This is a genomic window from Algoriphagus persicinus, assembly GCF_035156415.1.
GTDB lineage: Bacteria > Bacteroidota > Bacteroidia > Cytophagales > Cyclobacteriaceae > Algoriphagus > Algoriphagus persicinus.
In genome coordinates, this window is record NZ_JAYEEY010000015.1 from 1 (window position 1) to 57,671 (window position 57,671).

The 57,671-nt window shown below is 41.2% G+C and carries 51 protein-coding genes, 2 tRNA genes and 1 pseudogene (1 of these 54 running past the window's edge); 33 read left to right on the top strand and 21 right to left on the bottom strand.

Translation table 11 applies throughout. The features are described 5' to 3' along the window. The first annotated feature begins 643 nt into the window (after positions 1 to 643). A complete protein-coding gene (locus U3A58_RS12785; RefSeq protein WP_323823857.1) occupies positions 644 to 1,351 on the top strand; it encodes a hypothetical protein in 708 nt (235 codons plus the stop codon). 340 nt (positions 1,352 to 1,691) lie between these two features. On the opposite strand, the gene U3A58_RS12790 is transcribed toward U3A58_RS12785, so the two are convergent. Both U3A58_RS12790 and U3A58_RS12795 read right to left on the bottom strand, forming a co-directional pair. Further along, a tRNA-OTHER gene (locus tag U3A58_RS12790) sits at positions 1,692 to 1,774 on the bottom strand. A 29-nt stretch (positions 1,775 to 1,803) separates the two neighbouring features. Further along, positions 1,804 to 1,877, bottom strand: a tRNA-Asn gene (locus U3A58_RS12795). A gap of 248 nt (positions 1,878 to 2,125) precedes the next feature. Here U3A58_RS12795 and U3A58_RS12800 point away from each other — a divergent pair. From U3A58_RS12800 to ctlX, 5 genes are all read left to right on the top strand, one after another. Then, the gene (locus U3A58_RS12800; protein ID WP_323823859.1) at positions 2,126 to 3,415 is read left to right on the top strand and encodes a Gfo/Idh/MocA family protein; all 1,290 of its coding nucleotides are present in this window, start codon (positions 2,126 to 2,128) and stop codon (positions 3,413 to 3,415) included. A 49-nt stretch (positions 3,416 to 3,464) separates the two neighbouring features. Continuing rightward, entirely contained in the window at positions 3,465 to 3,923 is a 459-nt protein-coding gene (locus U3A58_RS12805) for a (2Fe-2S)-binding protein (RefSeq protein ID WP_323823860.1), read from the top strand. A gap of 24 nt (positions 3,924 to 3,947) precedes the next feature. Then, on the top strand, positions 3,948 to 6,233 hold the full coding sequence (locus U3A58_RS12810; RefSeq protein WP_323823861.1) for a xanthine dehydrogenase family protein molybdopterin-binding subunit: 2,286 nt from the start codon (positions 3,948 to 3,950) through the stop codon (positions 6,231 to 6,233). A gap of 206 nt (positions 6,234 to 6,439) precedes the next feature. Beyond that, positions 6,440 to 7,309 carry a hypothetical protein gene (locus tag U3A58_RS12815; protein WP_323823863.1) on the top strand — a complete coding sequence of 290 codons (870 nt, stop codon included), beginning with the start codon at positions 6,440 to 6,442 and terminating at the stop codon, positions 7,307 to 7,309. After that, a complete protein-coding gene (gene ctlX, locus U3A58_RS12820; protein ID WP_323823864.1) occupies positions 7,309 to 8,244 on the top strand; it encodes a citrulline utilization hydrolase CtlX in 936 nt (311 codons plus the stop codon). The genes U3A58_RS12815 and ctlX overlap by 1 nt, the downstream gene beginning before the upstream one ends. Positions 8,245 to 8,262: 18 nt before the next feature. Here the strand turns inward: ctlX and U3A58_RS12825 are convergent, their stop codons facing one another. Together U3A58_RS12825 and purB are read right to left on the bottom strand one after the other, a co-directional pair. After that, entirely contained in the window at positions 8,263 to 8,400 is a 138-nt protein-coding gene (locus U3A58_RS12825; protein ID WP_323823866.1) for a hypothetical protein, read from the bottom strand. A gap of 305 nt (positions 8,401 to 8,705) precedes the next feature. Then, positions 8,706 to 10,049 (bottom strand): adenylosuccinate lyase, encoded by a 1,344-nt coding sequence (purB, locus tag U3A58_RS12830; protein WP_323823867.1) that lies wholly within the window; start codon positions 10,047 to 10,049, stop codon positions 8,706 to 8,708. Positions 10,050 to 10,267: 218 nt separating this feature from the next. Here purB and U3A58_RS12835 point away from each other — a divergent pair, with 218 nt between their 5' ends. Further along, positions 10,268 to 11,371 carry a ferredoxin--NADP reductase gene (locus tag U3A58_RS12835; protein WP_323823869.1) on the top strand — a complete coding sequence of 368 codons (1,104 nt, stop codon included), beginning with the start codon at positions 10,268 to 10,270 and terminating at the stop codon, positions 11,369 to 11,371. Further along, positions 11,364 to 11,888, top strand: a complete 525-nt coding sequence (locus U3A58_RS12840) for a hypothetical protein (protein WP_323823870.1) — start codon at positions 11,364 to 11,366, stop codon at positions 11,886 to 11,888. The genes U3A58_RS12835 and U3A58_RS12840 overlap by 8 nt, the downstream gene beginning before the upstream one ends. Positions 11,889 to 12,275: 387 nt before the next feature. Here the strand turns inward: U3A58_RS12840 and U3A58_RS12845 are convergent, their stop codons facing one another. The 9 genes from U3A58_RS12845 to U3A58_RS12885 form a co-directional block, all read right to left on the bottom strand. After that, the gene (locus U3A58_RS12845; protein WP_323823872.1) at positions 12,276 to 13,205 is read right to left on the bottom strand and encodes a DUF4097 family beta strand repeat-containing protein; all 930 of its coding nucleotides are present in this window, start codon (positions 13,203 to 13,205) and stop codon (positions 12,276 to 12,278) included. An 11-nt stretch (positions 13,206 to 13,216) separates the two neighbouring features. Further along, positions 13,217 to 14,017, bottom strand: a complete 801-nt coding sequence (locus U3A58_RS12850) for a hypothetical protein (protein WP_323823874.1) — start codon at positions 14,015 to 14,017, stop codon at positions 13,217 to 13,219. Positions 14,018 to 14,057: 40 nt separating this feature from the next. Further along, positions 14,058 to 15,089 (bottom strand): hypothetical protein, encoded by a 1,032-nt coding sequence (locus U3A58_RS12855; protein WP_323823875.1) that lies wholly within the window; start codon positions 15,087 to 15,089, stop codon positions 14,058 to 14,060. Between the two features lie 34 nt (positions 15,090 to 15,123). Further along, complete coding sequence (locus tag U3A58_RS12860; protein ID WP_323823876.1) at positions 15,124 to 15,939, bottom strand: hypothetical protein; 816 nt, start codon at positions 15,937 to 15,939, stop codon at positions 15,124 to 15,126. Further along, positions 15,932 to 16,501: an RNA polymerase sigma factor gene (locus tag U3A58_RS12865; protein WP_323823878.1), complete on the bottom strand. Its 570-nt coding sequence runs from the start codon at positions 16,499 to 16,501 to the stop codon at positions 15,932 to 15,934. Before U3A58_RS12865 ends, U3A58_RS12860 begins: the two co-directional genes overlap by 8 nt. A gap of 437 nt (positions 16,502 to 16,938) precedes the next feature. Then, positions 16,939 to 17,406, bottom strand: a complete 468-nt coding sequence (locus U3A58_RS12870; RefSeq protein WP_323823879.1) for a carboxypeptidase regulatory-like domain-containing protein — start codon at positions 17,404 to 17,406, stop codon at positions 16,939 to 16,941. Positions 17,407 to 17,453: 47 nt separating this feature from the next. Then, entirely contained in the window at positions 17,454 to 18,854 is a 1,401-nt protein-coding gene (locus tag U3A58_RS12875) for an MBL fold metallo-hydrolase (RefSeq protein WP_323823881.1), read from the bottom strand. Between the two features lie 61 nt (positions 18,855 to 18,915). Next, positions 18,916 to 20,910, bottom strand: coding sequence for a PspC domain-containing protein (locus tag U3A58_RS12880; RefSeq protein WP_323823882.1), 1,995 nt, complete (start codon positions 20,908 to 20,910; stop codon positions 18,916 to 18,918). A 2-nt stretch (positions 20,911 to 20,912) separates the two neighbouring features. Beyond that, the gene (locus tag U3A58_RS12885; RefSeq protein WP_323823884.1) at positions 20,913 to 21,242 is read right to left on the bottom strand and encodes a PadR family transcriptional regulator; all 330 of its coding nucleotides are present in this window, start codon (positions 21,240 to 21,242) and stop codon (positions 20,913 to 20,915) included. Positions 21,243 to 21,638: 396 nt separating this feature from the next. Between U3A58_RS12885 and U3A58_RS12890 the strand changes: the two genes are divergently transcribed. From U3A58_RS12890 to U3A58_RS12940, 12 genes are all read left to right on the top strand, one after another. Next, positions 21,639 to 22,733, top strand: coding sequence for a putative type IX sorting system protein PorV2 (locus U3A58_RS12890; RefSeq protein ID WP_323824055.1), 1,095 nt, complete (start codon positions 21,639 to 21,641; stop codon positions 22,731 to 22,733). Then, positions 22,730 to 27,751 carry a putative type IX secretion system sortase PorU2 gene (gene porU2, locus U3A58_RS12895; RefSeq protein ID WP_323823886.1) on the top strand — a complete coding sequence of 1,674 codons (5,022 nt, stop codon included), beginning with the start codon at positions 22,730 to 22,732 and terminating at the stop codon, positions 27,749 to 27,751. The genes U3A58_RS12890 and porU2 overlap by 4 nt, the downstream gene beginning before the upstream one ends. Before the next feature lie 942 nt (positions 27,752 to 28,693). Beyond that, the gene (locus tag U3A58_RS12900) at positions 28,694 to 28,963 is read left to right on the top strand and encodes a hypothetical protein (RefSeq protein ID WP_323823888.1); all 270 of its coding nucleotides are present in this window, start codon (positions 28,694 to 28,696) and stop codon (positions 28,961 to 28,963) included. A gap of 324 nt (positions 28,964 to 29,287) precedes the next feature. After that, the gene (locus tag U3A58_RS12905; protein ID WP_323823890.1) at positions 29,288 to 29,770 is read left to right on the top strand and encodes a hypothetical protein; all 483 of its coding nucleotides are present in this window, start codon (positions 29,288 to 29,290) and stop codon (positions 29,768 to 29,770) included. A gap of 25 nt (positions 29,771 to 29,795) precedes the next feature. Further along, positions 29,796 to 30,344 carry a hypothetical protein gene (locus tag U3A58_RS12910; protein WP_323823892.1) on the top strand — a complete coding sequence of 183 codons (549 nt, stop codon included), beginning with the start codon at positions 29,796 to 29,798 and terminating at the stop codon, positions 30,342 to 30,344. Continuing rightward, positions 30,323 to 31,270 carry an alpha/beta hydrolase gene (locus U3A58_RS12915; RefSeq protein WP_323823893.1) on the top strand — a complete coding sequence of 316 codons (948 nt, stop codon included), beginning with the start codon at positions 30,323 to 30,325 and terminating at the stop codon, positions 31,268 to 31,270. Before U3A58_RS12910 ends, U3A58_RS12915 begins: the two co-directional genes overlap by 22 nt. 297 nt (positions 31,271 to 31,567) lie before the next feature. Next, a complete protein-coding gene (locus U3A58_RS12920) occupies positions 31,568 to 32,338 on the top strand; it encodes a hypothetical protein (protein WP_323823894.1) in 771 nt (256 codons plus the stop codon). A gap of 148 nt (positions 32,339 to 32,486) precedes the next feature. Beyond that, on the top strand, positions 32,487 to 34,145 hold the full coding sequence (locus tag U3A58_RS12925) for a hypothetical protein (RefSeq protein ID WP_323823896.1): 1,659 nt from the start codon (positions 32,487 to 32,489) through the stop codon (positions 34,143 to 34,145). Between the two features lie 165 nt (positions 34,146 to 34,310). Next, entirely contained in the window at positions 34,311 to 34,544 is a 234-nt protein-coding gene (locus U3A58_RS21855) for a DUF1295 domain-containing protein (RefSeq protein WP_416377306.1), read from the top strand. Beyond that, positions 34,541 to 34,780: a hypothetical protein gene (locus U3A58_RS12930; RefSeq protein ID WP_323823898.1), complete on the top strand. Its 240-nt coding sequence runs from the start codon at positions 34,541 to 34,543 to the stop codon at positions 34,778 to 34,780. The genes U3A58_RS21855 and U3A58_RS12930 overlap by 4 nt, the downstream gene beginning before the upstream one ends. A 237-nt stretch (positions 34,781 to 35,017) precedes the next feature. Further along, positions 35,018 to 35,623 carry a class I SAM-dependent methyltransferase gene (locus U3A58_RS12935; RefSeq protein WP_323823899.1) on the top strand — a complete coding sequence of 202 codons (606 nt, stop codon included), beginning with the start codon at positions 35,018 to 35,020 and terminating at the stop codon, positions 35,621 to 35,623. A gap of 275 nt (positions 35,624 to 35,898) precedes the next feature. Then, entirely contained in the window at positions 35,899 to 36,612 is a 714-nt protein-coding gene (locus U3A58_RS12940; RefSeq protein ID WP_323823901.1) for a CPBP family intramembrane glutamic endopeptidase, read from the top strand. A gap of 761 nt (positions 36,613 to 37,373) precedes the next feature. On the opposite strand, the gene U3A58_RS12945 is transcribed toward U3A58_RS12940, so the two are convergent. Continuing rightward, positions 37,374 to 38,066, bottom strand: a complete 693-nt coding sequence (locus tag U3A58_RS12945; RefSeq protein ID WP_323823903.1) for a VTT domain-containing protein — start codon at positions 38,064 to 38,066, stop codon at positions 37,374 to 37,376. Between the two features lie 101 nt (positions 38,067 to 38,167). On the opposite strand from U3A58_RS12945, the gene U3A58_RS12950 reads away from it, so the two are divergent. The 9 genes from U3A58_RS12950 (at position 38,168) to U3A58_RS12990 (ending at position 45,719) form a co-directional block, all read left to right on the top strand. Continuing rightward, the gene (locus tag U3A58_RS12950) at positions 38,168 to 39,340 is read left to right on the top strand and encodes a cystathionine gamma-synthase (RefSeq protein WP_323824057.1); all 1,173 of its coding nucleotides are present in this window, start codon (positions 38,168 to 38,170) and stop codon (positions 39,338 to 39,340) included. A 476-nt stretch (positions 39,341 to 39,816) separates the two neighbouring features. Continuing rightward, positions 39,817 to 40,191: a VOC family protein gene (locus tag U3A58_RS12955; protein WP_323823905.1), complete on the top strand. Its 375-nt coding sequence runs from the start codon at positions 39,817 to 39,819 to the stop codon at positions 40,189 to 40,191. 88 nt (positions 40,192 to 40,279) lie between these two features. After that, a complete protein-coding gene (locus tag U3A58_RS12960) occupies positions 40,280 to 40,627 on the top strand; it encodes a YciI family protein (protein ID WP_323823907.1) in 348 nt (115 codons plus the stop codon). Further along, on the top strand, positions 40,617 to 41,870 hold the full coding sequence (locus U3A58_RS12965; protein ID WP_323823908.1) for an RNA polymerase sigma factor: 1,254 nt from the start codon (positions 40,617 to 40,619) through the stop codon (positions 41,868 to 41,870). Before U3A58_RS12960 ends, U3A58_RS12965 begins: the two co-directional genes overlap by 11 nt. Positions 41,871 to 41,968: 98 nt before the next feature. Then, positions 41,969 to 42,817 (top strand): methylated-DNA--[protein]-cysteine S-methyltransferase, encoded by an 849-nt coding sequence (locus U3A58_RS12970; protein ID WP_323823910.1) that lies wholly within the window; start codon positions 41,969 to 41,971, stop codon positions 42,815 to 42,817. An 8-nt stretch (positions 42,818 to 42,825) separates the two neighbouring features. Beyond that, positions 42,826 to 43,434 carry an alpha-ketoglutarate-dependent dioxygenase AlkB family protein gene (locus U3A58_RS12975; protein ID WP_323823911.1) on the top strand — a complete coding sequence of 203 codons (609 nt, stop codon included), beginning with the start codon at positions 42,826 to 42,828 and terminating at the stop codon, positions 43,432 to 43,434. A 321-nt stretch (positions 43,435 to 43,755) separates the two neighbouring features. Next, a complete protein-coding gene (locus U3A58_RS12980; protein ID WP_323823912.1) occupies positions 43,756 to 43,926 on the top strand; it encodes a hypothetical protein in 171 nt (56 codons plus the stop codon). Between the two features lie 64 nt (positions 43,927 to 43,990). Further along, positions 43,991 to 45,061 (top strand): ATP-grasp domain-containing protein, encoded by a 1,071-nt coding sequence (locus U3A58_RS12985; protein WP_323823913.1) that lies wholly within the window; start codon positions 43,991 to 43,993, stop codon positions 45,059 to 45,061. Positions 45,062 to 45,221: 160 nt separating this feature from the next. After that, positions 45,222 to 45,719: a DinB family protein gene (locus U3A58_RS12990; protein ID WP_323823915.1), complete on the top strand. Its 498-nt coding sequence runs from the start codon at positions 45,222 to 45,224 to the stop codon at positions 45,717 to 45,719. A 26-nt stretch (positions 45,720 to 45,745) separates the two neighbouring features. Here the strand turns inward: U3A58_RS12990 and U3A58_RS12995 are convergent. Continuing rightward, positions 45,746 to 45,955, bottom strand: a pseudogene (locus U3A58_RS12995) (hypothetical protein); the annotation flags it as partial. 537 nt (positions 45,956 to 46,492) lie between these two features. Between U3A58_RS12995 and U3A58_RS13000 the strand changes: the two are divergent. Both U3A58_RS13000 and U3A58_RS13005 read left to right on the top strand, forming a co-directional pair. Further along, positions 46,493 to 46,942: a GNAT family N-acetyltransferase gene (locus tag U3A58_RS13000; RefSeq protein ID WP_323823917.1), complete on the top strand. Its 450-nt coding sequence runs from the start codon at positions 46,493 to 46,495 to the stop codon at positions 46,940 to 46,942. Then, on the top strand, positions 46,932 to 47,510 hold the full coding sequence (locus U3A58_RS13005; RefSeq protein WP_323823918.1) for a YdeI/OmpD-associated family protein: 579 nt from the start codon (positions 46,932 to 46,934) through the stop codon (positions 47,508 to 47,510). The genes U3A58_RS13000 and U3A58_RS13005 overlap by 11 nt, the downstream gene beginning before the upstream one ends. A 40-nt stretch (positions 47,511 to 47,550) precedes the next feature. On the opposite strand, the gene U3A58_RS13010 is transcribed toward U3A58_RS13005, so the two are convergent. The 3 genes from U3A58_RS13010 to U3A58_RS13020 all read right to left on the bottom strand — a co-directional run bounded on the left by U3A58_RS13010 (position 47,551) and on the right by U3A58_RS13020 (position 49,104). Next, entirely contained in the window at positions 47,551 to 48,381 is an 831-nt protein-coding gene (locus U3A58_RS13010) for a sialate O-acetylesterase (protein ID WP_323823920.1), read from the bottom strand. Positions 48,382 to 48,467: 86 nt separating this feature from the next. Further along, positions 48,468 to 48,809, bottom strand: coding sequence for a HepT-like ribonuclease domain-containing protein (locus U3A58_RS13015; protein ID WP_323823922.1), 342 nt, complete (start codon positions 48,807 to 48,809; stop codon positions 48,468 to 48,470). Position 48,810: 1 nt separating this feature from the next. Continuing rightward, positions 48,811 to 49,104 (bottom strand): nucleotidyltransferase family protein, encoded by a 294-nt coding sequence (locus tag U3A58_RS13020; RefSeq protein ID WP_323823924.1) that lies wholly within the window; start codon positions 49,102 to 49,104, stop codon positions 48,811 to 48,813. Positions 49,105 to 49,250: 146 nt separating this feature from the next. Here U3A58_RS13020 and U3A58_RS13025 point away from each other — a divergent pair, with 146 nt between their 5' ends. Further along, the gene (locus tag U3A58_RS13025; RefSeq protein ID WP_323823926.1) at positions 49,251 to 50,645 is read left to right on the top strand and encodes a sulfatase family protein; all 1,395 of its coding nucleotides are present in this window, start codon (positions 49,251 to 49,253) and stop codon (positions 50,643 to 50,645) included. Positions 50,646 to 50,785: 140 nt separating this feature from the next. Continuing rightward, positions 50,786 to 52,315: a DUF1593 domain-containing protein gene (locus U3A58_RS13030; RefSeq protein WP_323823927.1), complete on the top strand. Its 1,530-nt coding sequence runs from the start codon at positions 50,786 to 50,788 to the stop codon at positions 52,313 to 52,315. 88 nt (positions 52,316 to 52,403) lie between these two features. Here the strand turns inward: U3A58_RS13030 and U3A58_RS13035 are convergent, their stop codons facing one another. The 3 genes from U3A58_RS13035 to U3A58_RS13045 all read right to left on the bottom strand — a co-directional run. After that, the gene (locus U3A58_RS13035; protein WP_323823929.1) at positions 52,404 to 53,690 is read right to left on the bottom strand and encodes a nucleoside hydrolase-like domain-containing protein; all 1,287 of its coding nucleotides are present in this window, start codon (positions 53,688 to 53,690) and stop codon (positions 52,404 to 52,406) included. Between the two features lie 69 nt (positions 53,691 to 53,759). After that, positions 53,760 to 54,875 (bottom strand): FG-GAP repeat domain-containing protein, encoded by a 1,116-nt coding sequence (locus tag U3A58_RS13040; protein ID WP_323823931.1) that lies wholly within the window; start codon positions 54,873 to 54,875, stop codon positions 53,760 to 53,762. A 106-nt stretch (positions 54,876 to 54,981) separates the two neighbouring features. After that, a protein-coding gene (locus U3A58_RS13045) for a PVC-type heme-binding CxxCH protein (RefSeq protein ID WP_323823933.1) crosses the window boundary here: on the bottom strand, positions 54,982 to 57,671 show its 3' portion. Its footprint extends 460 nt past the window's final position; 2,690 of the gene's 3,150 nt are visible here — the last part of the coding sequence; its start codon lies beyond the right edge, outside the window; the stop codon is at positions 54,982 to 54,984.

Here is a 57,671-nt window from a genome sequence, read left to right on the forward strand (position 1 = left end):
AACGCCTATTGCTAAAGAGTTAAACAGTAGTCAAAAAAATAGAGACCGATTTCAGGAAATCGGCCTCTATTGAATAAAAAAGGCTGTCTCCAATAATGAAAATCAATATGAGACAGCCACTCTTTTTTTTACTGGCTCCCCTTATTAGCGATAGTTGCAAACAGAATCGACTTTCTCCACGATTAAAGGAAGTTCAAGATCAAATTCTTAAGTCTAATATCTTATAAAATTTGAAACTTTAGGGAAGAAGTTTTTCCATCATTTTTAAATTTAAGATTTCTTGTTATTTAGCGGTCAGTTTGTCACCACTCATTAATTCGGAAATTTCTTTTAATCCTTGCTTTCTTGAAAGGAGGATTTAACTATTCTTATTTAATAGATAAGTCGCAGTAGTTGATGAGTCGGTGAGAATTTACTGACTGAAGTGGATTAGGTTATTTTGGAAGGAAGTAAGGGGCTGAAGATGTTTTAAGTAAACTTATCCTATTGGTGTTGATCCCTTTCTATTTTTTTTCGGATCCTGTATTTTGGCAGGATCACGGATAATCATCTGGCATCATTTTAGTACTTAGGGTATAATATAGTTCAAGCTTTTGAAAATTTACTTTACATAAGTAGCACCCTAATTAATCCAAAAAAATAAATGAAACATCTATTTTTAAAATTGTTGGCCATTACATTAGTTTTTGGTCTGACTTCCTGTTTGAATGATGATTCCATCCAGCAGCCAGTGCTTTCGGTAGAATTTAACACCGTGACCTCTCCTTTTAAAACACTGGCTTATGCAGGTCCATTAAACAGACAAACTTCAAGTGGTAGCTTTGTATTTACAGATGGTTTCATAACATTAACTGCCATGGAATTTGAAGCCGAATCTAAAAACGATTTAGAATCAGTAGAATTCGAGTTTGAACAAAGGGTAGTGATAGATTTTGCCACAGGAGTTCCTACACCAGATATCAGGGGAATAGCGATTCCTGCAGGAACTTATGAGGAAGTGAGTATAGAGGTAGAGTTATTTGATGAAACCGATGATCCTTCAGTAGTATTAAATGGCACTTATACAGCACCAGACGGAACTGATCATCCTCTCCGCTTTGAGTTTAATTCAGGAGAAACTTTTGAGGTAGAAAGAGAAGGAACAATAGTCTTCACCCAAAATCAATCGGCCATTGCTGAAATCACCTTTGACCCATCTGTCTGGTTTGCCGGGGTTACTGATGAGCTTATGGCAGATGCCACCAAAAATTTGGATGGTATAATTGTCATAAGTGAATCCCGAAATAGCGAAATTTTTGACATTGTCGCAGATGGTTTGGATTTGGCCACTGAACTGGAAATTACAGATTAAGTAAGAATGTAAGAAGTTTGTTCATTGTAACTCGTGATATTAGAAAACTAGTTAAAAGGTTGTCTTTCTGAGACAGCCTCTTTTTAGTTTGCTTCTAAGAGCAGCTTATATTAGAAGATCATTATCCTCTCGTCAATTGACGATAAGTCCTGAAAAGCTTGTGTTTGGCTTGAACCAGTATTATAAATTGAAAATCAAACAATTACAGATCTTAGCTGCAGCTTTGTGTTTTTGGGTAGTTGTGTCTTGGAAAAAAGCTGCAACCATCAAAAAACCTTGTTTAAATGAAATGGGGAGAGATTAAAACAAAAAAAGGTCATTTCTGGCCTCTTTTTTTCACTGGCTCCGCCTCAAGGACTTGAACCTTGGACCCTCTGATTAATCCCGTACATACGGGACTCTAACCAACTGAGCTAAAACAAAAAAACCTGACACTTTCGTGTCAGGTTTTGCTCCTTCTCTTGGGCTCGAACCAAGGACCCTCTGATTAACAGTCAGATGCTCTAACCAGCTGAGCTAAGAAGGAATTTTGTATTTCATTCGGAGCGTGTTCCGAATTGGTGATGCAAATGTAGGAGGCTAAGTCTTTTATTCCAAATGAGGCTGGTAAAAAAACAGTGGGATTTGTGTTTTTCATGCTTTCATACTTCAAAATCAGAGACTTATTTTTTGGAATTTTTCCGATCAAACAATTTTAATACTTAGTTTTGAAGGATTTTCTTTTGGATTTGTTAATTTATTGCTCTTTACTTTTCACGCCAAAATCACCTATCTATGATTAAACAGCTTAAGAGAAGAGAATTTGTTAAATATTCCGCCCTGACAACACTCGGGCTTCATTTTTTGCCTTTTTCAGGTGTACTTGCAGCCCCTTCAGACCGGGTTAGAATTGCTCACATAGGTTTGGGAGGCATGGGTTTGAACCATATGAACTGGTTCGCTAATTTGCCTGAAGCAGAAATCGTAGCCTTATGCGATGTAGATGAACTTCATGCCCAAGAAGCTCTTATGAAACTGAAGCAGATTCATCCCGATACCAAAGCTCAGGTATATTCAGATTTCAGAAAGGTTTTAGACAGGCAGGATATAGATGCGATTACCATCGCCACTCCAGACCACTGGCATGCTCAGATTGCAATTTTGGCGTTTCAGGCGGGAAAAGATGTGTATAGCGAAAAACCGCTGTCCTATTCGCAGCGAGAAGGCAAGTTGATGCTGAATTCCCAAAAGGAAACCGGTAGGATTTTCCAATTGGGTACCCAAATCCATGCGGGAGAAAACTATCACCGGGTAGCCGAAATCATCCAATCTGGTGTTTTGGGTAAAATCAAAACAGTACGGCTTTGGAAGACTGGCGAGCCTCCATTGATTCCTATTTTAAACTATCAGGCACCACCCTCCAATTTAAACTGGGATATGTGGCTCGGTCCAGCTCCTTACTCTGATTATTCACCTGAAAAGGTCCATGTCAATTACCGGTATTTTATGGAATATTCCGGTGGGGTTTTTCAAGACTTTTGGTGCCATATCGCCGATATTGTATGGTGGTCTATTAGCCCTTCCGGATTAAAAAAAGTAAGGGCGAATGGAGAAAAATCTGATGGCGCCGGAGATACACCTAAATGGATCGATGTTGATTTTAAATTCAAAAAGCTCAACCTACACTGGACTTCTACGCCACCAGATGTAGCGGGGGCGGCAGATAGGAGTATAGGAGCGTATTTTGAAGGGACTAAAGGCACTCTGATTTGTGATTATTCCAGCAAGGAAATCCGGCTCGACGGCAAAGTGATGGAGGATATCCCTGAAATTCCCAAATCAATAATAAGGTCTCCCGGACATCAACAGAATTTTATTGATGCGGTAAAGGCGCAGAGCCAACCGGAATCTCACCTCGAATACGCAAGAAATATGACCATGCCTATGCACCTGGCATTGATTTCCTTTAAGTTGAAGGAAGAATTGAAATGGGATGCCAAGCATGAACTTTTCAAAAATAATGAAGTTGCCAACCAATTACTTTTCAGGCCTTATCGGGATAAATGGAATTTGATCGGAGCCTGAATTACTGACAACAAATGATATTTTATCTTAATAAAAAATTCAAAACGCAATGCCGAACTATACATTAACAATCAACGGAGAAGTACAGACAGTAGATGCTGTGGAGGATATGCCACTATTATGGGTGATCCGAGATCTACTTGGAATGACGGGGACCAAATTTGGTTGCGGAAAATCGCTTTGTGGGGCATGTACCATCCATCTGGATGGAGTGGCGGTGAGATCTTGTTCTGTCTCAATATCTACCGTCGGAGACGGTAAGATCACTACTATCGAAGGCCTTTCGGCAGAGGGGGATCATCCGGTGCAAAAAGCCTGGGTAGAGCATATTGTCCCTCAATGTGGCTATTGTCAATCAGGTCAAATAATGAGTGCGGCGGCTTTGTTGAATGCAAATACAAGCCCAACCGAAGCAGAAATCGAAGGGGCGATGGCTGGGAATCTTTGTAGGTGCGGTACCTACAATCGTATCAAAGAAGCAATTATGACTGCCTCAAAATCACTTTAATCTCTCCCACTAAATCGTATTCTTATGCTTCCAACTATTCCATTTCTGAACAATACAAAAAGAAAAGATCAAAGTAAGGTTTTTTCACCTTCACGAAGAGAATTTTTAAAATTCGGATCACTAGCCACAGGTGGACTCTTCCTAGGAGTAAGTTTCCAGTGTTTGGGATCCAAGGGTGAACCCGTCACTTTTGCTCCCAATGTCTATATAAGTATCAACTCAGATAATGAAGTGACGCTGGTAGCTCACAGATCTGAGATGGGCACCGGTATCCGTACTACGCTTCCTCAGATCTTGGCAGATGAGCTAGGTGCTGATTGGTCCAAAATTAAGATCGTACAAGCTGAAGGAGATGAGGAAAAGTATGGCAACCAAAATACCGATGGCTCTTTTTCTGTTCGAATGTTTTATGAGCCGATGAGAAAAGCCGGAGCTACAGCTCGACACATGTTGATTTCCGCAGCAGCAGCTGACTGGGAAGTAGAGGCATCTGAATGTGATACTCAAAATGGTATGGTGATCCATTCAGGGAAGGGGAAAAAGGTAAGCTTTGGGGAGTTGGTAGGAAAACTAAAAGATACGCCGGTTCCGGCTCCTGCAGATGTGAAACTGAGGGATTTTTCTCAGTATAAACTGATAGGGAAAGATGTGCCGATTTATGATATTGATGACATCACGCGTGGCACAGCGGTTTTCGGAGCAGATGTGAATTTGCCAAACATGAAAATTGCTGTCATCAAAAGAACGCCGGTCATTGGTGCAAAAGTGATTTCCTATTCAGATGAAAAAGCATTGGCTGTGCCGGGAGTAGTGAAAGTGGTCAAAATCGATGGTTCAGGCTTTCCGCCAGGATTAGACAAGGCGCTGGAAGGAGTAGCTGTGATTGCGACTAATACATGGTCTGCCATTAAAGGGCGGGATGCGCTGGTGATTGAGTGGGATTTGGGCGAAAACCAAAATTATAATTCAGACCGGCAGCAAGCTGAAATGCTCGAAAGTACTAAAGGAAAGGGAAAAGTCAGAAGAGAAAGAGGTGATTTTGATGGAGCTGGAAGATCGGCATCTAAAATCCTGGAAAGGACTTTTGAGGCTCCCTATTATGCCCATGCCACCATTGAGCCACCGGTGGCAATCGCAGATGTCAAGGAAGATGGATCCTGTGAGGTTTGGGCACCTAGTCAGCATCCTCAATGGGCTAGAGAAGCTGTGGCGGCAGCAATTGGAGCAGATAGTGCCAATGTCAAAGTAAATGTAACCTTGCTTGGCGGTGGATTTGGAAGAAAATCAAAGCCAGACTTTGTCGTGGAAGCAGCATTGCTATCAAAAGCAGCAAAAGCGCCTGTTCGGGTTCAGTGGACACGAGAGGATGATCTTCATTTTGACTTTTTTCATTCGCATAGCGCACAGCGAATCAAAGCAACGTTGGATTCAGCAGGGAATTTATCTGGCTGGAACCATCATACCGTTTTTCCGGCCATCGGAGCTACCGGCAGCAAAGAAGAATTGCACCCGTCTGATGGTGAAATGGCATTAGGTTGTGTTGACTTCCCATTTGATGTGCCCAATATTCGCATAGAATCTCATGAATCCACCGGTAATACCAGAATAGGATGGCTACGCTCTGTGAGTAATATTCATCATGCTTTTGCCATGCATGCGATGATGGATGAAATCGCAGAAGCTAGAGGCAAAGATGCGATTGAAAATGCCTTAGAACTTTTGGGAGAAGATCGTGACATTACCTTCCAATCAGAAATAGTGGGGGGTGAATATGGCAACTATGGAGAGAATATAACAGACTATCCATGGAATACAGGAAGAATGAAAAATGTCATTCGCAGCGTAGCCGAAAAGGCAGATTGGGCAGCCAACAAAGCTGCCGGTAAAATCATGGGTTTTGCTGCTCACAAAAGTTTTCTGACCTATGTAGCCTGCGTAGTAATGCTGGAGAAAGGAGCTGCAGACAGCACTATTATTTCAGATGTCTTCTATGTTGTGGATTGCGGAGTTGCCGTCAATACAGATCGAATTCGCTCACAATTTGAAGGTGGGTCTCAGTTTGCAACTAGTTTAGCAACCACCTCTGCCATCACTTTTGACAAAGGACAGGTTCAGCAAAATAACTTCGACACGTATCAGATTATTCGTATGCCAGCTTCACCCAAAAATATTCATGTGCATATCATAGAAAGCCAGATCAAGCCTACAGGGGTGGGAGAACCTCCGGTTCCACCATTTATTCCTGCTTTGGCAAATGCCATGTATCAAATGACTGGTAAGAGAATTTATAAGTTGCCTTTCAGTATTTAATTTTTCAATCAGTCTCAACTCCGAATGCTGATTCTGTTTGGATTGAGACTGATTTTTTATTTTTGATCTTTTACGCTGAACTTTCGCTTCATGACTTTTCAGCTATTTATAGACTCGCCAATATAAAAATAACCTACTACGGATGACTTCGATAGCCCGGCTACTTATCATTTTATTTACTTTTAACCAATATCCAAAACAATCCCATGAAAACATCCCTAGGAGTGATCATCTTATTTTTTTCATTTTCTTGCGTTAATGCACAGGAGGAACAAATTACAGGCTTCGGAGAGGGAGTTCCTATTGCTACACTGAGAGGATCTGGTTTAGATGAAATATCAGGCTTGGCATGTAGCAAAATACTTCCAGGTGTGATTTATGTCCACAACGATAGTGGAGGAGAGGCTGCTGTTTATTTATTGGATACTTTGGGGCAAAATTTGGGGAAAATTGAATTCCTTGGGACGGAAAATAGAGATTGGGAAGACTTAGCCATAGGTCCGGGAGGAGACGGTAAGTCCTATATTTATGTGGGAGAAATCGGTGATAATAATGCTATACATGAGGAGATTGCTATTTATCGCATTCCTGAGCCAGATGCTAGAAATCCTCTAAGGCAGGTAATTCCCCAAAAGACCATACTGAAATATCCGGGAGGAGCTAGAGACGCCGAATCACTCATGGTTGACCCCATTTCAGGCGATATTTTTATAATTTCCAAACGGGATAGTCTCAATACCCTGTACAGACTTCCGGCAGATAAATTTGGAGAAGGTGAAATAGAACTAGAAGAGCTGATCAAGCTTCCCTTCACAAGTGCCACTGCGGCGGATATTTCGGCAGATGGCAGTCAAATTCTAGTGAAAAATTATTTAACGATTTACTATTGGAAGAGGAATGCTGGAGAAACTATCGACAAAGCAATGAGTAGAGATCCTGTTCAACTGCCCTATTCTCCAGAACCTCAAGGTGAAGCTATTGGCTTTGCGCCAGATGGAAAAGTATTCTATACACTCAGCGAAAAACGATTCGATTTGGATCCCGTTCTTTACAAGTACATCGCCAAGCAGCCCTAATGCAGACTTCCTCTACTATTCTGATGGTTCGCCCAGCAAATTTTGGATTCAATCCTGAGACTGCTGAAAATAACTTTTATCAACAAGCAGCTACCAGACCGGCAAGTGAAATCAATAAGCTGGCACAGCAAGAGTTTGACGGATTTGTAGCAATGCTCAGGGATCAAGGAGTTCATGTGATAGTGGAGCAAGATACTATAGATCCTGTCAAGCCCGATGCAGTATTTCCCAACAATTGGTTTAGTACACATCCTGACGGGAAATTGATTTTGTATCCCATGTTTTCTCCAAACAGACGATTGGAGAGAAGGAAAGGCTTGATTGAGGACTTGATGAAGCACAAGTTTAAAGTGGATGAGATCATTGACCTGAGTTTTTTCGAGGACGATGAGCAATACCTAGAAGGCACTGGAAGTATGGTCATAGATCATCAGTCCAAAATTATTTATGCCTGTTTTTCCGAACGCACCCATGCTATTCCACTGGATTATTTAAGTAAGCTACTTGGCTATAAAGTGGTGGGATTCCATGCTATGCAGGATGTGCAAGGTGTGCTTAGTCCCATCTATCATACCAATGTAATGATGCACATAGGCACTGAATTGGCTGTCGTTTGTTTGGATAGTATTCCAAAAGCTTCCGAAAAGCAAGCTGTCCAAAAGGGCTTGACTCAAGCTGGCAAAAAAGTAATGCCTATCACTGCGAAGCAAAAGTTTCATTTTGCCGGAAATATGCTGGAAGTAGGAAACGATGGAGGTGAAAAATTCACCATAATGTCAGAATCTGCACTCGAATCACTGAATGTTGGACAGATTCAGCTGATAGAAAAATACTCAACCATCATAAGCCCTTCCATTCCTACTATTGAAAAATTAGGTGGAGGAAGTGCACGTTGTATGATGGCTGAGGTTTTTTTGCCTTTGGCTACTACTTAACTTTGGTAATCTTGTGGATTATTCCACGCCCGGATCTACTCTTTTTTTTCTCTCCAGTTCAGTTTTGCCCAATTCTGTGATGTTTTTTACTGCGTCAGAACTTGAAGTTGTTGCTTCATCAGTTGAAGCAGGCTTGATTATTTTTTTAGGTGCCATGATTTGTTGTTTTTAAAGTGTTTGAAAATAGTTATAAGCATTCAGCTGTATGTGAGATGCTTTTTTGGTTTGGTAAAAGTAAAGTAGTCATTTTTTACAATAAAAAGTAAATGTAAACTGCTTAAAGCTGGTTTTAGCCGCTAGATGAACCCAGGTAATGCGGCATAGTTGTAAAAATAAGTGCTCTTGTTTGTAAATCAGGTTCTCAGGGCAGAAAGAAATAACCTCAAAGCTTCGAGAAATGTCGCCAATTCTTGAAGTCCTAAGGCCATTTAAAATTTGGATTTTCTTATAATCTGAATCGACTAAATCCCGGTATAGTTAAATGGAGAAATCATACTTAACTCTGCCTTCAATTCATCCGAAATAGGAAGGTTGGTGATGAATTCCGAGATTGATTTTTCTGTGATTTTGGTGTTTGTCCTTGTCAGGTCTTTCAGTGCTTCATAAGGTTTTGGGAAGCCTTCTCTTCTCAATATGGTTTGGATGGCTTCGGCTACCACAGCCCAGTTTTCTTCCAAATCAGCCAGAATAGCAGCTTCGTTGAGTTCTAATTTACCCAGCCCTTTTAGCAAGGATTCACAAGAGATCAGCATATGTCCAAGCGGCACTCCGATGATTCTCAAAACCGTGCTATCAGTCAGATCCCGCTGCAATCGCGAAATAGGAAGCTTGGCGGCCAAGTGCTCCAAAAGTGCATTTGCGATACCCAAATTTCCTTCAGCATTCTCGAAATCTATAGGGTTGACTTTGTGTGGCATGGCTGAGGAACCTATCTCACCGGCCTTGATTTTCTGCTTGAAATAATTCATCGCCACATATTGCCATACGTCTTTTGATAGATCCAGCAGAATTGTATTGATTCTCTTCAAGCCATCAAAAACAGCCGCCAGATTGTCGTAATGCTCGATTTGAGTGGTTGGGTAGCTTCTCTCCAAACCCAGATATTCTCCCACAAATTGGTAGGCAAACTCGTTCCATTTGTAGGCTGGATAGGCGACATGATGTGCGTTCATATTACCAGTGGCTCCTCCAAATTTAGCGGAATAAGGAATATGATTTAGTAAAATCAATTGCTTCTTTAGTCGGATAACAAAAACTTCAATTTCCTTTCCCAGACGGGTAGGAGAGGCCGGCTGCCCGTGAGTTTTTGCAAGCATAGGGATGTCTTTCCACTTATTTGCAAGCACTTGGAGTCTGTCGATTACCGCATCCAGTTGTGGTAAAATCACTTCATTCAAGCCTTCCTTCAGCATCAGGGGAGTTGCGGTATTGTTGATGTCCTGAGAGGTCAGGCCAAAGTGTATGAATTCCTTGTGGGCTTCTAATCCCAGTACATCGAATTTCTCTTTTAGGAAATATTCTACCGCCTTTACATCATGATTTGTGATTTTTTCAGTGGCTTTGATGGTATCCGCATCAGCGAGTGAAAAATCCGTCACTATAGACCTAAGATTCTCAAATAGCCCTTGATCAAAGCTCTCCAATTGAGGTAAAGGAAGTTCGCATAGAGCGATGAAATACTCTATTTCTACATGAACTCGATATTTGATTAGGGCAAATTCAGAAAAATAGGCTCTCAAAGGAGCTGTTTTGCCAGCGTAGCGCCCATCTATTGAAGTCACGGCGGTCAATGCATTTAATTCCATCTCTTTAGATCAATTGGTTTTAGGAAGCAGCAAAGTTAATTTTTTGAAGCCAAATGTTCGGTTTTCGTTAGGCTATTTGGGGAAATATCCTTCAATTAATTCGAACTACAGAGGCAATATCTGAGTTATGATGTGCAAATAATCAGTCGCAAGCCAGAATATTTGGCTTTCGGAGTTAATTTTGCAACCGTTTAAACAGATAAAAGCTCAGATTAGGAATGTTCAATTTATTTAAGAAAAAGAAGGAAGAGGTAAAGGCGCCAACGTATTTGCCACTGAAAGTGAGGGAGGTAGTGAAAGAGACAGAAGATACAGTCACTGTGTATTTTGAGCAGCCAGAGCCGTTTCTTGATTATAAACCGGGACAGTTTTTGACGCTCGTGATGGATTTTGAAGGCAAGGAACAGCGTAGGTCTTACAGTCTTTGTACATCGCCCTACGTGGATCCGTTTCCTGGAATATCTGTCAAGCGCGTTCCCAAAGGCAAGTTTTCCAATTTTTTAAATGAGCGTGTTTTTCCTGGTAAAACCATCAATGTGCTCAAGCCTTTGGGTAATTTTACCACTGATTTTCACTCCAAAAACAAGAAACATTTCTTCTTGGTAGCTGCCGGAAGTGGGATTACACCTATTATGGGTATTTTGAAATCTGTGTTGGTCAATGAGCCAAACTCTAAAGTATCCCTGCTCTACTGTAGCCGAAATGAAGCTCAAATCATCTTCAAAAAGGAATTAGAAGTGTTGGCTCAGCAAAATGCGGAAAGGCTGGAACTGATCCATAATTTGAGTCAGCCGAGTGCTGATTGGACTGGGATGAAAGGAAGGTTGACAAAGGAAAGTATTCTTGAATTTGCTGGAAAAGCCGAATCAGAGCCTGATTACGACAAGGAATATTTCGCCTGCGGACCAAAGGGAATCATGGACAATGTAGTTGCTGTGCTGGATGATTTGGGAGTTCCTAGCGAGAAAGTGCACCGGGAAAGTTTTTATTCTGCTGCTGCAGAAAAAGCGCATGATGATGCCGCTCACGGCATTACTGGCGGATTATTGACTAGAGATGTGAAGGTGATTTTGGAGGGGGAAGAGCATGCTGTATCGGTCTCTCCTGACAAAACGATACTCGAAGCAGGCTTGTCTCAGAATTTGAATATGCCTTATAGCTGCCAAAGTGGTCTTTGCACCGCCTGTAGAGGCAAACTGCTTAGTGGTAAAGTGAAAATGGATGAAGATGCGGGACTTAGTCCAAATGAAATCGAGGCAGGTTATGTGCTGTGCTGCATGTCGCATCCATTGACTGATGATGTGAAGGTTACCATTGAGTAATTCAGAAAACCTTATTAAGACTTCTATTTTGGAAATCCAGGAATACAGGAAGGTTTACAAGAACCTTGATAGACTTATTTTGATCTTATTGGTTTTGGTTCTTCCCATTTTCGGAATGATCTATCTATATCAATCCACCGGTAAAATAACTTGGAATCTACCTGAGTTGCCAATGCTTGTAAGTCAAGTATTGTCCGGTGCAGGAATAGGTCTTTTATTGGCTCAGTACTTCCTTTTTCGCAAAAGAGTACAGGCTGTTTTTCTGACAGAGGATTTGCTTGCAAAGCTTAAAATCTATGCAAATGCCACGCGGGAGCGGTATGTGATGCTTTTCGTGGTGGCGTTGATTTGCTCGGCTGGATTGCTTCTTTTCGCATCGGCTATATACAACGTGCTTTTTGCCACGGCACTTTTCTTTTTTTCTGTGGCTAAACCTAGTCCAGAACGAATCAAAACTTTGCTAAAACTGAACAAGGAAGATGCTGAAGTCATACGATTGGCATCTAGACCGGAGTAAGATTTTTTAGATTTTAAACCTAAGATTTTAGACCTAAGACATTAGATATAAGATGTTAGAAACAAGAGGTTAGAGCCATGAATTTAGCTATTGATAGAAAAATAGACAATTAAAACCAGCAGTGCCATTAGGTACGGCTCTGAATTAATAGTCTTAGTGCTGTACCTAAAGTCACAGCAAAATTGATAAAAATCAATAACTACCTATTGGTTGCCCGCTGCGGCAATTCTGAAATTCATAGGATCAAGATATCAATGGGCTTCACTCTCTCCTACGGAATCTAAAATCATACTGCGCTCTCTGCGAAATCCTCCGCGCTCTCAGTGGTTCAAGAAGCACAAAAAAAGCCAACCCTTTCGGATTGGTCTTTTAAACAATCATAGCTAATTAATTCTCAATCGTGATGTTACCGGATGATATGGAGCCTTTCACCCAAGCAGCTGCATCATTATCAATTTCCAGGTTTTTACCCGTATTGATTCCTCCCACTCTTAGGTTGCCCGAAGATGCTTTCAGAGAGAAATTATAATTTTTCAAATTAGAAGGAGTTTGTATTTTGAAATTCCCTGAGGTACCGTTGAAGTTCGTGTTTCCACTCAATCCTGCATTAGTAGCCCGGATGTTTCCGGAAGTAAACTTCATGGAGCCTAAAGAACCAATGTTACTCAACTTCGCATTTCCTGAGGTAAGTGCCACACTCAATTGACCTTTCACTCGGTCGGCGGTCAAAGATCCACTGGTAGATTGATAGTTTAAATTTCCGCCCACATTATTAATGTCAGCATTTCCAGAGGTGATACCTGCGTCTATATTTCCTGATACTTTATCAATGAAGAGCGCGCCAGAACTTGCTTTAATAGCCAAATCTCCTGAGATATTGGTAGCGGTGATTTTGCCTGAAGATACCCGAAGATTAGTCTGATCTCCCACTACTTTATCCACGGTGAGTGTACCTGAGGAATTTTTCATATCTAGATCGATATTCATCGGTCCAGTGATTTTGATAAAGCCCTTATTCCGGTTATTCCCCCAAGAAGAAGTTCTGGAACTTTGTTCATATGAGATTTTCAACACATCGCCTACAGTCACGAAAATGATATCTTGATTTTCTTCGTTTGACTCTAAGTAGGCTTCCACGTGCACGTCTGAATTTGTCCCCCCGGTGAAAGACACATCCAGCCAGCCACCGCTTACTTCGATGGCTTTGATGTTTGAATAGTTTTTATTGGCATCTACCAATACTTTTTGTGCAAAGCTGACTACTGTGATCAGCATCATGGCTACTGCCAAGCTTGATAATTTGATAATTTTTTTCATAGTTCTGATTTTTATCTGATGGTGACACCGAAGCTCAGAGCTTGAACTTCCGGGCCTAAGTTTTCTTGGAAAAGATTGTTTAAATCGTAGTTAAAGAATAAGGTGACATCACTTACTCCTATTTCTGCGCGAGCTCCATATCGGAAGTTTTCTGCATACATATTTGATTTCTCTAACTGCTTTTGCTTGTTGTCTCTTTCATCGTCGTACACAAATTTTCCCCGTCCACCAATTCTCACTCCAGCATATCCACCCAGGCCGAGTCGGAGTTTTTGATTATTGGAAAGTACAGTAGGCACTAGCGTGAAATTGAGATAGGATGCAGAGATTTTGGATTTGGTTCCAGTGCCAGGTCCTGCAAATTCTTCCCAGACGATTCCATCTGGATTTTTTACGGCGATTAGGCTTCTGTCTTCTAATTTGAAATTGTACCAGTTGACGCCAATAGAGGAGTAGAGGTGGAAGTTTTTAGAGACCTTGGTGGTTCCCAGGATATTGATAGCATAATACCAAGAGCCCCAAGGCTTCACCGTTGGCATTTGATCTGTAGGAGTTACTTGATTGATTCCTAGTTCGGTGGCTAAATCAGCTGAAAATCGATTTCTTTCATGAATATCTTTAATTTTAACTTCATCGTTCTCTTCGATATCAAGAATCCATTTCCCGTCTTCTTTTTGATTATAGGACCAGGTGTTTCCAAAGACTTTGATGACTTTACTTTTAGTGTAAATGACCGTATCCGCTTTGTCTTGGGCAAAAGCATAGCTAAGTGACAAGACAAAGAATATAAGTGGTAGTAGTATAGTTTTCATTGTGGATCGTTTTAAAAATGTTCTTTTTTCGCCCATTTGATTAGAATACAATCCCAATAGTGATAGGGTTGAGTTCCGGGCCTTTCCCTTCCTGGAAGAATTCATTCAGATCATACGTTGTGAAGAATTTGACCCTCCCAATGCCCAATTCACCTCGGATTCCATACCTGAAGTTCTGAAGGTAAAGCCCCGTATCTTGCTTGTCTTTGCGACGTCCAGAGCCGCCCAATTCCTCATAGACATATTTGGACTGGCCTCCAAGTCTATACCCGGCATAAGGGCCTGCCGCTAGTCGCACTCCTCTGCTGCCATTGTCATTCATTTTCCCAAAATCCAGCTCAAGCATAGTCATAGCGGTGAGGTAGGTAGCTGAAATTTTACTCTTGAATCCATCCACGTCTGTTCTTTGGATGAAGTCAATCGATTCATCACCTCGTATAGCCTGAAAGTCCTTGTTTTCAAACTTGAAATTGTAGAATTGAAACCCTAAGCCGAAGTCCCAGTAGAAGCCTTTGGAGATCCGTTGTGCAGCCATCCAGTTGACACCCACATTCCAGCTTCCCCAACCTTTGACAGCATAGGGTTTGTCCGAAGTAGGGAATTTGCCGTCCTCCAGGTAGTTATTTACGCCTAGATCGAAATTGAAATAGGTCCTGAACGGAGGATCACTTTTTCTTTTCAAACCTGGCTCAAAACGCACTTTGGTGTTTTCTCCCGTTTCATCTACCAGAAGTCGCATGCTTCCTATATAGACTTCAGTCTCAGCCCCATCTTCTGTCACTTTCACCACCTGCTTGGAAGTGCCATCTTTTTTCTTGATCTCCACTATAGTGGTTTCTCCACTTTGCTCATTTTCTTCCAGATCAAGTTCTCTGATGATCTGATTGATATTCATCAGCTTTAGTTTTTCAAAGTCTTCTTTGCTGTTCACGATGATGACAATTCTTCCGGATTTCCCGAATTCTACCACGACGCTGTCACTGGCAACTTTGTGGTCTATTGATAGCACAGTCCCGGCAAATCCTATTTGCACGAGTGCCATCAAACAAAATAGTAGCAGGTATTTTTTCATTATAATTTTTCGATTTTAAACTAGTAGGTGAAGTTTACTTTTCTGCTTTGGTTTTGCGGGTTGTGATCGAGGCGAACAGATTGTCTTTTGCATCCTGAAGGTCTGCAAATCCCTGATCTACCTTTCCCAATAACCCCTCCACTTCATTGACAGTTTTGCCGATTTCGGCTAGTAGGTTTTTATCTTTTGGTTCTTCTGTCAGTCCGTTAGAATAGATTTTTACTCGATAAGCTGGCTCTTCCTCCGCAGGCTTATTTACTTGTGCAATAGCCTTTTCCAATGCTAAAGGAGCGAGTTCCGACTGTGTGATTTCAGGAGTTTCCAACGTGATTTTTGGAACCTCTACCTGCTCTACTTTTTGTAGCTGTGGCTCCTCTTTTTCCTCGGACATGGCGATCAGATTTTGAGGAGTATTTGGCTGAAAATACTGCGTTTTAGAAGAAGAATCAGCAGGCTTTGCTTTAGGTTTTGTGGTAGTAGTTGGCTTAGTTTTTAATTCCTCAGCAGCCTGCTGGTTTTCTGTATAGGTTTGTTTATTATCAGTTTCTTCAGGTGTATTGGTTTCGGGTTGAGTTTCTGTCTGAGTTGGAGAGGCAATTATTTCTTCCGTCTGACTATCAGCCAAAATAGGCTTTTCTACGGATACATCTCCTTCTCGCAATACCAAGTAACCAACTGTGAAAAGGATAGTCAGTGAGGCAGCAGCTGCCCACCAAATTCCTTTGTAGGATCTTGATTTCTGAGGAAGCTGGGATTCCAGTCTTTCCCAGGCAAGTTTGCTTGGTCTTTCTGTATGGTTTTCGAGTTTTTCTTTGAAAAACTGATCCAGATTATTTTTTTCCTTAGCCATTGATTGTCCTTTCTTTTGGTGTTTGACTGGCAATTTTTTCCTTCAAAGTATTTCTTGCCCGGTTGAGTTGGGACTTTGAAGTGCTTTCGCTTATTCCCAAGAGAGTTCCTATCTCTTGGTGAGAGAAACCTTCGATTGCGTAGAGGTTGAATACTGTGCGGTATCCTACCGGGAGGTTTTCTACCATTTGCAGCAGATCCGCAGTTTCCATATGATTGAGTTCATAGTTATGATCCTGATACTCCAGTTCATTCTCCATATTGATCTCCATCATAAGATGACGGTGACTTCTCAGCGTCATGAGTGCTTGTGTGACGATGATCCGCTTCATCCAGCCTTCGAAACTTCCCTTGGACTGAAACTGGGGTAATTTTTCGAAGATTTTCATGAAGCCTTCAATCATCACATCTTCGGCATGTTCCCGGTCTTTGAGGTACCGGATGCATATGGCCAAAAATTTTCCCGAGTACTGATCATACAAGTGGCGTTGTGCCATTCGGTCGCCTTTGAGGCATCCTTGTATTACTCCTGATTCGGTTGAAAAATTGACTCTGCTGAACATTCGATTTAGCTTTCAATTAGGTAGATGCCCGCACTGAAAAAATGGTTGCGTGGATAAGTGAAAAAAAGTTAATAATTTTTGTTTACTGGGATACTCTCGACTTTTGTTAATCGTAAATGGCTTAAAATAAGTGATTTATGAGAAATTTAATACGCACGTTATATATTCATTTTTATTGTATCAAAATTAAGGATTAAAATGAAAAGGTCTCCGCATGATCAAATTATCATCATGCGGAGACCTTTCTGTCCTCTTTGAATCAATGTATTTGAAAGCTGTCGAACTATTTGGTTCAACCCTTTCAGGGTTGGGAACCGATTTTTGTTCTTATTTCCACGGTTTGCACCCATGGTTATTCGTGGTTTGATCTCCGCCCTGGCGGACAGGCATTTCAGGATCATTTATTTGATTGAATTAAAGTTTAGAATTCTTCTGAATTAGTACGCCGCCTTATAATTCACCACTACATCAAGCAATGTCCATTCATTCTCTTTCACCGTCACTGGCTGGATATTTCCCTCACCGTCAAATATGTTGGCGAAAAGTCCGCCTTCCTCTACGGTAAGAATGGAATATCTACCAGGGCTGAGATTGACAGTGTATTGACCGTTTTCGTCAGTTTCGACTTCGGTGATTGGTTTGGCAGCCACAGATTTGAAAAGTCCATTCTCTAAGGTCACATCAGAGATATTCATAAGTGGATATATGCGCAGAGTTCTTTTTACCGGCTCACCTATTGTTGTATTCTTATTTTTCTTACCTGTCACAGCTATCGTCGGCATCTGATTGCCTTCCAGCCAAGTGACCAGACCTACTACACCTTGGCCTTCAGGCTGATAGGGTGCGCATTGGAAAAGCATTAAGGTAAATGCTGAAGCGAAAAGTAATTTTACTAGTTGGTTCATGAGTTGGTGGATTATTAGTTTAGTGCATGAGTAAATACTCTAGTGTATCAAATTCCCTCAAACAGCACAAATGATTCCAAATAATTTGGGATAATGGTATTCCAGCCTAATTCATCCTTAAGTTTTTGCGCGAGTACCGCAGCACTTTTTTCTTCACCATGAATAATAAATGTGATTTTTGGTTTTTCATTGAATTCTTCTGCCCATTCCATTAGCTCATTTTGATCAGCATGAGCGGAAAGGCCATTCACGGAATAGATTTTAGCTTTTACAGGGACCTCTTGCCCAAAAATCCTCACTTCACTTTCACCATTCACTAGTCGCCTGCCTCGGGTTCCCTCTGCCTGATAGCCTACGAAAATCACCCCGTTCCTTTCATCCGGTAAGTGATGGAATAAGTGATGCAGTACACGTCCACCTGTAGCCATGCCACTGGCAGAAATGATAATAGCCCTCCCCTTTAGGTCATTTAGCGTACGGGATTGCTCTTGCTTGCGGAAATAATGAAGCTGAGAATGCTGAAATGGATGCTGATCCTTATCGTCCAACACTGCTATCAGCTGATGATCTTGGTGAAATTGCTTGTATAAATTTGAGACATTGATAGCCATGGGGGAATCCAGGTAAATAGGCACACTAGGAATTTTTCCTTTTTTCATCAATTGATACAGATAGTACATCACCAGCTGGGTGCGACCCACCGCAAAGGCAGGGATTATCACCAGTCCATCACGCTCAAATACCTCATTGATAGCGTTTGCCAGCTCCTCCTCGGGCTTCACGGGGGCTGAAACACGATCACCATAAGTGGACTCTATCCACACTACTTCGGCTTCAGGGATGAACGTAGGAGGGAAGAGAATAGGATCATGGTACCTGCCCAGGTCACCTGAGAAAACAAGATTCTTGGTTTGGGAATCTCCTTTGATCACCACTTTCGCGATGGCTGCCCCAAGTATATGCCCGGCATAATAATAAGTCACTTCCACAGAAGGATGAATGAAAAAAGGTTTTTTGAAATCCTGAGGCACAAAGAGTGGAAATACAGCTTCTGCATCTTTCACAGTATAAAGTGGCTCAGGGTTTTCATGCTTGGAATAGCCTTTTTTTCTCGCATATTCAGCTTCTTCTTCCTGAAGCTTTCCAGAGTCCAAGAGTAATATTTTCGCAAGTTCTGCTGAAACAGCCGTGCAATAGATTGGCCCAGAAAAACCTTCCTTGACCAGCTTTGGCAAGTAGCCTATATGATCCATGTGTGCATGGGTAAGCACTATAGCCTCCATATCTGAAGGGGGCATGGGGAATTTGTCCCAGTTTCTGAGACGGAGTTCTTTTCTCCCTTGAAATAGCCCACAGTCAACCAGAAATTCAAAATCTCCCAGATCCAATAAATAACGGGAACCGGTCACTGTTCCTGCTGCTCCTAAAAATTTTACGGTTACATCCATCTGCTTTTGGGTTTAGACCAAAAGATACAAAAAAGAGGCACCCTTTTGGATGCCTCTTTGCTTAGTCGATTAAAATACTGCTATCTGCCGGGTTGTTGGATTGATTAAATTTCGCCCTGCTGATACTGTCGAGCTGATCACGATCAAATTCTCCTGTATCCGGTTCCTCTACGTCAAAATTAACACCCTCAGAATTTTCTTCATCCACTTGCACCACCTCCTCTTTACAAGTCAGACAGACCAAGCCTTGCTGATTAAACGTCCAGATCGTATTTTGAGAAAGATCACTGGATCTGAAGCCGTTTCTATAGATGGTATTTCTCAGAATTTCGAGAAGTGATCGCTCCATGATAAATGGCTTTTCGTAAGGTATCTCCAGGAAGAGGTTTAGCTTTTGATCACGGAAGGTGCTTAAATTGGAAATATCGTAGCCTTCATCAAAGGTGATGACAGAATCCAAAACGCTATAGTTGTAGCCAATCAGTTTAGCATTGTTCATGGCTTCTGCTTTAGTTTTCCCCCTTGAGAAGAAATCCTCCCGGAGTGTCACTACACTATCAGCAGTGCCTTCAAGCTTTAGATTCACATTATTGAAGGTGGATTCTTCTCCGATAGGGTTCAATCTCAGGATCATAATCCCTTCGGTCACTGGGACGTTTTGCTCTATTTTGTGCCAGTTTTCTTCTTTGAACTGAGCTATAATCAGTGGGATTTGGAATGCACTGATACCCACACACAGTAGCCATAATCCCAGTGCCACGAAGCCGAACCTGGCTCCAATCAGGTTCTTTTGCATTAATACACTAAGACCTAGTAGAATGATGATGATTCCCGGGATGATCAATAGGAAAGATGCACCGATCACCAGCCATATTGAGACGAGGTTGGAGAATAGCTCCACAGGGAAATTGTCCATCAAAACCCTATAGTCATCATTGGTAAATATACCCATATACACTGCGAGGCTAAATATCGGAGCGATGGTCAGTCCTAAGCCGAGAAAGAATACAAACAAACCAAAGATTACACGGATCACATTTAAGAAGAAAATCCCCAAAGGACCCAAAGCACTGCCGATGGCCTCGATTACCTGTCCTATTATCCTGAATGGTGTCAAAAGAATTTGTCTGGTTTTTGACTCAGGGATCTTGGGCATAGGGTTGATGTTTTCCTTGATGGTGTAATCGATATTATCCAAGGTGATTTCTCCCCCTTTCATGCGAATACGCTCAGTAATGGAGCTCGCCACGGGAGTGATAATCCATAGAATAAGGTAAATGAGGAAACCAGATCCACCGGCAAGTATCAAAAACACCAATGCCAATCGGGTATAGATCACCTCTACGCCAAAATATGCCGCCAATCCACTGGCTACACCTCCTATTACTTTGTCATCAGGGTTTCGGTAGAGCTTCTTGATATTTTTGTCTTCTTCGATTTCATACGAAACAGGCAATATGATCCAGAGTACGATGTAGGCGATGGCGGCAAAAATCCCAAAACTCAGGTTGAGCCTGAAGTCATCAAATGGAAGTATGTCCAGAAATCCCAAGTTGAAACGCAGATTGCCGCTAAAGAGCAAGAGGATAGCGATCAGTCTGGTCCATAGTGGATCGATGGAAAAGTAATGCGCCATTCCCGCGCATACACCACCTAGGATTTTTCTATTTTCGAGACGAACCAGTTTTTTATAGCCCCTCTTTTCCGCATCCGGTGGTGTTACATATTTATAGAAATCCTGGTCAGCAGTCGTATTTTCATCCTCCTGATCCAAGTCGACTTTTTCCTCTTCCACAGATGCAAAATCTGCTATGGTACCCATTTTCTCAATGAGTTTATCGACGTTTTCGGCAGTGATTACCTGCTTATTGTTTTTCAGGTTGCTCAGAAAAATTTCAGCAATCCGATTTTCAATATCAGATATGATCTCCTGATTGTCTTTATAAGAAGAAAAGTGGCGATTGATCGCATCCAAGTACTTACGGAGCGTATCGTAACCGTCTTCTTCGATGTGGAAAAGAATCCCACTGATGTTTATACTTATCGTCTTTTTCATGATCAATTCTTTGAGGTGATTAGGAGGGTGGAATTGACTAGGGAATCCCAGGTTTTTGAAAGTGTGCCCAGAAAGACTTTCCCTTCTTCTGTGATGGAGTAGTATTTCCTAGGAGGCCCGGATTCGGATTCTACCCAGCGGTATTCTACCAATGAGGCTGACTTCAGTCGATTGAGCAGAGGATACAGCGTACCTTCCACTACGATCATTTGAGCTTGGGTAAGCTCCTCGATCAGATCTGACGTATAAACCTCGCCTCGGGAGATGATGTGTAATACGCAAAACTCTAAGAGTCCTTTGCGCATTTGGATCTGGGTGTTGGCGACATTCATTTGTTAATTGATTATGTGTCAATAGTTCGGGAAATCCTTACTCCCGTCCCTTCCTATGGGAGAAAAATTATACCAATCTTTTCTAAGCTACCTTGTATAACCTAATTCCTTGTGATAAACAGGTAGTAGGTATAATAAAATAAGTCTTACAAATGGCTTCAGTTGATCTAATCGGTGATTCTGGTTTTCCAGTTTCTATTTGAAAAATAATTTCTGAAAAAATACTGCTAGTCTAGTTTTAATAAAATGTTAAATTATCGCACATATTTATGTACGCAGACGGACAGGAGTCCGATTGATTGTGAGGAATTCCAGTAGGAATTAAAATAGGATTGAGAAAATGGTTTATTTTAGACTGTGAAATATAAAATTAAGCGTCAATTTTTTTTCTGGGTAATACTGCTAGCATGTTGGTCGGGTCATACTAAACTGTTTTCGCAGGATTTGGCTCCCAAATATTCCAATGAATTTCTAAGTATAGGGGTAGGAGCAAGAGCGCTGGGAATGGGTGGTGCACAGGTTTCTGCCGTGCGGGATGTGACAGCGGCCTATTGGAATCCGGCCGCGCTGATGGGAATTCAGCATAAATATGAGTTCAGCCTGATGCACTCAGAATATTTTGCCGGGGTTGCCCAATACGATTACCTGAGTTTTTCCACGCCTGTCAAAGACCAAAGCCAAGTGGCAGTCTCTCTTATTAGATTTGGAGTTGATGATATTCCCGATACCCGATTTCTTTACGATGCCAACGGAGCTTTGAATTACAATAACATACAGTTTTTCAATGCGGCTGACTATGCTTTGTTACTAAGCTATGCGAGAGATCTTTCGGACAGGTTCAAAGTGGGAATGAATGCCAAAGTCATTCACAGGAATGTCGGCAAATTCGCTCAAGCCTGGGGATTTGGACTAGATGTAGGAGGGATTTATATCAAAGATCGGCTGACCCTTGGACTGATGGTGCGTGATATTACCACGACTTTTAATGCTTGGTCACATAACGCGGAGCTGGTTAGGGAGATCTATTCTCAGACAGAAAATGAGATTCCGGTCAATTCGGTAGAACTGACTTTACCTCGTGCTATATCCAGCGTGGCTTACAACTGGAAGATTGGAAACCAATTCAGTTTACTGACCACAATGGATTTGGATATGACCTTTGATGGGCAGAGAAACACGGTGATTAGTACCTCTTTGCTGAGTATTGATCCTCGGTTTGGAGTAGAGGCTGGTTTTCATGACATAGCCTTTCTTCGTGCAGGTGTAGGAAACTTCCAGTATATCAAGGATTTTCAGGGTAATGAAAGTTTGAACATGCAGCCTAGTATGGGGATTGGCGTTTTCATCAGCGAGCGATTTCAGATCGATTATGCACTTTCAGACATTGGGAATGTGTCTGAAACGCCTTATTCCCATGTATTTAGTGTAAAAGTGAGTTTGGAGAAATTGGATCCTGATTTCAGGAAATTTAAAAGCTGGACAGACAAATGATAAAAAATCAACTCTTCGTTTTTCTGACATTCCTCATGCTCCCTGACTTGGCTCAAGCGCAGCAACCTGTTTGGTATAATTATGACCAGACCTACTTCAAAATCCCTACGGCTACAGATGGAATTCACCGCATCACAGCCACTTCACTGAGTAGCTCAGGAATCAACCTGAGCGGATTGGATCCTAAAACTATCAGACTTTATCATCGGGGCGAAGAAGTAGCGATTCACATTGAGGGTGAAAATGACGGGAATTTTGACACAGGCGATTACATCGATTTCTATGGAAGGAGAAATGATGGGACGCTAGATAAATTACTTTATTCTGATTTTGAAAAGATTCCGAATCCATACTTCAATACTACTTCAGACACCACAGCCTTTTTCCTCACCGTAACATCCGGTCAGAGCGGAAAGCGAATGAATCTACGATCTGTGCCAGAAGTGGCTATGCCGCTGGCCAATGCCTATACATCCGAAAAACTACTGACCCTTGGCGAGCAGTATTCGCTGGGTGTAGCCTATGCGCTGGGTTTTAGATTGTCCAAATTTGACTTAGGGCAAGGCTGGATGTCTTCGGTGATTACCAAGGGCAATACCCGTCGAATCACCTTGGATCAGTTGGGAGCAATGGCGAATTCTGGATCGGCAAATTTGGAATTTGGTTTGGTAGGCAGATCAGAAAATGCCCATTCCACAAGAATCTACGCTGGTCCCAATGCCACCACACAGCGATTGCTTACTACGGTGAACTTTGCGGGGTTTAATTATCCCCAACAATCGATTAATCTGGCGATGTCTGATTTCAACTCAGATGGAAGCATAGTTATCTCCTTCGAATCAGGTGGAGCAGAATCTGTTGATAATATGTCCGTGGCTTTCGCTAAGATCACTTTTCAAAATAATGTGAGCACGGGAGATTTTGCTTCGGAGCTTTTTATTTCCCCTGCGGGAAATCAGCGAATTCAACTCTCACAACTGTCGGGTACTTATGCTGCTTTGGAGATTTCGGATCCTACCAATCCTGAGAAAGTACAGGTATCTGGCAATGACCAAACCCTAGCTTTCAGAGCATCCATCCCGAATGATTCAAGCCGTATTTGGGTACAAAATGAAGAGAATATCACTCGAGTGGCCTCCCTAGAGCGAGTGAAATTCAGGAATTATCTGGCACAGCCAGCCAATTATATCTTAGTAGGTCATCAGGCATTGGAGCAGCCTACCACCCAATTTGACAATCCGCTGAAATCCTATGCCGAGCATAGGGCTTCGCCGTCAGGTGGAGGATTTGACACACTAACGGTGAAAATGGAGGATTTGTACAATCAATTCTCTTATGGGGAATATTCTCCGGTAGCTGTTTATGAGTTTTTGAGAGCCTACTATCCCGTTCACAAGCCTACGCACATGCTACTTGCCGGTAGATCATTGGCCATATATTCTACTGCGCGTGCCGGTGGAGTGACTTATTATTATCGAAATAATCCTGCAGCTTTTAGCTTCCGAGACCTGATTCCAGCAGGAGGGTTTCCTTTTTCAGACAATATTTATACACTGAATCTTGATCCTTCTAAGCCATTGACTCCTGCGCTGGCAGTAGGTAGAATTCCAGCAAGAAATGCCCAGCAGCTTGCAAATTACCTAAGTAAGGCTATAGAAAAAGACGCGGTTGGGATTTCAGAGCCTTGGCAAAAAGAGTTGATACACCTGTCTGGTGGAGAATCTGAATTTGAACTCGAACGGTATTTCAACTTTATGAATGGCTTTAAGACCATTGCCGAAGGCCCATATCTGGGCGGAAAAGTGACTACCTATAGAAAAAGGTCCAACTCGACTATAGAAGTGATCGATATTACGGGAGATCTGAATGAAGGTCGCTCCATGCTTACCTTTTTTGGGCACGGAGCTCCTACGGTGATCGATATAGAAATTGGCTTTGCCTCTGATCCTACGCTGAACTATCAGAATAAAGGGAAGTATCCGATCATGTTGTTTAATGGGTGCGACTATGGTAGTGCATTTGCAAATAGCTATACCCAAGGTGAAGATTGGGTGATAACAGCAGATAAGGGAGCTGTATCCGTGATTGCCAACTCTGCGATAGGCGTGGATGTTTATCTCCGCAGGTATTCTGATTTGTTTTACAAAAAGGCATTTGCAGACAGCACGCTGATTTATCGCACGTTAGGAGAAGTGAAGCGAGAAGCTGAGGAGGCATACATCACTAATTTCGGTACCACCCCGCTTTCCTATTCCCACATGGAGCAGATGATCAATTATGGTGATCCGGGATTGAGGATTTTCCCTGCTGATAAGGCTGACTATGCCATCAACGTAGAAGAAGTATCTGTGAATAGTTTTGATGAGGTGCCCGTTTCGGTGCTTTCGGATAGCTTGAAGTTAAATTTTGTACTGCGAAATATAGGAAGGGTGGATACGGATTCCATAGAATTCAAAGTGACTAGAAAATTACCTGACGGTTCCACTGAGGCCTTTCTACCGGTGAAAATTCCTTATATCGCCAGGATTGATTCACTCTTTTTCACCATCCCTAATACTGGCCGTAATGCCGCCGGAGAAAACAGCTTTACCATTGAGGTAAACTCATCGATGGATGTGGAGGAAATGGCTTTTGCCAATAATTCGGTGACCTATACCAAGTTTATCCCACTGAGTGGCACGCTGAATTTATACCCTCTGGATTATGGGATTGTGAATAGCGCTGACACAAAACTGGTGGCGCAAGTACCGGGGAAAACTACCGAAGATCGTACAGTTATTATTCAGTTGGACAGCGCTGCCGGGTTCAATTCTGCTTATCGTAAAGAGCTTCGTATCACCACGCGGGGTTTGGCAGAAATGCCTTTGACACTCACTTCATTCTCAGACAGTACGACCTTCTATTGGAGATCAAAATTTCAGGAAGCCAAGCCTGGTGAGACGGATGTCTGGACGAACTCAAGTTTCTCCTACATTCCATCCGGTCCTGATGGCTGGACTCAGCGAACTACCTACCAGCTCGACGAAGATCAATTGACAAATCTCGAGTTCAAAGCTTCTGACAGAAGTTGGAAATACCTAGATGTGCAAGCCAATATTGAGGTATTTACTGTTGGCTCAGGTGTGGACACGCTTTCCTTTAGAAACACACAATTTTACCTAGATCAGATTCCTCAGATCATTGATAATGTAAACAATGCCAACAGCCGCCTGTGCCCAAATGGCTCGTTGGGTTTGGTGGCTTTTGAGCAAAAGAGTCTGATGCCCTACTTGGCGATTCCTGTTCCGGGCTTTGATATCTTGGATTCCCGGGCTTGTGGTCGGGTGCCCCAAATGATCCAGAGCATCCAGAATTCATGGATCACCACACCGGGTCAAACTATGCTGGTGGATTATGTGAATAATGTAAAGGAGGGTGATTACGTGGTGATTTTTTCTGTAGGCAATGTCACATTTGAAGCATGGCCCGATATCGCTATAGAGAAGCTGAAGGAATTTGGAGCCAGTGAAGCTACGCTTAGAGCCTTGAAAACTGGCGATCCATACATCCTGTATGGCAAAAAAGGCATGCGTCCGGGCGAGGCGATTGAGATAGTTGGAGATAAAACTATGGAAGTGCCTTCATCCCAGCAGACGCTTTCATTTGATACCGAACTTGCAGGTTACCTGACTTCTGGAATGATTTTGACTCCAAGAGTTGGCCCAGCCTCCTCATGGGAGCGATTTTTCCAACATGTGAATTCCAGAAACTGGATCAATGAGGAGGAGAAAACCTATTTTGATATCATAGGAGTGAAGGATAATGGTGAAGAAGATCTGCTGATCGGAAATACCTTTGATCAGGAAATGGATCTCTCATTTATCAATACCGAGACTTATCCTTACCTGAAATTGCGCTACAGCATGAATGATCCTGAGTCCACTGCTCCGGCTCAGCTGGACAAGTGGCAGGTGAATTATACTGGAGTGCCTGAGGGAGTTTTGATCCTGAAATCAGCAAAAGATCAGGTCAATCTCAGAGAAGGAGCGTCAGGATTTCTGGAGCTACAGTTCAAGAATATTTCCAAGTACAACTTCTTGGATTCAATACAGGTGGATTGGAAGATGACCAATCTGACAAGCAAGAAGGTGGAGGAGTTTTCCAAGAAATTCCCTGCACTGAAAGCTGGGGAATCTTTTGACTTTACGATAGAGTTTAATTCCATCGGGAAATCAGGTGAGAACCGACTGGAGATTTTTGCCAATCCTAGAATACAGCGGGAGCAGACTTTCCGCAACAATCAGGTGGATATGGGGCCTTATTTTATCGTAGAAGGCGATAATTCTACAGCACTACTTGATGTGAATTTTGACGGAATCTACATCATGGACGGGGATATAGTCTCGCCTAATGTGCTGATCACAGCCCTGCTGAAAAATGACCAAACACTGCTGTACAAAAAGGATACGGTGGGGCTGGATCTATATCTCAAACAAAACTGTGATGCCTGTGACTTCAAGCGGGTAAGTTTCTCCAATCCAAACTTAATTTGGACACCGGCTTCAGAAGACGAAGACTTCAAGGTTTCACTCATCCCCGGGCCTTTGGAGGATGGAATTTACACACTTCGCGTGACAAATTCCGATTCTTCTGAGCCGTATGAGATCACTTTCGAAGTGATCAATGAATCCCAGATTACCAATTTCTATCCTTATCCAAATCCCTTTAGTACCAGTGTACGGTTTGTCTTTACGGTGACGGGAATGGAAGTACCGGATGAGATCAAGATCCAGATTATGACCGTGACCGGAAAAGTCGTCCGAGAGATTTTGCAGAACGAATTGGGTCCTATCCGAATCGGAAACAACCTAACCGAATACGCTTGGGACGGTAAGGATGACTTTGGCGATCAGCTGGCAAATGGCGTGTATATCTATCGGGTGCTGGTTCGGAAAAATGGGCAGTTTATGGAGCATAGACCAACTGCTGGGGATAAGGCTTTCAAGAAGGGCTATGGGAAGATGTATTTGCTGAGGTAGGGTACGTCATTGCGAATGACGCAGGAATGAAGCAATCTGGTTGGGGGGTGCATTTTGTTTAAAACAAAATTGAAAATAAGAGTATCATTTATGAACTTTAGTGCAAAAGTAATTTAAAAAGTATGAGATTACAATTTCAACACGATATACTGACAATAATGAAAGTTGTACCAAATTAATGGGTTATAAAAGCATTACTTGTAGAAACAAACCTTTTAAAATCATATAACTTTGATTTCCAATAACACAATAAAAATATTTTTAGGGTTACTGTTTTTGGTAATCCTATTTCATATTTGCATAATAGTAAAGATAATTCCCTACAACATAGCTTGGGGTGGTAGACTTACAAACGACAATGAAATGTACGTTTTTGAAACTATTTCAATACATATAAATGTATTTTTATTTTGGATTTTATTAATGAAAGGTGATTTTGTAAAATTCAAGTTTTCAATTAAAGCAGTTAATATAATTTTATGGATTTTCTTTGGACTGTTTGTTCTAAATACATTCGGAAACATTTTCGCAAAAACAAATTTTGAAAAATTTTTCGCATTGTTAACAGGACTATTTGCAATATTAATTTGGAAGATTATAAAGCAGAAAAAAATATCGAACCGCTAAAATAGCGTGCATGTGGCAATAGCGCGTGAAGAGGTATATCGAAAGTCTGTGCATTTTATAAACTTTTGTGGTGGCGGACAGGTAATCTCCTTAAAATCCGCTCTGCTCTTTTACTTGACCGTGAGTTCGCTTGCTAATGCAACCATGCAAACTTGAACAGACCATATAAAGCAAATGCATGAAGAAACAGTAGCGTGTAATAAACCATCAAACTTTTGAAAGTAATTGAAAAAATCGATATATTGTTCTGTAAAATAAAGGTTTTGCAGATATTTTTACATGAATCCATTGTGTTTTATCAATAAACGAAATATCATGAAAGAAATGATTATTATTTTAACAGTTCTCATTTCTAATAATTTTTTATCTCAAGACATGATAATTAATTGTTTTGGACACAACATCCATGAATCGCTTGATTACTCTTCTTCTCCTGCACAAAATGGGTTATTTATTCTTTTGGGAATTCAGTATTTCAGTAACAAGTGCTTCACATTTGGAGCGGAGGTAGCAAGAGTAACTTTAAAAGATATCAACGGTGGAACAAATATTTGTGGAGCAATTAAACTGGGTTATCATTTTTAAACAGATCATATATCGTATGGTAGCACCACAATAGCTCAAATAGGCATTCATTCCAGAATCTGAAATCTTAGCAATTATGAAAATGAGACCAATACATTCAAGATTATCAGTGGTAGTTTTTCTCGTTATTCTACTGACTTTTTCATATTGCGATAAAGACGAAAGTCATGGTTCCGACAACAAAATCAGGGATATTGATGGCAATGCGTATAACTTTTTCCTGTTCGACGGTTCAGGGGAAGTGTCATTGGTTTTTAACAAAAAAAATGTTGGCTGGGGTGTCCGTTGTATAAAGGATTAAAAATTACATTAACTCATGTAAAGATGACTAAAGAAATTTTTATCACCATTTACCTTTTAACCAATTGCGTTTCGTTAATGGCTCAATCAAAGCTTTACCTACAGCATCAGGAAAAACCATCACGTAATCAAAAAATTAAGCAAAAGTCGAGATATAATATAATAACAACTGATACTGTCTTTTACGGGTATCACTTGTTGAAGATCCAAAATGATGAACTGACGATATTTGGAAATGAATCAGGAAGTGAGGAGGTTCTGCATATTTCAGAAATTCAGACATTAGTGAAAAATATCAATCCAGGTTTCTTCGGTTTTATTGGGTATCTGGGTGTAATAATGTTGAGCGGAACGCCTGTTATATGGGCTTTTGAAGGAAATGAAGCGGCCTTGGGAATGCTTGAGGCTGCAGGAGGACTTATGGCTATATCGGCACCATTTATTATAGTAGGGGAAATAGGGCGAAAGAAAGACTTGAAGAGCAAATGGAAAATATGTACACATTAATTGCAGATAAAACAGACATCGAAAAATGAGGCTGAAAAAAAATTATCTCCTAATATTCACAGTTTTCTCAACTTTGTTTTATAACTCAGTTTGCGCGCAGCATTCCCTCCTCGATGTAGGTGTCCGCGTTCAGAAAACCGTTAATCTCTATTGGGAAAATGGGGTTTCTATTCAATACTCGAATAGAAATGTAAAACCGGATAATCTCCATTTTGGTTTTTCGTATGTAAGCAGTCGCCTGGGATCAGCATTTAATTCCAATGCGATGAAGCAAGATTATTTTCTGTTTAATACTTCCTGGTATTTCAGAAAACAACATATTTTGCGTCCTTTAGTAAGGCTTAATATGGGCTATTTCGTGGCTGATTACGAAGAGTCCATTTTCGATGTTTTACCTAATACCTCCCTTGTGATGTCACCGGAAGCAGGACTTATAGTCGATACCAGATCTCCACTTAAAATAATGGTTGCTATGGGATATAATGTTATTACCGGCAATGGAGAGCAGGGTGCCGGTACACTTTATCCATTGTTTATTCAAACTACTCTATCATGGGCACTCTTAAGGCAATAGAAAGGATTTTTCTTATTATCATTTTTATGACGGTATTTACCGGCTGTGATAAAGAGCCGGAAATACCTGACTACATGCTTGATAGTAAATTCATTTACGATCCGTCTATCGATAATCCGCAAGATTTTTTGTTGTCATATTCGAACCCGACCCCAACCCCGGAAGAAGCTTCCCGTCCGGTATTTATTGCGGTACACGGATACAGTGCCTCTACTTTTGAATGGGAAGAATTCCGCACATGGTCAGCCGGCTCACCCGATTATGCTATTTCACTGGTTTTGATGGGAGGGCATGGCCGTACGTATGAGGATTTTAGGAATGCCACATGGCGAGATTGGCAAAATTCGATTGTTGAAGAATACAATCGGTTGGTTGCAGCAGGGTATACCAATTTAAATTTCCTTGCATCGTCAACCAGTTGCACCTTAATTATCGATTTACTAAACGCCTCATATTTCTCCGATAAAGTTGTCCCACGCCATATTTTGTTCATTGATCCTATTGTTATTCCTTCTTCAAAAATTCTTTCTCTTGTTCCTGTTATCGGGCCGATATTGGGGTACATTGAAGCAGACAATACAACGGAAGAGGATAAATATTGGTATCATTACCGACCGGAAGAAACGCTAAATCAATTAAACGAGCTGCTTACTATTGTACGAAAGCAACTTGAGGATGGCATTAAACTGCCACCCAACTGTAAACTGAAAGTATACAAATCAATAAAAGACTCTACCGCTGATCCAGTTACAGGAGTGTTAATTTTCAAAGGGCTAAAAACTAGCACTAACGAGCCAATTGAAATTGAAATGGTAAATTCTGACCTGCATGTCTTTACCAGACTTTCCCTAAGATCTAATTTAAAGGTCAAGGATTATGAAAATCAAGAAAATAGCTTCAATGATTTTTTGTCCCGTGTGCTGTAATCTGGAACTTCGCAAAGTTTTGAAGGGTAAGTGATGTAGATATGTAAAACAATTTATTAAAAGCAAGTATGAACCTCACATATTCGTTCACACAACTGCACCAGACGGGTTACACTCAAAACGTTGTCTTTAATTGAAGAAAAACTAAAATAACACCTCGTTAAACTATATCATGATATTTAAATGCTTATTTTTATTTAAAAAATAACGCCTATCATTATGACTCGATATCAATTTCAACTTGTTGTTAAATCAATAATTATTTGGCTGATAATGTTGTTTCCAAATACATCTCTTATGGCTCAAGAGCCACCCATAAAGATTGTAATTAATGATAGTTTGACGAATAATTCAGAATATTTTTCCATTAAAACAGGTGCGCTAAAAAAGTATAAGTTTGGGGATTACAAAGTTGTCAAAAAAAAAACCGGATTAACTTCAAGTGGGAATATTACCAATCAGGAGAGAATTATACTCAATCTGAAAACAGATCATACTTCTAAAACACGTTATAAATTCTCTTTTACTTTAACAAATGAAAAATCTGATTCTGCATTTGTTAAGGCTGAATTTATTGAGCTATCAGAATATTTAGTGACAAAGGATAGATTATTATATATACTATCAATTTTAGGTGAGAATTCAGGTATTGAAGCAAATACCATTTCAGATCAATCTAATACATCAATATTAAAGGCCACGATTGTTAACAGTAGCAATATAAATAATAGTTGGATTTTACTATTGACCAATGGGAACTTGGACCTAAGTGTTGCTGGCCAATTAGAAGGGTCTATTAGTAATGGAGAACGAATCATTTATATTACTAAAGTTGATTATGATCTAAAAAACCGAATAAAAGTTTTCAGTTATTCGGAAAACGACTCCATCTCATTCCCTAATTTACGTTATGAATTCATTGAAAATAAAAAATCTCTTGGTGCAGTAAAATATGATGGAAATTTAAAAGGTTCCGTTTGGTTTAACCATGAAATGGAACAACAACAGGAACTAAAATTAATGCTGGCTTCGGTAATGATATCCATATTGCAAATACAGTTGCTATAATGTTAAATTGGAAACCAAATGAAGGCACTATAGAAACAATGGCCTAAAACTAAAAACATGAAATCGAGCATGTCGTGTCCGACACACACTGGAATGATTATAAAGCATGCGAGATTCCATATGGCCTTAAAGAAAAAATTATAATCATATGAAAATTAAATTCTTTCTTTTCATTTGTTCGTTTTTTATTCTCTCTGCGGCATACGCACAAAAAGTATTATCGCTTCATTCACTCTTTGCTGAACAGGATGCAATGTTGATTCCTAGGATCGAAGGTTTATGGAGCGTTCCTTATTTTGACATGACGGTTTCATTTCAAAAAACTGGAGATAATTTCTATTTATTGAAATATGGAGGTGAAACAAACCCATCTACATTTGAAGCCGTTTTTGTTAAGATCAAAAATGAACTATATCTGGATCTTAACGGTGTAATGTCTGATACATTGGGTGATGAAGACTATAGAAATTCATTCGTTAATGTTCATTCATTATACAAAATCAGGATGAGCAAAGATACATTGCAACTTTCTGAATCCAATTACTCATGGTTTTTCAATTATGCAACTAAGAAAAATTCGCAGCTCAAATATGAATGGGTCAATAATGCCATGTTATTAACCTATGAAACAGATGAATTAAAATTATTTATTTCAGAAAACAGCAATGATCCAGAGATCTTTAATAATCCTATAACATTAATAAGCAATCATGATGATAATCAGGTAAAAGGATATCCTAATATTCATGATTCAGAAGCTAAATCCTCAACCATTTTTTCGCAACAATGTATTCCTGAATTTCCTTTAGGAGAAGGCTGGCTTGGTGGAGATGGCGATGTTTCTGTTCCAATAAATGCAACTACAACACTATTTATTTTTAGTGATACATGGGTTGGTAATAAAAATCAGCAAAGCAGAATGGAACCGGGCATGAGAATGGTTTCGAACTCTGTGGCTGTTCAAACTTGTTTGCCCAATGGAGATACTGATGTAAAATATTTTTGGAACAATAAATATTCTGAGAACCCCGAACCTATATTTAAAACCTTTACCAAGCGATATAAATTTTGGGTGACTGATGCATTTTTGATCAATGATAATTTATATGTGTTGCTGGAAAAAGTTGGGCCTAAACTAGCTGCTTCTCCAAATGATGTTTTTAATTTTTCACTTTTAGGATATACGTTGGCCAAAATAGGCAACCCCTCTGATACACCAAATAAATGGAAGATTGAATACATTCCTGTACCTGATTTTAAAAATCCGGTTATGTCAATAGGTCCTCATGTAAAGCTGGAAAACTATATGTATTTTTTTATTAACCGTTATGATAAGGCTCAGGTTCTGATAAGGAAAAAACTTGATTTTATTGAAAATACAGAAAAGCCATTTGAGTATTATGCTTTAAATAAAACATGGAAAGAAGGTTTAGACACAAATGATATGGATACGTTAGTAAATGGATTTAGAAGCACTACGGTGAACTATCATCCGGAAATGAAGCAATGGGTAATGATTTGTGATGTAAAATTTATGGATAATAAAATAAAAATGCGTATTGCACCAGAACTGACCGGACCTTGGTCGGATGAAATTGATATCTATGAAATCCCAGAAGTAACTCCGGGCAATTCTTCTTATTCTGAATCAAATTTTTGTTACCTGCCAAGAGAATGTATCCAAAATTACGATTCCAAAAGGCATGTGATGCTCATTACATATGATATTAATAATCCGAATTTTTCCGAAATAAATGCAAATCCCAATATTTATACTCCAAAGGTAATTACAATTCAATTGAAGTAGAGAGGCAGCCGATATCAACTAGGTTTTGCTAAAGCGGGGGTTTCGTGCTTTTATGAAAGTGATGTGTTGAATTCAAGTTTTGAGCTTCTAATGTATTTCAGTGCTTAAAATCCCCGCATTCGTATTGCGGCAAATCGATAGCGGGCATGCTATAAAACATTCAAAATAGAACAAAATGTCGCCCTGTATTATATAGGATTTTCGTTATTTGATGTGCCAATTAATAAGTCTTTGGATGGCGTGTATATTCTTTCCATCGTACTATATATTGTAGGCACACTAATAAATATTGGTGGAGAAATATTGCGGGACAAATGGAAAAAGAACCTTTCAAACAAAGGAAAAATATGCTATAAAGGTTTTTTAAAATATTCCAGACACATTAAAGGAATCAAATGAAACGAGGAACATTTATTTTATCGGCACTTGCACTCTTTCCATTGAGTGTTTTTGCTAAAATCAAAACCAACATTTTTTTGAGAACAGAAAAAGGAAAGATGATAGTTTCTTATTTGCCGGTTGTAAAGATAGAGGCGTTTTTTATGGTTACGGACAAATGGACCTCTCCACCAACAAAAGAACAAATTGCAAAGGTTTTTGCAGACCATGACATGAAAGTTGTTGCGCACCCCTGAAAGCATAGAATAATATTGAAACATCGAAACGCTAAAACAGCGTGTTTGTGGCAATAGCGGGTGAAGAGGTAAATCGAAGGTCTGTGGATTTTTTAAACTTTTGTGGTGGCGGACAGGTAATCTCCTTAAAATCCGCTCTGCTCTTTTACTTGACCGTTAGTGGCCAGTTTATTTGATGACACTGTGATTTTGCCCGAATAATTTTTAGTAAATTTATTTTACTTAAGACAAACTGCTATGAATTACAGGTTTGCATATTCAATTGGCTTCCATCCCTGGGAGGATGCTGAAGGGCACAGTCCATTTGTTGATAAAATCACGGAAATCTTTGAGAGGGAAGAAAGCGGAAAAACAGCCCCTTACGGAAAAGCACTCGACATTGGTTGCGGAAATGGTGTGTGGGGTATCAATTTGGCAAAACGAGGATGGGATGTAACTGGTATTGACATAGTTGAGAAAGCCTTGCAACGAGCTCAGGAGCGTGTAAAAAGAGAAAATGTGAATGTCAAACTTGTGAAGGAAGACGTAACTGAGCTAAACAAAATTGGAAACGGCTTTGATTTATTTTTAGATACGGGGACTTTCCATGGATTAACTCGTGCACAAAGAAAGGCTATGGGGAAAGCAATAAATAAAATCGCTAGTCGGGAGGCAACAATTCTTCTACTTATATGGGATCCAAAATGGAGAGGTCCTCTTCCCAGTGGTGCGAGTAGAGAGGAAATTGAATCGTGCTTTCCTGATTGGAAAATAACTCATGTTGAACTTGCTGCTACCGAGCCGGAGGCAATCTACAAAATTCTAAAAGCGAATGAACAGTGGTATCGATTATCTCGTAAGTGAATCCAACTTAAAACAAATTGAAAACCAGCCCATTAGCAACTAGGTATTCGTGCTGCTTGCAGTCATCCTGAAAACTTGTTTACTGAAATTGATAAAGTAATTGAGGGAAAACAAATTGGAGCGGTAATACTAGATGATGGCAAACAATTAGCGATTTATAAACATGAAGAGTCCGCCGCGGCAGATGAGAATCTCACACACGGTTCTGTGGGAACCTGAGGGTGAAATTCTCTTGCCTGACCCAATTGGCGGTAATTTGAAAAGCAAAAAAAAGGATGATAGGAATTTTAGTAGAACTGATAATTTCGTGGCTACTACTTTATCTGATTGAGGGGAAAAATCTCCTCTCACTAGGATTTTTACCAATTTCAAAAAGACTAAAGCAATTGGCTATAGGGTTTTTAATTACATCAATACTTTGTATTGGAGTAGAACTTTTAGAAATGCTTTTGAGGTCATCAAGTTTGACTTTGAATGAAAATGCTAGCGCAGCCTTAATTTTAAATATGTTCTGGTGGGACTTTAAATCTGTGTTGACAGAAGAATTACTTTTTAGAGGTGCACTGCTATTTATTCTGATAGGAAGAATTGGAGCAAGAAAAGGAATTATAATTTCTGCAGTAGCATTTGGAATTTACCATTGGTTTTCATTTGGAATATTTGGAAATATTATTCCAATGTTTTTTGTGTTTATTGGTACTGGCTTGATGGGATATGCCTGGGCATTAGCATTTTCAAAAACTAAATCTATTTTACTGCCTCTAGGTCTTCACCTCGGTTGGAATTTTACTTTTAACACCATTTTTTCAAAAGGCCCGTTGCGGAACGGATTACTAATTTCAGAAGGTGGGAATAGAATAAGTGATTGGTTTTCATTAATTGGGCTTTGGTGTGTCCCTATAATTATGTTATTAATAATTAAGTATTGGGTTCCAAAAGAGAACACTGAATTAATAGGTAAAAAAGTAAAAACTACCGCCATTAACTAGGTTTACGTGCCGCTTGCAAAGCCAAGCATGAAACCGGTGAGGTTCTTATGGAGATTGACTTGGAAGTTTAGGAGGAAAATGTACAAGCGATAAGCCTATAAAGTCAGTAGTAGTCTTCCTAATACATTCAAAAAGTCATCCTACTAATAGGTTTAGGCCTTTTCATATCGGTTATGGAAGGCTTGTTTTGAAGTTATGGCAAGCAGTTCGGAAAAACCTGCTACATAGGAACAGGCAGTCTGGATGTGGTTTTCCTTTTTTTTACGATTAATATAAGTTTATGAATGAGCTAAAAAGCAACCTCGTTCTGGCTACTCTTGAAACTTCTGCAGGATGGCGCACTTAATTTATGGTGGTGAAAGTGGTATATTCAAGCATTGGGCTTTTAAGTAAGTTTATTGCAAGCTGACAAGAAAGTGCTTCGAAAACCGCCACAAGTAATACAGCAAAATGAAATTCATTATAAACGTAAATATTGACGACGTAATGAGTGGTTACTATGTTGGCTACGATAGGGATTTAAAAACACATGAAATCGAGCTTGACGAAAGCGTCACACAGCCGGATGATTATCAAATATGCGAGATTCCATGTGACCTTTAACAAACAATTATAATCACATGAAATCGAGCTTGACGAAGAACCTCACACACTGGGATGGTTATAATCCTGCGAGATTCTCCCGAATCAAGTTCGGGACAGGCTATCTGACCATTGAAAAGCAAAAAATAAACAGATGAATCCTATTACATAATCCGGGTTTAGCGTTTTTTCCTCACATAGCTATATATCCCTGCCAAACCTATTATCAACAGCGCCAACCCAATTCCCCATTGCAGAGGAGTATTCATGGATTGCTTGGCAGCGAGGTAGGAACTGGCGGCCACTCCTGCCGCAAATGCCAGGACTGTGCGAGTAAGCATGCCGGGGATTCCGTAAACTAGTACTTTCCATAGTTTGATGTTCAGATTAGCAAACAGGAAGTTGGAAACTGCGAAGGGGACTACAGGCGAGATTCTGACAAAAAATACCAATGATCCTTCTTTTCCTTTGCGTGACTCTAGCGCAGCATGAAACTTTGGATTCTTTTTAAACAGCTTTTCTGTCAACCCCATATTGGACATTTTGCCTAGCCCATATCCCAAAATGGAGGCTAGTGAATAGCCCAAAATCAACAATGGCAAGGATATCCAGCCAAAATAAAACCCGGAAGCCAAGGCAATCAGCGTAGTGGGAAGCAATGCCAAACCCATCAGCAAGGCTCCAAATGCAGTATAAGCAAAGTAATCCATACCTGTTTGAAGCTGGTATGCATCCAGAAAAGTGTAATTTGCTGCGAAAATTACACTTCCAACAAATGGCATTGCGGTGACCCAAAGCCAGGCAAAAATTCCGGCAGGATGTGTACCGAAGTACCGACGGATAGTTTTGAATATCCTGCCCTTTTTTGTCATATTTGATTTATCATCTGTTGATTCACTGGAAATTTCTGCAAGTTTAACATGCAAAGCCTAAAATCACCCCGAAAATCTCAATTGATTTTCTTTCTCCTAAAATCCAAAATAATCTAAACCAATTACGAATGAAATTTGGAACAAAAGCTATACACGCCGGAATAGAGCCGGATCCAGCCACTGGTGCGATCATGACTCCGATCTACCAGACATCTACTTATGTTCAAAAGTCGCCGGGAGATCATAAAGGCTATGAATACTCCCGCACCCACAATCCCACCCGTACTGCCTTGCAAAATAACTTGGCAGCTTTGGAAAATGGTAAGCATGGCATTTGCTTTTCTTCGGGTCTCGGAGCCATCGATGCTGTGATCAAACTGTTCAACCCGGGAGATGAGATCATCAGTACCAATGATCTGTATGGAGGGACTTACCGGCTTTTCACTCAAGTCTATGAGCGATATGGTATCAAATTTAAGTTTGTGCCCATGTCAGATGCGGCGAGTATCGCAGAGCATATCACTGAAAATACGAGGATGATCTGGGTGGAAACACCTACCAACCCTATGATGAATATCATCGATATTGCTGCGGTGGCAAAGCTGAGCAAGGGCAATAAAATCCTGGTAGCTGTAGATAATACTTTTGCTTCTCCTTACCTGCAAAATCCGCTGAACTTGGGAGCAGATCTAGTGATGCACTCGGTTACCAAATACCTTGGTGGGCACTCAGACGTAGTGATGGGAGCCTTGGTGGTCAATGATGATGAGCTGGCGGACAAGCTGGTGTTCATCCAAAATGCTTCTGGCGCCACGCCGGGACCTCAGGATTGTTTCTTGGTCTTGAGAGGAATCAAAACCCTCCATCTGCGTATGGAGCGTCATTCTCAAAATGGCAAAACCATCGCTGCTTACCTGAAAAATCATCCAAAGGTCGCTAAGGTATATTGGCCTGGCTTCGAAGATCATCCTAATCATGCAATCGCCAAAAAGCAGATGCGTGATTATGGTGGAATGATTTCCTTCACCCTAGTGGGAAATCAGGAGTCTGATGCGAGAAAGTTGATGGAGAACTTCCACTTGTTCGCTGTAGCAGAATCCCTTGGAGGCGTAGAGTCACTTTGCGGACATCCGGCTTCCATGACACATGCGAGCATTCCCAAAGAAGAGCGCGAGAAAGTAGGGATTGTGGATTCCTTGATTCGCTTAAGCGTAGGCGTGGAAGATGCCGAAGATCTAAAAAACGATCTGGCAAGCGCTCTATCAAAGGTTTAAGATTTCTGATCTATTGTATTCAAGCCGTTCATGTTTTGTGGACGGCTTTTTTAATGTCTATTCTAACCACGAAGGACACGGAGGTGAACGCGGAGGAAGCAGGTCGTCATTGTTATGAACGAGGGACTGCCTGTCCCAATCAATCGGGAAGTGAAGAAGCAATCCTTGTCACATCGCTCCGTGTGTCTCCTTCGACAAGCTCGATTCCATTTGTTGGAATGCCACTAGATTAAAACTTAGTTATTAGAATAGAAAATTTTTTGGAAATGATGAAACGGAAATTAAGGGGTTCGTCCATATAATCTAGTCCAAAGAGATTGCTTCCTCATTTTTTGGCTCCACATCCTCGCTTATTTTTAGTCATGCTTCCTGTGATTCTAGCATGAGAATTCTGTAAAAAATATCAAGAAATTTGTCCCTGTTTGGAAAATCAGCTTCGTCATAGAGTCATATACTTTAACCAAAAAAACAGTGCTATGAAAAATGCGATCAACTGGTTTGAGATTCCAGCGAAAAATTTCGAAAGAGCTAAATTGTTTTATGAAACAGTGCTCGATGCCAAGATGGAATCCATGTCTATGGAAGAGATGGGTATGACCATGGCGTTCTTTCCCGCCGATTGGGAAAATGGAGTAGGAGGTGGGATTGCTTTCGGTCCAGGTTTAGAGCCATCAACCACCGGATCTTTGGTTTATTTGAATGGTGGAGATGACCTCAGTATTCCGCTTTCACGGGTTGAAGTGGCGGGTGGGGAAATCATCATCCCGAAAACTTCGCTTGGCGAGCATGGATTTATGGGGCAGTTCATTGATTCGGAGGGGAATAAAGTTGCTTTTCATTCCTCGAAATAATAGAATTGCATTAGCTTCTTTTTATTCAAGAGAAAGAGGATTTTTAACTAATTTTTAATAAAACACGACACATTTAAAAACAGAGATTATGAAAGATTTTATGATGATTTTTATCGGGGCTGATTACGAAGAGTTGGGATTATCTCCAGAGCAACTTCAAGTGCGAATGGGAAAATGGTTTGCCTGGGGTGAAAAAATGAAAAGCCAAGGCATCTTGCGAGGTGGCGAAGCATTACACGCTACCGGAAAAAGTATCTCGGGGCCAGATCGAATTGTGACTGATGGGCCCTTTACCGAAAGCAAGGAGATTATCGGTGGTTACTATACCGTAGCGGCAGAAAGTTATGAGGAGGCAATTTCCGTCGCGCAGGATTTTCCAGATTATGATTTGGGAGGTACAGTAGAAATCAGAGAGGTGATGAAATTTGAGCAATAGCAGCGAAAATAAATTAGTTGACCATCTTTTCAGACATCAGTATGGAAAGATGGTCGCTATTTTGTCCAAAATCTTCGGCCTACATAATCTGGAACTGATCGAGGATGCCATTCAAGATACTTTTTTGAACGCAGCTCTTCGCTGGAGAAATGAATTGCCTGATAATCCTGGAGCTTGGCTTACTCAGGCAGCGAAACATCGAACTATAGATCTTTTGCGCCAGCTGAATGCCACAAAGGAAAGGCATGAAGGCGTTAATGAAACACCTATTGGTGAAGAGATCAACGATTATTTTTTGGATCATGAAGTGGCAGATAGCCAATTACGAATGATCTTCGTGGCTTGTCACCCTAGTTTTTCACAGGAAGAGCAGATTGCATTTGCATTAAAAGCCATCTCGGGCTTTTCTATGAAAGAGATTGCTGCTGCTCTTCTTCAAAATGAAGAAACCATTAAAAAGCGCTTAGTGCGTGCTCGGAAGAAAATTCAGACGTTAGAAATCACTCTTTCGTACCCTTATCCAAATCAAATTCCAAACCGGATTTCGCGTGTGCTCCATATTATTTACCTGATTTTTAATGAGGGTTTTCACTCTACTAAAGCGGATGAATTGATTTCAAAGGATCTTTGCGGAGAAGCGATTCGACTCTGTAAACTATTACTTCAAAAAGAGAAGTTTAGAACTGGAGGTACTTATGCCCTTTTTGCACTTATGTGCTTTCATGCATCTCGCTTGGAATCAAAAATGCGCAATTCCGAAATCATTGACCTCAAACATCAGGATCGCTCTAAATGGTATTTGCCACTTATATTACTAGGAAATGATTCCTTGCAAAAGTCGGCAGAATTTGATGATCGTTCTATCTATCATCTGGAGGCAGCTATTGCTTCAGAGCATGTGCGGGCAGTTCAATTTGAGAATACTAACTGGCAGTGCATATTGAAGTATTACGATGACATGTATCTGATGATGCCCTCGGATCATGTTCTGCTTTCAAAGGCAACCATTTTTTTACAACTGGAAAAACTAATGGAAGCCAAATTAGAACTTGGTAAAATTGTCCCTAAGTCGCTAAGCCAACGCAGGTATTTATTTTATGGCTGCTATGCAGAATATTATGAAAAAGCTGGAGATATTGACAACGCCCTGCAGCAAATAAAACTTGCGATAGACTTTTGTTCAAATAACATGGAAAAAGATTACCTCAGGAAAAAGGCGCAGTCTTTAGAAGAGAGATTGTAAATCCACTTTGAAAACAATGCATTTTCAAAACCCCGCAAGATTCGGGTTTTGCTATTCTTGGAATCACGCTACTTTTGGGTAACCCTAGCATTCAGTATATGAGCGAGAGCCAGTCCATCAATTACCAGCGTATTGCCGAAGCAATTACCTATATCCAAACCAATTTCAAAAGCCAGCCCTCTTTGGAGCAAATTGCAGCGCAAGTGCATCTGAGCCCGTTTCATTTTCAGCGTATGTTTAGCGATTGGGCAGGAGTGAGCCCAAAGAAATTCATGCAGTACCTCAGTGTGGAATATGCTAAACAGCTTTTGCAAGGCAAGGAAGCGACACTCTTTGAAGTAGCTCAGGAAACTGGACTTTCTGGGACAGGAAGACTTCATGATTTGTTTGTGAAAATAGAAGGAATGACACCGGGGGAATTCAAAAATGGTGGGGAAAACCTCCATATCAATTACAGTTTTGCAGAAAGTCCTTTCGGCCAAATCATTGTTGCCTCTACACGCAAAGGTATTTGTCACTTGGCTTTTTTCTCTGATCAAGATGAAGGGGAAGCAAAGATGAAATCCCGCTTTCCAACTGCTAGGTACCAGCAGCTGGTAGATCACATTCAGCAGGAAGCCTTGTTTATTTTTCAGTACGATTGGAGCAAAATCAATCAGATCAAATTACACTTGCATGGTACCCCGTTTCAATTGAAAGTCTGGGATGCTCTGCTAAAAATACCGCAGGGAAACCTCACCACTTATGGTGCTATTGCAAAGGAAATAGAAAAACCAAAAGCTTCCCGGGCCATTGGAACTGCCATCGGTAGTAATCCTGTTGCTTTCCTGATTCCTTGCCATCGCGTCATTCAGTCCAGTGGTACTATTGGCGGCTACATGTGGGGAAGTACCAGAAAGTCAGCAATTATTGGTTGGGAAGCTGCCCAACTAACTAGAGAAGGATAACATAACACATGGATTTATTCAATCAGGATTCATTCGAATATGCAAATCTCCTGCCCAAGGACGGTACGGTGAATTACTACGGCAAGATCATGCCTACTACCGAGGCATTGAGCTATCTTGATTATTTATGGAATGAGATTCAATGGAAGAATGATGTGGCTGTTATTTTTGGAAAACGCATAGAAACGAAGCGAAAAGTAGCTTGGTATGCAGAAAAGGCCTTCGAATACACCTATTCCAATCACACTAAAACGGCCCTGCCGTGGACCAAACAACTGCTGGAGCTAAAGGAATTGATAGAAAAGAAATCAGGAGAGACGTTCAATTCCTGCTTGCTGAATTTATACCACAATGGATCTGAGGGAATGGCCTGGCATAGCGACGGGGAAAGGGATCTGAAAAAGAATGGTGCCATTGCTTCAGTGAGTTTTGGAGCGGAGCGAAAGTTTGCATTTAAACATAAAGCATCCAAAGTAACAGTTTCGCAGGTTTTGGAAAATGGAAGTCTGCTTGTGATGAAAGGAATTACCCAATCCCACTGGCTGCATCGACTGCCACCGACGAAACTGGTTTCCAAGCCACGAGTCAATTTGACTTTCCGGACGATTGTCCGGTGATAAGAAATTCTTCCAAGTTATCCTCCTTCTCCAGAAGCTGGATTGATTTAAAATTTCATGCCCATTTGTTCTAGCCTCGCCAGCAGAGAGTTTAATTCATGTTATTTTCCTGAAAGTCGAATTCACCGCTATGGACGCCGAGAGTTACGCGGAGGGCGCAGTTTAGAGATAATTGTCTGGCAATCTCTATTTCACGTCCATGTAGTTGTAGCTCTATTCTATTTCCTATGCTTAACTGAAATCTTTTCTAAATAAATCTATCCGACCTTAACCATGTATGTTATTAATAATTAGGTAAGGTAAGTTGCCTTTGGTTTTATCATGATGCTGTTGATTTCTGCTTCTTATGCTCAAAAGCCGGAAATATTTTCCGAAAATAGCAAAGCGATAAAGGGGTATGATCCTGTCGCTTATTTTGCAAAATCAAATCCAGTGATGGGAAAAGAAGAATTCAAGTTTATCCATGAAAGTGCAAACGGACTAGATGGCTGATCAAGCCGAAATGATCAAAAAAGCAGACAAGAACTGGCCGAAGGTTAAAAAGGACAAATAAAGCATGCAAGTAGTCGCCACAGAAAGTCTAGACGCAGCTGAGATTTCACCCACAGACTGGGAAAAACTGACAGATCCTACCCGTATGTTCAACTCATTCGAGTTTAGGCCAGCTTGGTGGTTTCATCTACCCATGTTCCTTATTGGAGTTTCTTGGGCTATTCGGCTCCGAAAAGCAAATTTCTTTGCGGCAGCGAATCCTGCATTAGAAAATGGCGGTTTATATAATTACTCCAAATTTGCTGCTCAAAACCACTTTCCTCCGATCAATTTGCCCAAAACCTGTCTGCTTAATTCAGAGGAGAACATCGACTCGATTTTGGATGGGGTTAGAAAACAAGGGATACTTTTCCCATTCATTATCAAGCCTGAAATGGGTGAGAGGGGGAAGGGGGTCATGCTGATTCACCAGCAGGAGGAGTTGAAAAACTATTTGGCTACACAGCCGAAGGATGATTACATGATTCAGGAATTTGTAGGAAAGAAACAGGAATACGGTGTATTCTTTTTTAAAAACCCTGTAACTGGAGAATTCTCGATTTCATCCCTTACCAGAAAGATTTCGCTTCAGGTGATTGGAGATGGGACATCTAGCATTTCAGAGTTGATCAAAAATCATCCAAGAGCGAGTCGATATCAAGACCTGATTCAACTACATGATCCCACTTCCATCCCTTCACGAGATGAAATCGTGAAACTTAGTCCTATGGGCAATCATTGTAAAGGAGCAGTGTTTTTGGACTATAGTACCTATATCAACTCTGAAATGACTACTGCTTTTGAAAGGATTTTCGAGACTATAAAGGGAATCAATTATGGAAGGCTCGATGTGAAGGTGGATGATTTAAGCGAACTTTCAGATCCGGGGCAAGTAATCATTTTGGAAGTAAATGGGGCCAATGCAGAGCCTATTCATATGTATTCTCCTGAAAAAAACTACTATGAAAGTTTGCAAACCATCAGTTGCTATTTCCAATACATGGCCAAAATGGCCAAGCTTAATCTTTCTGGAAATCGGAAAAAATACAAGGAAAGTGTCACTTGGAAAAATTTTCTTACCTATAGGAAAAAGTGAATTAGTAGCCAGATCACAAGTGAGTTGAAGGACTAAATCTAGTGTTGCTTCAGTAATTGCCCGTCTTCCTATCAATGATAACAGCTAATTAGATGTTCATTGATTAGCTCAATTCTTTGTATTATCTTAAAAATCAAATAATACCCATTTTCCTACTCATATGTTAGCTAAGTTGAATTCGGAGGTTTTAAAAGAATTATCAGATTTTTTGATTCAACTGAAATCCGAGGATTATTCGGATTTTTCTCCGGTGTTAAAAACTTCAAGTATTGGGCACCATGTTCGTCATATTTTGGAATTATACGGTTGCCTTATTTCTCAATACGAAACTGGAATCATTTGCTATGACGACAGAAAACGAGACAAAATTTTAGAGGTGGATATATCTTTTGCCCTTACAAAAATCAAAGAGATTCAGTCATTGATTGCACTTCCAGATAAAGAAATTCTTCTGAAAATGGCAGTAGGATCAGATTTCGAAACCATCAGAAGTAGTTATTATCGGGAGCTTTGCTATAATCTAGAGCATTGCATACATCATCAGGCACTTATCAAAGTTGCCTGTATCAATTTCGATTACTTGGTAATTCCCACAAGTTTTGGAGTAGCAAAATCGACCATTGACTATGTCAAAAGCTTAGAATCTATGTCTAATTGACCTAGTCAATGATCGATATTAGCTAGTTACATTCTCAGATTTTCCATTTCTATAAGCTTAGGCTGGAATGGCTGATCGTACAGACGCTTTCCTGTAGCTTTATACAAGGAATTGCCCAGTGCGGCAAAAACAGGTGGGAAGAGTGGTTCTCCAAGTCCGGTCGGTGACTTCTTTTTTTGTACAAAGTGCACTTCGATTTTCTTTGGCGTTTCTGCCTGTCGGATCATTCTGTATTTAAGGTGTCGAACAATATTCCCCTTTTCCAGATAAGTTCAACCCCTCCAGGGTTGTCGTTCTTGCCTGATTCTTTTTTCCCTAGGTTTTACCTAGGGCTATTGAAAGGTTCGATCTCTTCAGGATCGTTTCACAAAACAAATAGTATCATCATTCCATGACTTGTCTTCATCCCAATTTCTCTCGCATTAAACTCGACCCCGAATGGGGTCAAACTTCTCAATACCTGTACGCTACGCCACGGCGCATGGGCGTGGCGTAACCGCGGGTGCGCCTTGGTTTTGCACTAGATCATCTTCAGCTGAAAGGTTAATGATTAAGGTTTAGTGGGTTTAAACTCTGACTCTGATGGGCTGTTTCGGGTGAAATTCCACTACTCTGGTTGGTGGCTCACAGTTCATTGATTATTTTTGGTGATTCCCTACAAAGTCTGAGGCATTGTATTCTTTGGAGTGATACTGGTCCTTAGGCTCTATAAGAAATGTTTAGGAAGCTTGCCCAACCTGACTACTCTATGGAGCAACACAATCCCAAATTCTATGAAGTATAAAGTCACTGAAATTCACCCATCCGAATATCCTGAAGTTGTGGAGCTTTGGGAAGCATCCGTTCGGGTCACGCATGATTTTTTGCAAGAGGAAGACATCTTGTATTTCAAGCCTCTGATTCTGAATGAGTATTTGAAAGCAGCGGAGTTGAGCTGTGTTCGGGCTGATGGGGGAGATATTCTAGGGTTTTCAGGAGTGGTGGAGGGCAATTTGGAAATGCTATTTGTCCACCCTGATCAGGCTGGTAAAGGAATCGGAAAAACCTTACTGTCGAATGCGATCAGCAATCAGCAAGTCAGAAAAGTAGATGTGAATGAGCAAAACCCTAAAGCACTAGAGTTCTACCTCAAAAATGGATTTAAAATCATTGGTAAATCTGAATTGGATGGTACTGGAAAGCCCTATCCGATTTTGCATATGGAATTGAAAAATGAACGCTAAAGTTGACTTCTTTTTCGATAAAGCCTCTCCGTGGCAACAGGAATACAGGCAATTACGATCGCTGGTTCTTGACTGTGGACTGACAGAAGAATTGAAATGGGGAGTGCCTTGCTATACCTTTCAGGGCAGCAATGTGGTACTGATACATGGATTTAAAGGATATTGTGCGCTTTTATTTCACAAAGGAGCTTTGCTTAATGATGGGAATGGTATTCTAATCCAGCAGACGGAGAATGTACAGGCGGCAAGACAGATTCGATTTACCGATGTAAAGGAAATCGTAGCAATGAAGCCAATATTGAAAGCCTGCATTTATGAGGCAATAGAAGTGGAGAAAGCCGGGTTGAAAGTAGCATTGAAAAAGACGAAGGAGTATGCCGTCCCCGAGGAATTTCAAGTGAAATTGGATGAAAATCCTGATTTGAAACATGCTTTTGAGGCACTCACTCCAGGACGGCAACGGGGTTATCTCTTGCATTTTTGCGCAGCTAAGCAAGCCAAAACCCGTGAAGCAAGAGTAGAGAAGCTTATCCCACAAATTCTCAGTGGAAAGGGATTAAATGATTAACCATCCTCCTATCTAGTGCTTTTCCACCAAATACTAAGTTCTATTTTTTGAAAATTGTGGAACAGTTGGATTGAATCTCTTGCATTTTGGCAGCGTATCTTTTGCCGAGTGCATGGTAAGAATCGGAATCGAAATGAGTACTGTCGCCCTTGTGGGTTAAGCCTTCCGAAGTCACCAGTTCTATGCAATCGTCCGAGCCTGCAATTTGACTGATTACTCCATTCATTTCTTTGGCAAATAGAGCTTTAGGATAGAAAAAATAACCTATTTCCCCCATGACGATTGGAATAGATTCTATTCCCAAATCTGCTCTGAGCGAATCCTGCATGGCCTCAAATCTTTGGGTGTATTCGCTAAGGTCATTTTCAGTATTCGAATCGGATTCTCCCTGATGCCACAATATTCCTTTTAAAGTACCCGATTCCATTGCTTTTTTGGTTCTCTTGATCATATCATCGTAAGGATAGGTATTTGTTTGTTGGAATAGTGAGTCTGCAAACCAGTGATTAATCGAGCTTCCACCGACTGCTGTAGGAATAAGCCCTATTCTAATGTTAGGATCTTCGTTAGCCATGATTTTCCCAAAAGTTAGCCCTAAGCCAGTTCCGGCGATGGGTTTATCAAAGTGCATCGGGTCTCGGGCTAAAACCCAATTCCTGTTTTTATCAAGCATATATACCCGTGGATGAGTCAAGGTATCTAGTGCTTCTACCTTGCCTCTCCCCGCCATGTTGGACTGCCCCATCAGTAGGTAGAGGTGGAAGTTGTCTGTGGAGGAGATGTTCTTAGATTCAGCTGTAGAGATATTTTTATGTAAAGCACATCCGAGAAGTAAGGCAGGAAAAAGAAAAAGTAAAAAATGTCTTTTCATAGGTTTGTTGGGTTCACTTGAAAGATAAATGTTGAGGACTGCCTTATCTCAAATTGCCTGTGTCTTGGGAAGTACAGCAATAAGTTTTATTCTGTTTCAATAATAGAGAGGACAGAAGTGATTTTTTGCTTTAAAACTGGCAAATCATTAATCAGTATATCCCATACAAGATTGCTGTCTATACCAAAATATTCATGTACGAAAACGTTTCTTAACCCAACGATTTGAGCCCACTCTATATTCGAACATCTTTTTTTGGTTTGGGAAGAAATATGATTGCTTGCTTCTCCTATTATTTCAAGTTGTTTAATGCAAGCAAATTTCATCATTGAATTTCCTAAAAATGAATTAAAATCAACATCAATTAAATAGTTCTCAATTTCAATAATAGCGTCTGCTATGTGTTTCAATCGTATTTTATCACTCAAATCACCTCGCATAAATCAATTTCTTTTCATCATCTATGATGGGTTTGATGTATTTAGAAAGCCCTTTGGTAGATACAAGATCAACTTTTGAGTTTAATATTTCCTCAAGCTCTAATTGCATTTGTACAAAACCAAGTCCTATTCGTTGAGAATAATCTAAATCAACTAGAATGTCAATATCGCTTAATTCGTCTGCCTGACCACGGGCAAAGGAGCCAAATAAGTATGCCTTCACAACAGGCTGGGTTCTGAAGTACTCTTTGATGGCTAATAGTTTGGTGGGGTCAAGATTCATAAATCAAAGATAGGATAATTAGTGGTTTTCAGAAGATAGTGTCAATCAGTTCTATGATGGCCAAGGCAATAAAGTGACTAATAACCAGCCTTTTCTAGGATTCCACAGGACAGATTGAAACGTTATTTTTTCCTATTTTAGAAATTATGAAAAATAACCTACCCTGTCAAAAACTACTTTTTTGTCTTTTGATTCTATTGAGTTCTACTGCTATTGCGCAACAAGAAAAGCCCAATATCATCTTTATCCTCACCGACGATCAGCGCTGGGATGCTTTAGGCTTTTCCGGAAATGACATTATTCAGACTCCTGAGATGGATAAACTGGCCACGGAAGGAGTTTACTTCAAAAATGCTTTCGTCACCACGCCCATTTGTGCGGCGAGTCGCGCCAGCGTATTGACAGGGCTTTACGAAAGAACACACGGTTATACTTTTGGACAAGTGCTGGACGAAGGATACGCCCAAAATTCCTATCCCGTGAAATTGAGAAAGTTAGGGTATGAAACAGGTTTTTTTGGCAAGTTTGGCGTGAATTATCCTGGTTTCTCCGAGTTATTTGACGTAGGGGACAACTACGATAGAAATGGCAAATTCGATGATAGACGAGGTTATTTCTATCAAACGATCAATGGTGACACGGTTCATCTGACTAAGTACACATCTCACCAAGCGCAGGAATTTATCAAAAGTCAATCTTCAGATAAGCCATTTATGCTTTCGCTGAGTTTCTCAGCTCCCCATGCGCATGATTCTGCCGAAGATCAGTATTTCTGGTCAGAAGATGTGGATCGCTTGTATGCCGATGTGACCTTTCCAAAACCGCTTTTGTCACAGCAGAAATACTTCGATCAGCAGCCGGATTATGTGAAAGAAGGGGAGAACCGCACGCGCTGGTACTGGAGATTTGATACGCCGGAGAAATACCAGAAGAGTATGAAGGGGTATTACCGCATGATCTCGGAAGTGGATCTGGAAATCGGAAAAATCCGCAAGACGCTGGCCGAAAAAGGAATGGATAAAAACACGGTGATCATCTTCATGGGAGATAATGGCTACTTCCAAGGGGAGCGTCAGCTTGCCGGAAAATGGCTGATGTATGATAATTCACTCCGAGTGCCGATGATCATCTATGATCCAAGAAATCCTGGGCATAGAGAGATCTCTGACTTTGCACTGAATATAGATGTAGCACCTACCGTACTTGAGTTTGCAACTGGAAAACTTCCCCAAGAATGGCAGGGCTTGAGTCTGGCGGATTACGTAATTGGAAAAAATCCAGCTCAGGACAGAAAGGAATTTGTAGCAGAGCACCTGTGGAAAGTAAATATCATTCCGGCAAGTGAGGGACTTAGAACGAAAGATTGGAAATACTTCAGGTATCAGGATGATCTGGCTCACGAAGAACTTTACAACCTAAAAAAGGATCCGTTGGAGAAAAAAAATCTAGCTGGAAAGAAAAGCCACATCGACACGCTGAACGAAATGCGGAATAGATTTGATGTGAAGGTGAGTAGCTTGGAGGGAGATAGAATCAAGTAGATGAGGGGCTAGAGACTGTAGTCTAAATCTTAAAATTTTGCGAAAGTATTAGATACAAGCTATCGCAGAATACCTGAGAGAAGTAAAATTGAATACTCTTCACAGATTACCTATTTTTAAGATTCTAAACTCAAGCACCTATGAATCTACTTTCTAAGCAAACCCTTTTTTCGCTCGTTTTGCTGATTTTTTTTGCCTGCAATCCCAAAACGGATGTTGAAGAAGAAACCAAAGAAGCACCAGCAAAACCCCGTACCATAGTCACTACCGATGGAGAGATTGACGATGTGGATTCTTTTATTCGCATGCTTCTTTATGCCAATGAATTTCAGATCGAAGGATTGATTTACTCCTCCTCCATGTGGCATTACAAAGGCGATGGGAAGGGGACGCTTTTCACGTCAGAGATGGAAATGACCAAAAATATCTATGGAGCGATTCCTGATTTGCGTTGGCCGGGAGTAGAATGGATGAATCCTTTGCTTGCTGCGTATGAGGAGGTTTACCCTAAGTTAAGTCAGCATGCTGATGGTTTCCCTACAGCTGATCATCTGAGAAGCTTGGTGAAAGTAGGGAATATTGATTTTGAAGGAGAGATGGAAGAGGATACCGAAGGTTCGGATTTCATAAAATCCAAATTGCTGGATGATGATATGAATCCACTTTACTTGCAGGTTTGGGGTGGCACGAATACTATTGCCCGAGCTTTGAAATCCATTGAGGATGAATATAAAGACACACCGGAATGGGAGGGAGTATATAAGAAAGTGACAGAAAAAGCCATACTTTATGCCATCCTGGATCAGGATGCGACCTACAGAAAATACATTGCTCCCAACTGGCCAGAACTTAAGATTTTTTATAATTCCAATCAATTTTGGTGCTTTGCTTATCCGTGGAAAAATGCAGTGCCTAAGCCACAGCATTATCTCTTTGAAGGTGAATTTATGGGAAATGAAATCATCAATAATCACGGGCCTTTGCTAAAGCAATATTACAGTTATGGTGATGGACAAAAGCAGGAAGGTGACGACGAGCATATCCATGGTGATTCTACAAAACTTGGAAATACGCAGTGGGGGACTTTTGGTGTGTATGATTTCATTTCAGAAGGGGATTCCCCGGCATATCTTCATCTCATAGCTGTGGGATTGGATAATTTGGACCATCCCGAATGGGGAGGCTGGGGAGGCCGATTAGTTCAATCTGCAGAGCAGCCCAATCGTTGGGAAGATGGGGAAGGAGTTTTGGATTACAATCCCTATACGGATACGCTGGATGCTACTTATCCTCAGATCCGTTGGATAGAGGCGATTCAGGAGGATTTTGCAGCACGGGCAGATTGGTGCGTGATGGATTATGCCGATGCAAATCATCCTCCAATGGTGAAGGCGGTAGGCACACATTCACCTTCAGCAAAGGCAGGTGAGAGTCTTTCCCTTTCTGTGGAAACCTCCGACCCGGATGGAGACACGTTGGAAACCAAGTTCTGGATATACAAAGAAGTAGGAACCTATTCTGGTGACGCGAAACTACTAGCAGAAGGGAATACTATTCAGGTTCATCTTGCCCCAAGTGCAACAGGCCAGCTTCATGTAATCGCCGAAGTCAAAGACAATGGAGCTCATCCAATGACTCGCTATCAGCGGTTTGTGGTAGAGGTTAATTGAAAGATTGGAAAATTGATCCCGAACCATCCTGACTTAATAAAATTGCGGATGTTTTGATAGCTTATTCCAGATTAGGGTATGTACTGATTTAATCCCTAAGCCATGCCCATCGCTGCGCCCAGTCAAATAGAACGGCATTTCTCCATTTCAGGATGGTTTTACCTCCCTGGAGCTTGCCGTCAAAGTTTTCAGGATCTTGGGAGTCACTGTACCAGTTGTTTCCAAGTGGATAGTCATCTGGGTTTTTCTTGCCAGGCCACAGGTTGCTGACTACTAATTGACCTTCTCCTTCGGGAAATCCGGGTACTTCAGATGTAAATTGAAGCGTTAAAACTTCTGCTTGCTTGGGTGCGTAGCGAAGGGCGTAATTTCCATCTCCGAGGTAATATCCCGGCCAATTTTGGGATGATTTTCCATAAGGTACTTTCAGTTGAAAAACAGCTGAATCTGCTTTCACTTTGATTTCGGGTCCCCTGAATCGGAATTCTACCACCGTACAAAAAGCTACTGTATCTTTTTCAGATGGAATTCGGTCAAAAGTTACTCGCGCACTTCTAGTTATTTTCTCGAAGCTGCCCCCCCAGCTTTCACCGGTAGGATTGCTTGGAATGCCATTCATGACATATAACAAGGAAGGCGTATCTCCCATTTTGATCTCTCCGTCATAGTAGTTTTTAAAGTCTTCCCCAAGGTGGCCAGCTTCCTGAATATGTTTTGCATAATAATCCGTGGTCTTGATCACGTCGGGGAGCTGATTGTTTGAGAAAAAGCCATAATAGCTGGAATTTACCTCGATCATGCGAAGGTCAGGGAAATTCTGGGCGATGTAAGCATAGCTGTTTGCGCTCCATTTTTTGTTGGGGCCACCTATCCAGTAAACCCAGATATTTTCCTGAATTTCCGGTGCATCGTGGAGTGCTTGTGCCAAATCCTCCAAACCTCCCCAAACCAAAACCCATAGAGGTCTATGGTCCTTCTTCTTTGCACAACGAATTATCCATTCAGAGCCCTCAGTGGAATAGGTATATCCAGCGAAGGGAGCACCTCCTTGTATTCCTTGCTTGGTGATGGATCTTAGAAATTCGGGCTTTGCGAAGTTAGGTTGATGTTTTTCCAGCTTTGGGAGATCCTTTTCATACAGATCGATCATCCTGAAAATCTCCGAAGTAGATCCACTTCCGTAGGAAGGCGATGAGACCAAGCCTTCCAGATCAAATCGATCGCTGTACATCAGCAAATGAGTTAGACTTTGATTGTCATCCGGATCCGTACCCCCTATATCGGTGCTGATTAATACTCTAGGGTTTTCCGCTAATTTTTGTTGGGAGTAGGAGAAAATTGGGGATAAAAGCAGACAAAAGATCAATCGTTTCATGCAGGACAAGATTGTGAATGTTAAAGCTAAAGCTATCCTTTGGTGTGATGTAAATCAGGAAGCGCTGATTTATTTTTGCCAAAAAACCACTAAACCATCTTTACCGGCTACTGCAATATCCAGTTTGTCGTCCTCATTGAGATCAATCACAGAAAAGTATAGACCGCTTCCTTTTCCTTCGCCAAGTGGTCCATAGCTGATTATGTTTTTGGTAAATGACTCCCCGTTCCATTTGAAATAATATAGTCCGGTATAGTCCTTTCCTCCAGGATCTTTGCCGTTGTGGGCACGGTAGCGCTTGCCGGTAATCAATTCATTTTGCCCGTCATTGTCAATATCCACCCATTCCATCGTGTGGTATTGGGATTGGTAGGGATCTATCTCATGTTTTACAAAGTTTCTTTTCTCTCCTTCTTTCTTTTGCTCCAGCCAAAAAAGTCCAAAACCATGTGCCTGGCCTACGATCAGATCAGCCATTCCATCAGCATTGACATCCGTCACAATCATGGGGATACTAGCATCACCCAACTCAAAATCAGCATGGTGTATCCATTTTCCTGTTTTCAAGTCAGAAGGTGCTTCGAGCCAGCCGTCGGAAATGACAAGATCGCCTCGTCCATCTCCATTGATATCGCCAAAGCCCAATCCATGGCCTTGGGTATCATGTACAGGGAATTTTTCAAATTGATTTGCCCCGGTCTTTTTATAGTAAGCCAAAGGTTTTCGCGGTGTATTTGGCACAAGCTCTAGCACGCCATCTCCATCGATATCAAATCCCCTGCTGGTTTCTATATTTCCGGTGGTGGCGATTTCGTGCACAGGCCATTCGCTTCCATCACCTGGATTTTCTTTCCAGACCAACTTGCCTTCAAACCATCCTCCGGTCACAAAATCCATTTTCCCGTCCTCATTCACATCCATTGGAATGGTGGAGAAATCCTCATGCCATTCTACATAGCGCTTGACTTGTCCGATCAGAAATCGATCAAGAAACTCCGGCCCTCTGTACCAATAGCTGCCGGAAACCAAATCAAGCGTACCGTCATTATCCACATCAAAAACTCCGACAGATTCCGTGCTTTCAAAGGCTATTACCTGCTTCTCGAATTTGACGGTAGTTTCCTGTGCTGAAGCATATAAAGGAAGGGAGATCAGAAGAGGTAAAGCGTATTTAAGGATAGTCATAGGGTGGAAGTTGAATTATTAAAATCGAAGAGAATGAGATAAATGGAACCCCAATCTTGGGGTATAGATTGCCGTTAAGCGTTAAGCGTTAACGGTTAACATTCCACTACTTCTCCATAGGATGTGCTTTCAGCAAATCAGTAGGTTGGTAGAATCCCGTGTGATCTTTGACTTCTTCCCTTACTTTCTTCACTAAATCAGGTGATATAGGCGAAGCAGAATTTCCAAAGGAGTTTCTTACAAAAGTCAATACGGCGGCTACTTGAGAGTCGTCTAGCATTCCTTCGAAAGGTGTCATGGGAACTTGGCCTGGATATTCTTTACCAAGAACCGTAATTGGCCCCATCATGCCTTTGAGGACTATTTTGATCAATCGCTCCTCGTTGCCAGTGACCCAAGGAGTGCCGGCAAGCGGAGGGAAGCCTGATGCGGAAAGACCTCGTCCATCCGGCTGGTGGCAGGTACTACAGAAACCTTCTCTTGCGTAAATTTCCTTACCCAGTACAAATAGCTCCCTGTCCGAACCAGTTAATGAGGATTTGATGTCTTCTTCTTTTTTCTCCTTTACAGATAGCCCGGAAATGTGAGCTACCGCGGCTTCGTAGGCCGGAGCGATCCATTGATCCATTTCGGTGCCTTCCGCTGCGGCTAGAACCTCAAGACCTTCCTGCCGTGGCATCCAGGATGCAGCTACGATCGCCTCCAGGCGCACCCGTCCATTATCGTCTTTTATTGCCTCGGTCATCAATTCTTTTTGATTAGAAACCTGATGGCCTGTATAGCGAAGGACTCTCACTGCCGCTGCCCTGGCTCTGTAATCTTTGGCTTTCAAAAGCTGCTTAAGTAAATCCTGATTCACCTTATTAATACCCCAGCTAACCCAAAGTGCCTCCAAGAGATGATGCTCATATTCTGGATCGTTTTTGTCCAGTGTTTCAACCCATTCAGTTATAGCCTCTGAAACTTCGGATTGGTCTCTTCCACGTAGTTCCCGGCGTGTTCTGTAGCGTGTTCTGTACTCGGGCAATTTCAGATTCTCCATTAGGACGGGGATGCTCGCTCCGTCAATTTTGGACGGAGTGACCAATGGTCTGGATGGATAGGTAATTCTATAAATTCTTCCATGCTGATGATCGCGTAAAGGATCTCGGGCATTGTGCTGCATGTGGCCGATCAGTATATTATGCCAATCGACTAAATAAAGTGAGCCGTCAGGAGCGAATTCCATATCTACTGGACGGAAATTTCTATCCGTGGAAGTAAGCAGGTCTTGTCTCCACTTGGTAGAAAACCCGATTTCCTCATCGATCATCTGATGCTGCTTTGTACCTAAGAACCCGATGGTATTATTGATGATCATGTCGCCCTGTACTTCTTCAGGAAAATGTCTGCTGGAGATAAATTCCAAACCGGAAGTAGGCCTTACCATCTGATCTTTTTGGATCAGGTTAGCTCCTTTATTAGTGGCATTTCCGTACCGAGGCATTACAGATCCTGGCTCCATCCAATTCACATTAGGGCCGGAAGTTTCCGCGTAGAAATTTTGTCCCCAAGCGTCAAAAGCAATTCCCCAAGGGTTCGGAATACTCACCTGAGCAACTCGCTCGAGTTTATGTCTGCTTGGCGTATATCGGTAAAAGCCCCCGTTTGTCGCACGAACAGGACCATAGGACGTTTCCACGTTGGTATGAAGGAAAACTCCCTCTGCCATGTAGATAGATCCAGACTCATCTGTGGTAAAAGCTGAAATGGCATGATGTGTATCGTGATCATCAAATCCGCTTAGCAGAATTTCCTTTCGATCTGCTTTATCGTCCTTATTGTCGTCTTTTAGAATAATAAGGTTGTTGCCCTGAGAAACATATACGCCCTCAGCAGCCAACTCAAATCCCACCGGGATATGAAGATCATCTGCAAAAACCGTTTCCTTATCTGCTTTGCCGTCATTATCAGTGTCTTCGTAAATCAGCAATTTATCTGCGGGACGGGAATCCCCCGGCTTGTAATGTGGATAGCTAGGCATGGTCGCCACCCAAAGCCGACCTTTGTTGTCGAAGGAAAGCTGAACGGGATTGGCAAGATTTGGCCAATCTTCTTCAGAGGCAAAGAGTTCGATTTTATATCCTGGCGGTACTTTTAATTTGGATAGAGCAGCTTCTCCATAGAGGTATTCGAGACTTCCATTTTGCGCGGGATTGTAGTTGGTCTCTACTTCCGGGAGTTTTTTGGTTTTGGCATCGGCGGAGGTGAGATCTTTCCTTTCTCCTTTATTTGCCATCCAGATTGCCGTGTCTCGGATCGCAGTCATCTGGCGGATTTTTTCAAGTTCAAAAGGGTAATTGTCAGGACCAAAAGGATCGTATCTTCTACCGAATACGTGGACACCGTTAGGAACTTTGTAGTCATTTCTCCAAAACCAGTTTTTTTCCTGCACTGCCTCATGAACCAAATCTCGATTTGCTTCATTTTTGCTTTTTGCCTTGCCAAAAATCTCATCCGCTAGTAGCACGGCTAGTTTTTGGTAACCTGCTTCGTTCAGTTGAGAACCATCAATGGTCAGGTCTTCTTCCGTATTCAAATACCATTCTTTGCTTGGATTGAATGCATCTACAAATAGAACGTGGTTATTTTCTGCCACCTCTTTCATTGCCACAGTATAGAGATTGAGGTTTTCATTTTCTGTTTTTCCGTCAGGTACATCGATTTTTTCGGAGAGATCTTCGAAAGCAATAGGGGATACGATCACCAATTTCGGAGAGAGCGTGTCATGATATTTCTGACGAAGGGTATGCTTAA

Coding starts and splice junctions, on each gene's coding strand:
- U3A58_RS12785 (WP_323823857.1), top strand. CDS start 644: ATGAAACATCTATTTTTAAAATTGTTGGCCATTACATTAGTTTTTGGT.
- U3A58_RS12800 (WP_323823859.1), top strand. CDS start 2,126: ATGATTAAACAGCTTAAGAGAAGAGAATTTGTTAAATATTCCGCCCTG.
- U3A58_RS12805 (WP_323823860.1), top strand. CDS start 3,465: ATGCCGAACTATACATTAACAATCAACGGAGAAGTACAGACAGTAGAT.
- U3A58_RS12810 (WP_323823861.1), top strand. CDS start 3,948: ATGCTTCCAACTATTCCATTTCTGAACAATACAAAAAGAAAAGATCAA.
- U3A58_RS12815 (WP_323823863.1), top strand. CDS start 6,440: ATGAAAACATCCCTAGGAGTGATCATCTTATTTTTTTCATTTTCTTGC.
- ctlX (WP_323823864.1), top strand. CDS start 7,309: ATGCAGACTTCCTCTACTATTCTGATGGTTCGCCCAGCAAATTTTGGA.
- U3A58_RS12825 (WP_323823866.1), bottom strand. CDS start 8,400: ATGGCACCTAAAAAAATAATCAAGCCTGCTTCAACTGATGAAGCAACA.
- purB (WP_323823867.1), bottom strand. CDS start 10,049: ATGGAATTAAATGCATTGACCGCCGTGACTTCAATAGATGGGCGCTAC.
- U3A58_RS12835 (WP_323823869.1), top strand. CDS start 10,268: ATGTTCAATTTATTTAAGAAAAAGAAGGAAGAGGTAAAGGCGCCAACG.
- U3A58_RS12845 (WP_323823872.1), bottom strand. CDS start 13,205: ATGAAAAAAATTATCAAATTATCAAGCTTGGCAGTAGCCATGATGCTG.
- U3A58_RS12850 (WP_323823874.1), bottom strand. CDS start 14,017: ATGAAAACTATACTACTACCACTTATATTCTTTGTCTTGTCACTTAGC.
- U3A58_RS12855 (WP_323823875.1), bottom strand. CDS start 15,089: ATGAAAAAATACCTGCTACTATTTTGTTTGATGGCACTCGTGCAAATA.
- U3A58_RS12860 (WP_323823876.1), bottom strand. CDS start 15,939: ATGGCTAAGGAAAAAAATAATCTGGATCAGTTTTTCAAAGAAAAACTC.
- U3A58_RS12865 (WP_323823878.1), bottom strand. CDS start 16,501: ATGTTCAGCAGAGTCAATTTTTCAACCGAATCAGGAGTAATACAAGGA.
- U3A58_RS12870 (WP_323823879.1), bottom strand. CDS start 17,406: ATGAACCAACTAGTAAAATTACTTTTCGCTTCAGCATTTACCTTAATG.
- U3A58_RS12875 (WP_323823881.1), bottom strand. CDS start 18,854: ATGGATGTAACCGTAAAATTTTTAGGAGCAGCAGGAACAGTGACCGGT.
- U3A58_RS12880 (WP_323823882.1), bottom strand. CDS start 20,910: ATGAAAAAGACGATAAGTATAAACATCAGTGGGATTCTTTTCCACATC.
- U3A58_RS12885 (WP_323823884.1), bottom strand. CDS start 21,242: ATGAATGTCGCCAACACCCAGATCCAAATGCGCAAAGGACTCTTAGAG.
- porU2 (WP_323823886.1), top strand. CDS start 22,730: ATGATAAAAAATCAACTCTTCGTTTTTCTGACATTCCTCATGCTCCCT.
- U3A58_RS12900 (WP_323823888.1), top strand. CDS start 28,694: ATGAAAGAAATGATTATTATTTTAACAGTTCTCATTTCTAATAATTTT.
- U3A58_RS12905 (WP_323823890.1), top strand. CDS start 29,288: ATGACTAAAGAAATTTTTATCACCATTTACCTTTTAACCAATTGCGTT.
- U3A58_RS12910 (WP_323823892.1), top strand. CDS start 29,796: ATGAGGCTGAAAAAAAATTATCTCCTAATATTCACAGTTTTCTCAACT.
- U3A58_RS12915 (WP_323823893.1), top strand. CDS start 30,323: ATGGGCACTCTTAAGGCAATAGAAAGGATTTTTCTTATTATCATTTTT.
- U3A58_RS12920 (WP_323823894.1), top strand. CDS start 31,568: ATGGCTCAAGAGCCACCCATAAAGATTGTAATTAATGATAGTTTGACG.
- U3A58_RS12925 (WP_323823896.1), top strand. CDS start 32,487: ATGAAAATTAAATTCTTTCTTTTCATTTGTTCGTTTTTTATTCTCTCT.
- U3A58_RS12930 (WP_323823898.1), top strand. CDS start 34,541: ATGAAACGAGGAACATTTATTTTATCGGCACTTGCACTCTTTCCATTG.
- U3A58_RS12935 (WP_323823899.1), top strand. CDS start 35,018: ATGAATTACAGGTTTGCATATTCAATTGGCTTCCATCCCTGGGAGGAT.
- U3A58_RS12940 (WP_323823901.1), top strand. CDS start 35,899: ATGATAGGAATTTTAGTAGAACTGATAATTTCGTGGCTACTACTTTAT.
- U3A58_RS12945 (WP_323823903.1), bottom strand. CDS start 38,066: ATGACAAAAAAGGGCAGGATATTCAAAACTATCCGTCGGTACTTCGGT.
- U3A58_RS12955 (WP_323823905.1), top strand. CDS start 39,817: ATGAAAAATGCGATCAACTGGTTTGAGATTCCAGCGAAAAATTTCGAA.
- U3A58_RS12960 (WP_323823907.1), top strand. CDS start 40,280: ATGAAAGATTTTATGATGATTTTTATCGGGGCTGATTACGAAGAGTTG.
- U3A58_RS12970 (WP_323823910.1), top strand. CDS start 41,969: ATGAGCGAGAGCCAGTCCATCAATTACCAGCGTATTGCCGAAGCAATT.
- U3A58_RS12975 (WP_323823911.1), top strand. CDS start 42,826: ATGGATTTATTCAATCAGGATTCATTCGAATATGCAAATCTCCTGCCC.
- U3A58_RS12980 (WP_323823912.1), top strand. CDS start 43,756: ATGATGCTGTTGATTTCTGCTTCTTATGCTCAAAAGCCGGAAATATTT.
- U3A58_RS12985 (WP_323823913.1), top strand. CDS start 43,991: ATGCAAGTAGTCGCCACAGAAAGTCTAGACGCAGCTGAGATTTCACCC.
- U3A58_RS12990 (WP_323823915.1), top strand. CDS start 45,222: ATGTTAGCTAAGTTGAATTCGGAGGTTTTAAAAGAATTATCAGATTTT.
- U3A58_RS13000 (WP_323823917.1), top strand. CDS start 46,493: ATGAAGTATAAAGTCACTGAAATTCACCCATCCGAATATCCTGAAGTT.
- U3A58_RS13005 (WP_323823918.1), top strand. CDS start 46,932: ATGAACGCTAAAGTTGACTTCTTTTTCGATAAAGCCTCTCCGTGGCAA.
- U3A58_RS13010 (WP_323823920.1), bottom strand. CDS start 48,381: ATGAAAAGACATTTTTTACTTTTTCTTTTTCCTGCCTTACTTCTCGGA.
- U3A58_RS13020 (WP_323823924.1), bottom strand. CDS start 49,104: ATGAATCTTGACCCCACCAAACTATTAGCCATCAAAGAGTACTTCAGA.
- U3A58_RS13025 (WP_323823926.1), top strand. CDS start 49,251: ATGAAAAATAACCTACCCTGTCAAAAACTACTTTTTTGTCTTTTGATT.
- U3A58_RS13030 (WP_323823927.1), top strand. CDS start 50,786: ATGAATCTACTTTCTAAGCAAACCCTTTTTTCGCTCGTTTTGCTGATT.
- U3A58_RS13035 (WP_323823929.1), bottom strand. CDS start 53,690: ATGAAACGATTGATCTTTTGTCTGCTTTTATCCCCAATTTTCTCCTAC.
- U3A58_RS13040 (WP_323823931.1), bottom strand. CDS start 54,875: ATGACTATCCTTAAATACGCTTTACCTCTTCTGATCTCCCTTCCTTTA.